This window comes from Streptococcus ferus DSM 20646, from assembly GCF_000372425.1.
Taxonomy (GTDB): domain Bacteria; phylum Bacillota; class Bacilli; order Lactobacillales; family Streptococcaceae; genus Streptococcus; species Streptococcus ferus.
This window is the reverse complement of sequence record NZ_AQVD01000005.1, coordinates 1-57671: the sequence shown is the minus strand read 5'-3', so window position 1 is coordinate 57671 and position 57671 is coordinate 1. Positions and strand designations below refer to the sequence as shown.

The window sequence follows — 57671 nt, the reverse complement described above, 5'->3', positions numbered from 1 at the left end:
TACGTTGAGCAGGAAAAGTCTGCAGATCCTAATTTGAGTCAAGAGGAAGCCGAAAAAAAAGTTCAAACCTATTCTCAGCCAGCAGGAGCCAGCGAACATCAGACAGGTCTTGCGATTGATATGAGTACCGTTGATAGCCTTAATGAGAGTGATCCTGATGTGGTCGCTAAGATTAGGGCGCTTGCCCCTAAGTATGGTTTTGTGCTTCGTTTCCCAGAAGGAAAGACCGACTCGACAGGGGTTGGATATGAGGACTGGCATTTTCGCTATGTGGGCAAAGCTTCTGCCAAGTATATGACTAAGCACAACCTCACTCTGGAAGAGTATCTGACCAAACTGAAGGAGGCTGGCTGATGCGTTCAAAACTAAAGCGAGGCTCCTTTCTTTTTCTGGTAGGTCTGGTGTCGCTTGTCATCCTACTTCCCCTGTGGACAAGCGGAGGTCTTGCCAATGCCAGACAAAGTCAGAAGGTAGCTTATAGCCAAAAGGAGTTTATTCAAACCATTGCGCCAACAGCGCAAAAACTATCGGAAACTTACGGCGTTAAAGCATCTGTTATTATCGGTCAGGCTGCTCTTGAGTCTAATTATGGCACTTCTTTACTAGGCAGCAAGTACCATAACCTTTTTAGTATCGAAGCTGATGAGGGAGAGAGCGGCATCCTTTTGCAAAATAAAGAGTTCCGTGACACCTCGTGGCAGACGGTGGAAAAGACCTATCTGGTCTATAAGTCGTGGGATGATTCGATGTACGACTACCTAGCCCGTCTGCGGCAAGGCAAGGTCGGTGGTAAAGGGCTCTATAAGGCTTTAGCGACTTCTGCAAGCTATAGGACTGCAGCCAAGACACTGCAGGCTGGCGGGCTGAGCAGTGATCCGGAGTATGCCAATGAACTCATTGCTGTGATTGACGGCAATAGTTTAACTGATTATGATAAATAAAAGCATCCTGAAAAGGGTGTTTTTCATTTTTCCGTGACATCTGTCATTGAAAAAAGTGACATTTGCAAGCTGGTTAAAGGATAAGAATATGGTATACTAACTCCGGAAAAGAAAACGCTTACAAATATGTTTTTTGTAACGGTTTAATCAATTTTATCATTTAAAGGAGGGGGACATATGAACAGTGAGCAGAGCCTCTGAGGCTTCCTGTGAAACAGCCGTTACTGATGCTATATCAAAAATCAAGGAGAAAAAGATGATAAGTGATAATGAGAAAAGTTGCTCAGGTTGGTTTATGCGAAAAAAAGGTAAACATTGGCTTTTTGGCTGTACCCTGTTAGTGGCTGTCGTGACAGTTGCTCTGGCCAGGCCAGCTGCTGCCGATGATGTGGCACAAAACAATGGGCAGCCTTCTGTGACAGAAACAGTCACAGAAACGGCCTATACAGAAGGTCAAACGGCTGTGGTTACAGAAGACGCAGCTGGTCTTGAGACAGAAACAGCCGTTGCTGACTTATCTGTTTCAGAGGCAGAAAATGGCCAAATCGGCCAAGTCGAGGAGTCAGCGCCTGCTGTATCTGAAAATCGTTTAGAAGAAACACCGACTGCCGAAACGAAATCGGATGATGTACCGACAGTTGCTGCGGTTACGCAAGAGGTTAGGGAATCCGACAATGAAATCCAGACAGAAACAGCTCCGACAGCGGTCTCTTCAGAGGTTCAAACGGAAGCTAACGCTTTTGCAACTAATTTAAAAGAGATTTCGTCAAATGATAGTGGCATTTGGCAGATTAGAGAAGATGGGCTGTACAGTAATCACTTAAATAAAGGCGACAGTTTCCTTTATTCGCAGACGAACGGCAATAATTTTGTCTATGCCACCGATGTCACCTTCCTTCAACAAACAGGAGCGGCAGCTCTCGTTTTTCGTAGCAATAATGACCCTAATGCTAAAAGCAGTTATGCGGTCAACTTTGATGCTGGCAGCAAGAAAGCTAAACTCTGGCGTTGGGATGCTAATCAAGATATACAGTTGATTGATGAGAAAGATGTTCAGGCAAGAGCGGATAACACCTATCACCTGAAAGTGGTCGCTATTGATTCTTGGATTTCCTATTATATTAACGAGACCTTAATAGCGAGTACTGGTGACTATACCATGCAGCGTCAGGATAAGGGGCAGGATACCGTTATTTCTGACGGTTATTTTGGTCTCTTGAACTGGAATGGGGAAATGGTCTTCCAAAACACCTATTTCTCAGCTCTTGATGATAGGACAGCGCCTCTGATTGATCATATTCAGGTCATTTCTGATAAGGGAACAGTTGAAAAACAGGGGCAGTTCTTTGCTTTAGAGCCGACCCATATTCAGTATGTCAGCAATGAAGCGGAGACTATTGATTTGGCGGTTAGCGCTCGCAACCCAGAAGCGACGATTGTGGTTGAAGACAGTTCCGGGCAGGTCTATGATAATCTGTCACAAATTCCTCTTAAAGTTGGCAGTAATTACTTGACGGTGAAAAGCAGTATTAAGGATAGCTTTGGCCGAGATGTAACATTGACCTACCGCCTCAATGTCCATCGCCGCCAAGCGGCTCAGGTTTATTATAATGAACTCTATCGCGGCCAGTATCATTACTCAGTGAAGGATGGCTGGGCCAATGACCCTAACGGACTTGTTTATTACAATGGAACCTATCATCTTTTCTATCAGTTTTATGATGACATTAAATGGGGGCCAATGCACTGGGCCCACGCAACTAGCAAGGATTTGATCAGCTGGCAGGAAGAGCCGATAGCTTTTTATCCAGATGCCAACGGGACAATGTTCTCGGGCTGTATCGTTGCAGATACTACAAATAGCTCTGGCCTTTTTAAAACAGATCAAGGGGGGCTGGTGGCTGTTATCACTGCAAATGGTAATGGTCAGCGGATGAAGATTGCCTATAGTGAGGATGAAGGGAAAACCTGGCAAAAATCGGACCGTATTGCTGCGGATTGGTCGGATGATCCACTCCAGTCCCCGGATTTTAGGGATCCAAAAGTTTTTCGCTGGGAAGACAAGTGGTTTATGGTTGTTGCTGGCGGTCCTTTACGGATTTACTCATCCGATAATTTGCTGGACTGGACTTGTGAATCAACCTATGCCGATTTACACACAGAATGTCCGGACCTTTACCCTTTGCAGGCACAGGATGGCAGTTTAAAGTGGGTGCTTTCTCGTGGCGGGCGTTATTATAAAATTGGAGACTTCAAACAAGTGGAAGGCAAGTGGACCTTTGTAGCTGATTCAGATTATGAGCATCAGGATCGGATTATGAATTTTGGCAAAGATTCCTATGCCGCTATGACCTACTATGTTCAAGATTTTGGAAGTAAAGCAAATCCTACCTTGCCGGATGTGGTTGCCCTTAATTGGATGAATACCTGGGATGATTATTGTAACTTGGTGGCCGAAACGGTAGGTCAAAGCTTTAACGGAACCTTTAACCTTAATCTGAAACTGGGCTTAATCCTGCAGAATGGTCACTACCTCTTGACCCAATCACCTATTGAGGCCTATAAGATGCTGAGGGACACCGAAAATGTCATCAGCTATCAAGATGTGGAACTAGACGCCGATAATGATCTTTTGAAAGACTTTGAAGGAGAGACTTATGAGATTGTAGCTAGATTCAGGCCTGATGCTGATACGACTAAAGTAGGCTTTAACCTTCGTGTCGGTGAGGGTCAGGTCACTCAGCTTGTTTATGATGTGGCGCGTGAAACCTTGTCGCTTGATCGCAGCCAGTCTGGTACGATTTTAAGTCAAAAATTCGCTCAGATAGATAGCCAGCATGTCACCAGAAATGTGGACGGCAGTATTGATTTGCATCTCTACGTTGACCGTGCCAGTATCGAGGTCTTTGCCAAAGGGGATACGGTAGCGGGAGCGAATCAGATCTTCCCATCTCCGCAAAGTTTGGGTCTGAGTGTTTTAGTAGAAGGTGGAAAAACGAAGGCGGATATCAGCGTTTATCGCTTGAAGTCCATTTGGAAAGACAAGCTGACGGTAACCTCTCCGCTTGCTATTCTGCCAGCTTCACCAACGGATAATCATCTTTATGTTGGTGATAAGGTTGACTTAAAAGCTTACATCATGCCAGCGGAGCTTAGCCAGGCGCTTGATTGGGAAGTTGAAGAGGGAGACCTCGTTTCTGCTGTTCAAAAGGATAATACCTTGCAAATTACAGCCCTCAAAAAAGGCAGTTTGACCGTCACAGCCCGCTCAAAAGAAAATCCTGATCTAAGTCAAACCTTTAACATCACTATTTTAGAGAATAACTTTAAAACAAATCTTAAGGATCTTAAAGCTCTGGCAGGAAACTGGTATATTGATGGGGAGACACTGTATGTCTCTAACCGAAGTGCTAACGATTATTATATGTCCACCAGTCAGCTTGCCTGGGCAGACTATGAATTGGATGTGGATTTGAAATATCAAACTGGCCTTGTCAATATTTTCTTTGCTTCCCAAAATCCTGACCCTGCTCATGCCTATGCTATTCAGTTTGGGGATAGTGATAGGATACGACTTTATCGTTTCTTTGGTGATACGATTGCGGAAGGCAAGATGGATAAACCGATAAATGATAATCAATTCCATCACATCAAACTGGTCAAGACTCAAACCGGCCTGACTGTTTTGGTGGACGGCGTGGCTTATCTGTCTCATACGTTTGCTCAGGTCGATGATTACTATAACGCTCCTTATGTCGGCCTAGGTCTCTGGGACGGGGCTCTGGAGGTTCAGAATTTCTTTGTGACCCCATTGAATGTTGCTCCGGAAGAGCCAGACGTTATAACGGAGCCCAAAGAACTGAGGGATCCTGAAACTGGAGTTAGCGTTACGCTTCAAGCAGGGGAGCTGGCTTCGATTGAGGGGATTAAAGTGAGTCATATGGAGACGGCAGATAAATTAACACCTAGTGTGCTGTCGTCAAGCGATTATGATTTATTTGATATTGTTCTGGTTGATAAAGATGGTCTTCCTGTCCAAATCAGACAGCAGGCCAAGGTCTATATGCCGATTGATGTAGGGAAGCAGGTAGCTAAGGTTGTTTACTTGCCGAATTCAGATCAGGAAGAACTCCTTGCGTTTGAAATGCTTCATTTGACAGAAGAAGGGGAGTCAAAGGCTTATGTTGTTTTTGATGCACAGCATTTTAGTCAATATGCCTTAGTCTATGAAGAGAGTACTTCTGCTAGTGAGGGAATCAGAGTAGGGGCCGGAGAAGGGGTGGCTGATGGTGTAAATCAGATTAACCAAAGGTCTAAAGAACAGACTTTCCATAATCAAAGCGAATCATTGCTGTTGGAGCAGCCTTACCAGAAGGTGCCGCTCTCTGAAAAATCAGAGCTGCAAAGAACAGAAGCATCATCGGCTAAGATTTTGCCCGATACTGGAGACAAGGAGGGATGGCTATTTTCAATAGGTTGGCTGTCAGTGCTTGGAAGTGTTGTTATGGGAGTAGCACTTCGCTTTAAAAATGATCGAGATTGATAGCTTTGTCCGTTTTAAAACTCTAGACGATAGCATCTAGGGTTTTATTTTTCAATCCTAAGTGACATGATAAGGAGAGGTGAGAATGCTGAAAAGGAAGTTAGGTTATTTATTGATCTGTCTTCTGGCTTGTGTTACTCTTTCAAATGTGGATGCAGGAACAAATGACAGTCAGGAATACAATCAGACCAATCATTACAATACGCCCAAGGGATTTATGAATGATATTCAGACTATTTTCAAAGGAAATGATGGTTATTATCATCTTTACTATCTCTTAAACAGTAATTATAAATCAGAAAATGATGGCACAGAATGGTACCATGTTCGGACGAAAGACTGGGATCATTTTGAAAATCTAGGAGTCGCTATTCCCAAATTTGTCAATGGATGGTCAGCTGTTGCTTCAGGTTCTATTTATCCAAATAGTAACGGTTTTTTTAAGGATCTACCAACAACTGCTATTCTGGCTTATTTTACGAGTTATACAGAAAGTGGTCAGCATCAGTACGTCGCTTATTCTTTGGATGATGGTAGAAGCTACCATCCTTATAATAATGGTCAGCCGGTTATGCGTTCTTCCTCCAAGGAGCAGAATGCTAGAGATCCTTATATTTGCTACAATGATAGCAACAAAAAGTTAATGATGTATCTGGCTGAAGGAGATAAAATCGGAACCTATGCCAGTTCGGATGGAAAAAATTGGGAGTACCAAGGTGCAACTATCCTTAATCAAGGCAGTTTGGGCGGCAAAGATTTAGGATTGGTGGAATGTCCGAATCTAAAGACGTTTTACGATAGTAGTTCTGGCGTTACGAAACATGTCCTCTTTTTTGGAGCCAATGGCTATCGTTATGGGTCGACAACAGGGACCTACTATATGGTTGGTCAGTTAGACAGACAAGGGAATTTTGTTGCAGAGCAGCAGCCAGAGCGTTTAGACCAAGGTTCTGATTATTATGGTGCCAATTTTTATCAGGAGAGTGGTTCTGCAGTGATAAGTCTTGCTTGGATGGGGAATTGGGATTATTTGCAAGGACAGATTCTGGATGATCAAGGAGAAGAATCCAAACACATAGGCTCTGTCAGTTCGGCTAGAGAGCTTAAACTTGTGAGGCGTGATAATAAGTATATTCTAGAATCGTTTCTTAAAAATACGAACCGAAAGACAAATAGCGTCAGTTATCAAAGCAATTCTGAAACAGCTCCTTTATCCGCCGATGGCTACCATAGAAACCTCCTTACGGTTTCAAGGTGGCATTCTCAGGAAATATCGTTAAACTTTCAGGGGAATTCTGCAGCGCTAACAGGCCATATTCGAATAATCATTAATCAGGCAGATAGTCAGGTGCTTTTTGATTACAATGCTGATAATGGTTACTATGAAGTCAAACGAACCAGCAGTAAAATAATTGGAGATAAACAGGCAAATTACGAACGTTCTTACATTATCCAAAGCGGTTGGAGTCAGCAAAAAGAATGCCACTTTTACTTAGTAGCTGACAAAACGAGTCTAGAATTTGCTCTGCCAAACGGTCAAATTTACTCAATGCTTAAGCTATCCACGGATGATAAGATGACGCTTATTGTTGAGACCAGCGGCAGCAATACACTTTCAGCCAGCCTCTCTAATTTTGAACCTTAGAGTTAGATGTATGGCAGTTTGAGTAACTTTACTGCTTGCCCTTCTAGGTCTTAAGACCGATTTTTAGCACTCTTTTCAAAAGAGTGCTAATTTTTTGTGTTTTTGACTTGACTTTACTGATGAATGGCGTATAATGGAATCATAACGTTAGCAGTCGAGGTAAAAGAGTGCTAAGTCTTTTGAAGATTGGAGGTGGCTTGCGTGATTACACAGCGTCAGAAAGATATCCTTGATTTGATTGTTGATGTTTTTACAAAGACGCACGAACCGGTAGGCTCAAAAGCTCTTCAAGAGTCTATCGCCTCCAGCAGCGCCACCATTCGGAACGATATGGCAGCTCTGGAAAAGTTGGGGCTGCTTGAAAAAGCCCATACTTCAAGCGGTAGGCTGCCTAGTCAAAAGGGCTTTCGCTACTTCGTTGAGCACTCGCTTAATTTTGACAGTCTGGAAGAAAGAGATGTCTATCAAGTGGTTAAAGCCTTTGATTTTGAAGTTTTCCGCCTAGATGACCTTTTACAGAAAGCCAGCGAGCTCCTCTCAGACTTAACGGGCTATACAGCCCTCATTCTGGACGTTGAACCCAGACGCCAGCGGCTGACCGCTTTTGATATTGTCAAGCTGAGCAGTCATGATGCCTTAGCGGTACTGACCATGGATGAAGCTAGTCCGATCAGTGTTCAGTTTGCTATTCCTAAAAACTTTCTCCATAGTGATTTGGAGATGATTGTCAAAATTGTCAGAGAGCGTTTCCTGAATCAGTCGGTTCTGGACATACACTATCGTTTGCGGACAGAGATTCCTCAGATTATCCAGAAGTATTTCCCGATAACGGACAATGTGGTGGATTTGTTTGAGCATATCTTTGACCAGATTTTCAAGGAAAAGGTCTTCTTAGCAGGAAAAGTCAAAACCCTTGATTTTGCCAGTCTAGAAACCTATCAGTTCCTAGATGACCCGCAGACCATTGCCTTAGACATTCGCCAAAGTTTAGCTGATGACGAGATGAACAAGGTTCAGGTTGCGGACAGTCAGGAAAAATCCTTGGCCAATCTAAGCCTCATTAGCCAAAAATTCCTAATCCCCTATCGAGGCTTTGGTATTTTAACGGTTATTGGGCCTGTGGAGATGGATTATCGACGGGCAGTTAGCCTGATTACGGTTGTCAGCAAAGTTCTTGCCCTGAAGCTGGGTGATTTCTACCGTTATCTGAATAGCAATCACTACGAAGTAAACTAATTCTAAAGGAGAAAGAAGTGTCTGAAACAAAAGATAAAAAAGACAAATTGGATGAGGAAATCCAAAAAGAAGCTCAGGAAAGCCTTGAAGAAACCGTTCAAGAACTTGAACAGGAAGAGGCAAAAGCTGAAAAATCTGAGCTGGATTTAGCCAATGAAAAGGCAGAAGAATTTGAAAACAAGTATCTTCGTGCCCATGCGGAAATGCAGAATATCCAGCGCCGTGCCAATGAAGAACGCCAGAGTCTTCAGCGCTACCGGTCACAGGACTTAGCAAAAGCTATTTTGCCGAGTCTGGACAATCTTGAGCGGGCTCTCCAAGTTGAAGGTCTGACAGATGATGTCAAAAAAGGGATTGAAATGGTTCAGGAAAGTCTTGTCCAGGCCTTGAAAGACGAAGGTGTGGAAGAGGTTGCCACAGAAAGTTTTGACCCAAATCTTCACATGGCAGTCCAGACGGTCTCGGCTGATGATGATCATCCAGCAGATACGATTGCACAGGTCCTCCAAAAGGGCTACAAGCTGCACGAACGTTTGCTGAGACCAGCAATGGTGGTGGTCTACAACTAACATCAGCAAAACTACCCTGCTATTTTCAAAAAAGCATGACCGAAATGTCAGTAAACTAGGCATAAAATGAAAGTAAATTAAAAAGAGGTATTAATAATGAGCAAAATTATCGGTATTGACTTAGGGACAACAAACTCAGCAGTCGCAGTTCTTGAAGGAACTGAAAGCAAAATCATCGCAAACCCAGAAGGGAACCGCACAACGCCATCTGTTGTGTCTTTCAAAAATGGTGAAATCATTGTTGGTGATGCGGCAAAACGTCAAGCAGTGACCAACCCAGAAACCATTCTTTCAATCAAATCGAAAATGGGAACTTCTGAAAAAGTTTCCGCCAACGGCAAAGAATACACGCCGCAAGAAATCTCAGCTATGATTCTGCAATACCTGAAAGGTTACGCAGAAGATTACCTAGGTGAAAAAGTTGAAAAAGCGGTTATTACGGTTCCGGCTTACTTCAACGATGCGCAACGTCAAGCAACAAAAGACGCTGGTAAAATCGCTGGTTTGGAAGTCGAACGTATCGTCAACGAACCAACTGCAGCTGCTCTTGCTTATGGTTTGGACAAGACAGATAAAGATGAAAAAATCTTGGTATTTGACCTTGGTGGTGGTACCTTTGACGTCTCTATTTTGGAACTTGGTGACGGTGTCTTTGATGTATTGGCAACAGCTGGTGATAACAAGCTGGGCGGAGATGACTTTGACCAAAAAATCATTGATTTCTTGGTAGATGAGTTCAAGAAAGAAAACGGTATTGACTTGTCCGCTGACAAGATGGCACTTCAACGCTTGAAAGATGCGGCTGAAAAGGCTAAAAAAGACCTTTCAGGTGTCACTTCAACTCAAATCAGCCTGCCATTCATTACCGCTGGAGATGCAGGACCGCTTCATTTGGAAGTGACTCTTTCACGTGCGAAATTTGATGATTTGACCCGTGACCTGGTAGAACGTACAAAAACTCCTGTACGCCAAGCCCTCTCTGATGCGGGTCTCAGCCTGTCAGAGATTGACGAAGTGATTTTGGTTGGTGGTTCAACTCGTATTCCAGCCGTTGTAGAAGCTGTTAAGGCTGAAACTGGCAAAGAGCCAAACAAATCCGTTAACCCTGACGAAGTGGTTGCCATGGGTGCAGCAATCCAAGGTGGTGTTATCACTGGTGATGTCAAAGATGTTGTCCTTCTTGATGTCACACCATTGTCATTGGGTATTGAAACCATGGGTGGTGTCTTCACAAAACTGATCGACCGTAACACCACTATCCCAACTTCTAAGTCACAAGTCTTCTCAACTGCGGCGGACAACCAGCCAGCTGTTGACATCCACGTGCTCCAAGGTGAGCGTCCAATGGCAGCGGACAATAAGACTCTTGGTCGCTTCCAATTGACAGACATTCCTGCAGCACCTCGTGGTATTCCACAAATCGAAGTTACTTTCGATATCGACAAGAACGGTATTGTTTCTGTAAAAGCCAAGGATTTGGGTACACAAAAAGAACAGCATATTGTGATTAAATCTAACGATGGCCTTTCCGAAGAAGAAATTGACCGCATGATGAAAGATGCTGAAGCAAACGCAGAAGCTGATGCGAAACGCAAAGAAGAAGTTGACCTTAAAAATGAAGTTGACCAAGCCATCTTTGCGACTGAAAAAACCATTAAGGAAACAGAAGGCCAAGGCTTTGATACAGAACGTGATGCTGCGCAGGCAGCCCTTGATGACTTGAAAAAAGCACAAGAAGCTGGCGATCTGGATGACATGAAAGCTAAGTTGGAAGCCTTGAACGAAAAAGCACAAGCTTTAGCTGTGAAACTCTATGAACAAGCTGCAGCTGCTCAGCAGGCTCAAGCCGGTGCTGAAGGCGAAAGCCAAGGCAACCCAAGTGGCGATGACGATGTAGTGGATGGCGAATTCACTGAAAAATAAGATGTGAGAGCGTTAAAAGAACGTCAGAAAAATAGGAACTTGACGTTGGATGCTTGCATTCAAGGAAAGTTATCTTTTTTCCGAAGTTCTTAGCTCGCACTCAGTTTTCGTCTTACCGAGCCCAGAAATTCGAAAGCTAGGAAGGTTCGGGAATTGTTTTAGCCTACGAGTTGGAAATGGGAAATGAGCCGTTAGCCCAGTGGGCAATTTTGTCCCGATCTTGAAAGCGGCCATAGCTCGAATTCGATTCAGAAATTTATTGTTAGTAAATCAAGATTTCAATCACAGAGGTTGCAAACCAGCCTCTGTTTTTGGGTAAATACCTTTGTAACTTTTACAGAAAGGAACGTGTTCGTCACTGAACACGGGCTGTTTTCACAATTTCGTCTATTATTTAACGAAAGGAATTGAACCCGCCCTAAAAGCTGTGTGAAAAAGATAAATCGCCTAGAAAATCAGGATTTTCTGCCGATTTCCTATTTTCACTTTGCTTTTCACGGGCTTGGTATCTTATATGAACAATACAGAATATTACGATCGTTTGGGAGTGTCTAAAGATGCTTCTCAAGACGATATTAAAAAAGCCTATCGGAAGATGTCTAAAAAATATCATCCGGACATTAACAAAGAAGCCGGTGCTGAGGAGAAATACAAGGCTATTCAGGAGGCTTATGAGACCTTAGGTGATGAGCAAAAACGTGCAGCCTATGACCAGTACGGCCCAGCCGGTGCTTCAGGAGGTTTTAATGGCGGTGGAGGCTTCTCCGGCTTTGATGGCGGTGGCTTCGGCGGTTTTGAAGATATTTTTTCTAGTTTCTTTGGGGGCGGTGCTTCTCGCAATCCTAACGCTCCGCGTCAAGGGGATGACCTTCAATATCGGGTCAATTTAAAATTTGAAGAGGCTATTTTTGGGGCTGAAAAAGAAGTCCGTTATAACCGCGAAGCAACTTGTCATACCTGTGACGGCTCAGGGGCTAAACCAGGGACAAGTCCCGTCACCTGCAGCAAGTGTCATGGCTCCGGTGTGATCAATGTAGATACCCAAACACCACTTGGAATGATGCGTCGTCAAGTGACCTGTGATGTGTGTCATGGCAGCGGTCAAGAAATCAAAGAACCTTGTCAAACATGTCATGGCAGTGGCCATGAAAAGCAAAGTCACAAGGTATCTGTCAAGATTCCTGCCGGTGTTGAAACCGGTCAGCAAATCCGTTTGGCAGGACAAGGAGAGGCGGGCTTTAATGGCGGTCCTTATGGAGATCTTTTTGTTATTATCAATGTGCTCAAGAGTGATCAGTTTGAACGCGATGGTTCAACCATCTACTATGATCTGAACATCAACTTTGTTCAGGCGGCCCTGGGAGATACCGTGGAAGTGCCGACGGTTCACGGAGCAGTTGAAATGGCAATTCCGGCGGGCACACAAACAGGGAAAACCTTCCGCCTAAAAGGCAAAGGCGCACCTCGTCTGCGTGGCAATGGTCAGGGCGATCAGCATGTGACGGTCAATGTTGTGACGCCGACCAAATTAAATGATGCACAGAAGGATGCCTTGAAAGCCTTTGCTCAAGCCAGCGGTATGGATCCGGTACATCCTAAGAAAAAAGGTTTCTTTGATAAGATGAAGGATGCTTTTGAAGAAATATAATCAAGAACCAGCCTGAGCTGGTTCTTTTCGTTTTTAAGTCAAGACATGCTATACTAAAACTATCATTTAAACGGGAGGCAATGATGCAAACACTAATTCCACATCTTTGGTACGACAAAGAAGCCCTTGAAGCGGCTCGTTTTTACACATCTGTATTTCCTGAGAGTCAGCTTGACTGGACTTACCACTTAAGTGATACGCCTTCGGGAGATGCCCAGTTAGTGCAGTTTCGCTTGGTCAATATGACATTGGCAGCTATTAGTGCAGGTCCATACTTTCACTTGAATGAAAGTATGTCTCTTATGGTTCAAGTCTCTAAAAAAGAGGAAGTTGACCGCCTTTACCAGAGCTTATCTCAGAATGGGAAAGTGTTCATGCCCTTAGGAGAATATCCTTTTAATGCCTACTACGTTTGGTTTGAAGATCAATATGGCCTCTCATGGCAACTGCTTTACAATTCTGAGCAGACGGTCTCCCACCATCTGGAAATCTGTTTGTTGTTCTCAAAGGATCAGGTGGGTTCAGCGGAAGATTTTCTCCAAAAATATGTCAGTCTTCTGCCAGGGGCTGAACTTGGCCAGCGATCTTACTATGCTCAAGGAGAAGCAAGTCTTCCTCAGGCAAAACTCAATTACGGGGAGTTAGTCTTGCCAAATCAAAAACTCATTGTAATGGACCATGGTTACGGTGGGGAGAATGGCTTTAATGAGGCCTTTTCTCTGATGATTTATGTGAACAGCCCAGAAGAGATGGCTGCTTACTATGACGCTTTCTCCAGCGTTAAAGAGGCAGAGCAGTGTGGCTGGGTGAAGGATGAATTTGACATTTCTTGGCAAATTGTTCCACAAAAACTGATGGAAGCCTATGGAAATCCCGCGCAAGCAGATCGGTTAAAGGCTGTAAATGCGGCTATTCTTGAAATGAAGCGGTTGGATTACCAAAGAATTGTAGACCTTTTGTAAGGGGATAGATGTAGCTTCATCTGTCCCCGGACAGTTACTCCTAGAGAGGCTTGTTAGCCGACAGTTGGCATGCTATAATAACTATCATGACGAGATATAAGGCCATTATTGCTTATGATGGAACCGCTTTTTCAGGCTTTCAAAGACAGCCTCACAAAAGGACGGTTCAAGAAGAAATTGAGACAACCTTGCTAAGGCTGAATAGCGGTCAGCCTGTCCTGATTCAGGGAGCTGGGCGTACGGATGCAGGAGTTCATGCTTATGGGCAAGTGATTCATTTTGACCTGCCCCAGCTTCGCGATACGGAGAAACTGCGCTTTGGTCTTGACACGCAGACACCAGAAGATATTGCTGTGGTATCTGTGGAGCACGTTAGTGATGATTTTCATGCACGTTATCAAAAACATCGTAAAACATATGAATTTCTTGTTGATGTTGGCAGACCTAAAAATCCTTTGATGCGGCATTACGCCACGTCTTTTCCCTATTTGCTGGACATAGAAGCGATGCAGCAGGCAATAGCCTATTTGGTAGGAACTCACGATTTTACAGGCTTTACGGCGGCAGGAAGCAGCGTGGATAATAAAGTGAGGACCATTACAAGGGCCACCCTAGAATGGAGTTCTTATCCCAATACACTGCTCTTTACCTTTTCAGGCAATGGTTTTCTCTATAAGCAGGTACGCAATATGGTGGGAACGCTCCTGAAAATTGGTAATGGACGAATGCCGGTTGCGCAGATTCCCCTAATTTTAACCTCAAAAGATCGTCAGCTTGCCGGTCCGACCGCGGCCCCTAATGGCCTCTACTTAAAGGAAATTATCTATGAAGACTGATTATATTCTGGCGATTTCAGGAAGTGACATTCTAAGTGGCGGCGGTATGCAGGCTGACTTGGCGACCTTTAACCGGCATCAACTTTTTGGTTTTGTTGCCTTGACCAGCATTGCGACTGTGACGGATGATGGATTTGAAGTCAATGACCTGGAGCGCCCCTTGTTTCAGAGTCAGCTGCAAAGCCTTAAGGAAATTCCTTTTGCGGCAATCAAAATTGGTCTCCTTCCGAACCCAGATCTTGCAGAGGTCAGTTTAGCTTTCATCAAAAACTATCAGGATATCCCGATTGTGTTAGATCCCGTGCTTATCTTCAAGGAAAATCAGGATGGGACGATAGGGGAGATGGCTGAGACCTTGCTTTCTTTTTTGCCCTATGTCAGTCTCATCACCCCTAATCTGCGTGAGGCGGAGATTTTGAGCGGGGAGACTATCACTAATCTGAAGGATATGAGGCGAGCGGCTGAACGTTTACATCGTTTAGGAGCGGACAAGCTGGTGATAAAAGGAGGTGCTCGGCTGGATAAGCATCAGGCCATTGACCTCTTTTATGATGGCAGCGAAGCGGTTTATCTTAAAAAATCTCTGCTTCATCGAAATAACAATGGGGCAGGCTGTACTTTTGCAGCCAGTATTGCCAGCGCTATGGCTAAAGGGCAAACGGCCTTAGAGGCGGTTAAGGCCGCTAAGATTGACGTTTACCGAGCTATTCATAACTCAAATCAATACGGAGTAAAACAAAATGACCACTAGTGATAAGCAGCGGCAGACCAGACGTCTGACTCTTCTGGCTCTTTTAACAGCAATCAGTGTCCTTTTGGGACGCTTTATCATGATTCCAACACCGACCGGCTTTTTAACGCTCTTAGATGCAGGTGTTTATTTCACTGCCTTTTATTTGGGTTCTAAAGAAGCAGCCCTCGTCGGAGGTTTATCAGGCTTTCTCATTGATCTTCTTGCGGGCTATCCCAATTGGATGGTAATTAGTCTTTTGGCTCATGGAACTCAGGGTTATTTGGCTGGTTGGTCGGGTAAAAAGCGGTTCATTGGGCTGGTTTTGGCGACATTGGCTATGGTTGGGGTCTACTTTATAGCTTCTGTGTATATGTATGGCCTAGGTGCCTCTTTGGCAGGTATCTGGGGAAATCTTCTGCAAAATGTTTTGGGAATGCTGGTTGGCTATCTCTTGAGTCGAGCCTTTAACAGGTAAGGTAAGGCTGTTTTAGAAATGAGGTGATTGCGGGATGGATTTGGAAACATTATCTCACGAAACACGTACTGTTGTTGCTGACATTATTGAGCGCAGTGCCATTCAAAAAGGACAGGTGTTTGTCCTTGGCTTATCTTCCAGTGAAGTCGCTGGAGGCGTGATTGGGCAAAATTCCAATCGGGAAGTGGGCCGAGTCATTGTCAAGACAATGTTGGACTTGCTTAATGAGAAGGGAATTTATCTGGCTGTTCAAGGCTGCGAACACCTTAATCGGGCCCTGGTCATTGAACGAGAAGCGGCTGAGCAAAAGCATTTGGAACTAGTCAATGTTTTGCCCAGTCTTCACGCAGGCGGCAGCGGCCAGTTGGCAGCATTTGATTTTATGAAAGATCCTGTTGAAGTTGAAGAGGTTGTAGGTCATGCAGGTATTGATATCGGAGATACTTCAATTGGGATGCACATCAAGAAAGTTCAGGTTCCTCTGAAACCCATTCAAAAGGAACTTGGCGGTGCTCATTTGACGGCTCTTGCCAGCCGGCCAAAGCTCATTGGCGGCTCGCGCGCCCGCTATACCGCAGACCCCATTCGCAAATATTAAAAGGTGTGAGAGTGTCCTCTCACACCTTATTTGGTGTTGGCATGATGGTAGCAGTCGGCAACGGAATCTGATTTTCTCGCAGGGCCTCTTGATAGAGGCGGTAGAAAGTATAGTAAATCTGACTTTGCTTGCCGTTTTGCACAAAGATGTCGACTCGGAAAATAAATTGCCCGCTGGGAGATGTCCTTGCCCCCCAGATGGTGGGAACACCAACAATCTCAGGGTAGTCACTGACATATTTTTCGTTGACCTCCCTAATGATCTCTGTCAGCATATCCAAGTTGGTATCGGCATAAATGGGAATATCAATCTGGGCCCGCATATCTCCGCGCGAGAGATTGCTGACAATGGTGATGTTGCGGTTGGGGATAAAATGGAGGGTTCCGTCAAAATCGCGAATTTGGGTGGTCCTGATACCCACGCTGGAAACGGTACCTGCGATAGAGCCTGTTGTCGCATTGAGACGTACAGAATCCCCAACGTCGAATTGACGTTCAAATAAGATAAAGAAACCATTGACCAGATCTGACAGAAAGCCTTGGGCACCAAGACCGATGGCTACTCCAGCGATACCAGCCCCGGCCAGGAGGCTGGAAACCGGCAGACCAAGAATAGCCAATAGCCAATAAGCTAATAAAAAATAAAGGCTATAGTCCATGATATTATGGGACAGCTTAATGAGCGTTTTCTGCCGGCCTTGGTTATACTTGGTTAGGGAAAAGGACTTGGCAACAGTGCGATCAAAAATGAAGCCCGCAATTCGTTTAAAAATGACAAAAAAGATGAGGAGCAGGATGATGGAAACCGTCTTTTCTAAAACGGTCAGCATGATCTGATCCAAGTTTAGTTTGTTGAGATAGGTGGTTACAATAGTCATGCTAATAGTTTATCAAAAAAAGCGTAAATGCAAAATCAAAAGCTGAAATTGCTGCTGACAGTCCCTGTTTTACCAAAGGGACACGCAGGAAAGATGCCTTAAAATTTGCTGAATAAATAGATGGAAAAAACTTTTAAATTACCGCTAAATATGATAAACTGAATAATGCAAATAAATTTTAAGGAGAAATGACTTCATGTCTACATCATTTGAAAACACATCAGCTAATCGTGGTGTGATTAGCTTCACGATTAGTCAAGATAAGATTAAGCCAGCTCTTGATCAGGCATTCAACAAAATTAAGAAAGACTTAAATGTACCAGGATTTCGTAAAGGTCATATGCCTCGCGCTGTCTTTAACCAAAAGTTTGGTGAGGAAGCACTCTATGAGGATGCTTTGAACGCTATCTTGCCTGCTGCTTATGAAGAAGCTGTTAAAGAGTTGGAACTTGATGTTGTTGCTCAGCCAAAAGTTGATGTGAAATCAATGGAAAAAGGTCAAGAATGGGAAATCACAGCAGAAGTGGTGACCAAACCTGAAGTTAAATTGGGTGATTATAAAGACCTTTCTGTATCTGTTGAGACAAGCAAGGATGTTAGCGACGATGAAGTCAATGACAAAATTGAGCGCGAGCGTAACAACTTAGCTGAGTTAGTTCTCAAAGAAGACGCTGCTGAAGCCGGTGATACGGTTGTGATTGACTTTGTTGGGTCTGTTGACGGTGTTGAATTTGACGGCGGTAAGGGCGATAATTTCTCACTTGAACTTGGTTCAGGTCAGTTCATTCCAGGCTTTGAAGATCAGCTGATTGGTAAAAAAGCGGGAGAAGAAGTCACCGTCGAAGTTACCTTCCCAGAAAACTATCAGGCAGAAGAATTAGCTGGCAAGGATGCTAAGTTTGCTACAACCATTCATGAAGTTAAAGCGAAAGAAGTGCCAGAATTGGACGATGAATTGGCCAAAGATATCGATGATGAAGTGGGCACTTTAGACGAGTTGAAGGCTAAATATCGCAAAGAGTTGGAATCTGCAAAAGCAGTTGCCTATGATGAGGCTGTTGAAGCTGCAGCGATTGATTTGGCTGTTGCCAATGCTGAAATTGTTGAATTGCCAGAAGAAATGATTCACGATGAAGTTCATCGTGCCATGCAAGAATTTATGGGCAATATGCAGCGTCAAGGGATTTCTCCAGAAATGTACTTCCAGTTGACAGGAACATCTGAAGAAGATCTGCATAAGCAGTATGAAGCGGATGCTGACAAGCGTGTCAAAACAAACCTTGTCATCGAAGCGATTGCTAAAGCAGAAGGTTTCGAAGCTTCTGCGGAAGAAATCGAAAAAGAAATCACAGACCTTGCTGCAGAATATAACATGGAAGTTGAACAGGTTCGCAACCTTCTGTCCGAAGAGATGTTAAAACATGATATTGCTATGAAGAAAGCAGTTGCTGCCATCACAGATTCTGTTAAAGTTGACTAATAAACTGATTATTCTTATCCCACTATTTGGGATAAGAATTTTTTGACCATTCGGGGCTGTCCTGATAAAAAGACTTTGACGAAAACTTATTTTTAGCGTAGAATAGTAGGGAAAGACAAAAAAGGAGAACCGCCTTGGAATTAGAAGTATTTGCTGGACAAGACAAAAGCGAACTTTCAATGATTGAAGTTGCGCGTGCTATTTTGGAGGCACGCGGCCGTGATAAAGATATGTACTTTAGCGACCTTGTTAATGAAATCCAAAACTACCTGGAGAAATCAGACTCAGATATCCGTGAATCGCTTCCCTTCTTTTATTCTGATTTAAATACAGACGGCAGCTTTATCCCACTGGGAGATAATAAATGGGGGCTGCGCTCATGGTACGCCATTGATGAAATTGACGAAGAAATCTTAACCCTAGAAGATGAGGAAGACGGAGCACCAAAACGCAAGCGTAAACGTGTGAATGCTTTTATGGATGGGGATGAAGACGCTATTGATTATAGCGATGATGATCCTGAAGATGAAGGTTTCGAGCCTGAAGCTGATGACGTTGAGTATGATGAGGAAAATCCAGATGATGAAAAATCAGAGGTGGAATCCTATGACTCAGAGATCAATGAGATTATTCCGGATGAGGATTTGGATGAAAACGTTGATTTAGACGAAGATGATGACGAGGATGAGGATGACTATTCCGAGGACGAAGAAGTCTAGTTAGTCATTGACAAAGACAGCCTCTTAGTTTATACTATTTATCGGGCACCTCTTTTGAGGTCGGATAAAGCTCCCTCTTGAGGGGGCATTTTTTATTTTTCCTCTTGATAAATATTCTTTAAAGGAGCAGTTAATGACAAAGTATATCTTCGTTACCGGCGGTGTGGTCTCTTCTATTGGTAAGGGAATTGTGGCAGCCAGTCTTGGCCGTTTGCTGAAAAACCGTGGTCTTAAGGTAACTATCCAAAAATTTGACCCTTACATCAATATTGATCCAGGAACGATGAGTCCTTACCAACACGGTGAGGTTTATGTGACCGATGATGGTGCGGAAACGGATCTTGATCTTGGTCATTATGAGCGCTTTATCGATATTAACCTCAATAAGTACTCTAATGTAACAACCGGCAAAATTTACAGCGAGGTGCTTCGTAAAGAGCGTAAAGGAGAATACTTAGGAGCGACTGTTCAGGTTATTCCGCATATTACGGATGCGCTGAAAGAAAAAATCAAGCGCGCTGCCTCAACAACGGACTCTGATGTAATCATTACTGAAGTTGGCGGAACGGTTGGTGACATTGAAAGTCTGCCTTTCCTTGAGGCCCTTCGTCAAATGAAGGCAGATGTTGGATCAGACAATGTCATGTATATCCACACCACCCTGCTGCCTTATCTGAAAGCGGCAGGTGAAATGAAAACCAAGCCGACCCAGCATTCGGTCAAGGAACTGCGCGGCCTGGGGATTCAGCCCAATATGCTGGTTATCCGTACGGAAGAGCCAGTCAGCCAAGGTATTAAGAACAAGCTTGCCCAATTCTGCGATGTTGCACCTGAGGCTGTGATTGAATCCATGGACGTTGATCACCTCTATCAGATTCCGCTCAATCTTCAAGCGCAAAATATGGATCAGATTGTTTGTGATCACCTAAAACTGGATGTGCCACAGGCCGACATGACAGAGTGGACAGCTATGGTTGATAAGGTGATGAACCTTAAAAAGACCACCAAGATTGCTCTGGTCGGCAAATATGTTGAATTGCCGGATGCCTATCTTTCTGTTGTGGAAGCCCTTAAGCATTCGGGGTATGTGAATGATACGGCTATTGATCTCAACTGGGTGAATGCCAACGATGTCACTCAGGAAAATGCAGCTGAGCTTCTGGGAGATGCTGATGGTATTATTGTCCCAGGCGGATTTGGGCACCGAGGAACGGAAGGTAAAATTGAGGCCATCCGCTATGCACGTGAAAATGACGTGCCAATGCTGGGGATTTGTCTGGGAATGCAGCTGACCTGTGTCGAGTATGCTCGCCATGTCCTCAATCTTGAAGGAGCCAACTCAGCCGAGCTTGCTCCGGATACCAAATATCCAATCATTGACATTATGCGTGATCAGATTGATATTGAAGATATGGGGGGAACCTTACGTTTAGGGCTTTACCCATGTAAGCTGAAAGTGGGCAGTAAAGCAGCTGCGGCTTACAATCATCAAGAGGTTGTCCAACGTCGCCACCGCCATCGTTATGAATTTAACAATGCCTTCCGTCAGCAGTTTGAAGAGGCAGGATTTGTCTTCTCAGGCGTATCTCCGGATAATCGTCTGGTCGAAGTGGTTGAGCTGACAGACAAAAAATTCTTTGTTGCAGCCCAATACCACCCAGAACTCCAATCACGCCCCAATAGACCTGAAGAACTCTACACAGCTTTCATCACTGCTGCCGTTGAGAATCAAAAATAAAAGAAACCCCTCTTGCCATGCAAGAAGGGGTTTTTGACTGTTAAATCAGAGAAGCAAAAATTCCGGCAACCAAAAAACAGATCCACTTATAACTTTCGTTGATAAGAATCAGATTGATTGGTCTTCGTTCGAAGAGATAGTTTTTAAGGGCTGATAAAACGGACAGCAGTCCGATTATAGCCGCACTACTGATGGGGTTGATGGTGAGTGCATTGAGGAAGACTATCGTCAGACAGGCGGTGACGATTTCGATAAGGGCTGTTGCGAGCATTTCTTTTTGGCCGTTTCCGGCTGCTTCGATTTGGCTAGGTGACAGACCGACAGCCTTTAGCCAAGCTTGTCTGAAGATAAGTCCATACCAAAGACCTCCGATAATAAAGGACACAATACCGGCTAAGACGGCAAATAAAATAGTCATGATTTCTCCTTGTGTATGATATATGAAATGATTAGCAAAAGTCAGCTTAACATAGTTACCTAATGCTGTCAAAAGAATTGTCTGGCGTATTAAAGAAAAGAAGCAGGGAAGCTTTAATAAAAAGTAAAAAATGACTTGACACCTTCGTGATGACTTGGTATAATATTTTCTGTTGTAGCGGAAATGGCGGAATTGGCAGACGCGCAGGACTAAGGATCCTGTGACCGCTTTAGGTCGTGGGGGTTCAAGTCCCCCTTTCCGCAAATGAGCTGGCTGAGGCCAGCTTTTTTATTTTCAGGAATATGTGAAACTCTTATCAAGTTTTTCAGAATAGAACTAGCAATTTCACACCAAAAATGATAAAATGAAAGGGTAATGGGGAAAACCCAAAAAATAATTAGGAGGCCTATTAAAAATGGGAATCGTTTCAGCAGAAAAATTTGTCCAAGCAGCGCGTGACAATGGTTATGCCGTTGGTGGATTTAACACAAACAACCTTGAATGGACTCAGGCAATCCTGCGTGCCGCAGAAGCTAAAAAAGCACCAGTTCTTATTCAGACATCAATGGGTGCGGCAAAATACATGGGTGGTTACAAACTTTGTAAACAGCTCATTGAAACACTTGTTGAAGCTATGGGAATTACTGTGCCTGTTGCTATTCACCTTGACCACGGTCACTATGAAGATGCCCTCGAGTGTATCGAAGTTGGCTACACTTCAATCATGTTTGATGGTTCACACCTTCCAGTAGAAGAAAACATTGCGAAAGCTAAGGAAGTTGTTGAAAAAGCCCATGCCAAAGGCATTTCAGTTGAGGCTGAAGTTGGTACTATCGGTGGTGAAGAAGACGGTATCGTCGGTAAAGGTGAATTGGCACCAATCGAAGATGCTAAAGCTATGGTTGCTACTGGGATTGACTTCCTGGCGGCAGGTATCGGTAACATTCACGGTCCTTACCCAGCAAACTGGGAAGGTCTTGACCTTGACCACTTGAAGAAATTGACAGAAGCTGTACCAGGATTCCCAATCGTATTGCACGGTGGTTCAGGGATTCCGGACGATCAAATCAAAGAAGCTATCCGTCTCGGTGTTGCCAAAGTTAACGTTAATACAGAGTGTCAAATTGCTTTTGCAAATGCAACACGTCAGTTTGTACGTGACTACGATGCCAATGAAGCAGACTACGATGCTAAGAAACTCTTTGATCCACGTAAATTCTTGAAACCAGGTTTCGATGCGATTACAGTAGCAGTTGAAGAACGTATTGACGTTTTTGGTTCAGAAGGAAAAGCATAATTTTTGCTGAAACACATCATAAGGATTTATCCATAAGGATAGGTCCTTTTGCTTATTGTTGTTATCAAATCCCGCAATTTGTGCTATAATAAGGGCAGTTGATAGACTTGAAAGGAAATAATGATGACCGATAAAACAACGCTTAAAAACTTAAGACATCGCAGCTCCGTCTATGACTCTATGGTGAAATCGCCCAACCGCGCCATGCTTCGGGCGACGGGAATGGATGATACGAGCTTTGAGCAGCCGATTGTTGGGGTCATCTCAACTTGGGCTGAAAATACGCCTTGTAATATGCACTTGCATGACCTCGGTAAAATCGCTAAACAAGGAGTCAAAGACTCAGGAGCTTGGCCTGTCCAGTTTGGCACTATTACGGTTGCTGATGGTATTGCCATGGGAACTCAAGGAATGCGTTTTTCTCTGACCTCCCGTGATATCATTGCGGACTCTATTGAAGCGGCCATGGGTGGGCATAATGTAGACGCCTTTGTGGCCATTGGCGGTTGTGATAAGAACATGCCAGGCTCCATGATTGCGATTGCCAATATGGATATTCCTGCTATCTTTGCTTATGGTGGTACCATAGCACCCGGCCATCTTAATGGCAAAGATATTGATTTAGTCTCTGTGTTTGAAGGGGTGGGGCACTGGAATCATGGAGATATGACTGCAGACGAGGTCAAGGAATTAGAATGTAACGCCTGTCCTGGCCCAGGCGGTTGCGGCGGGATGTATACTGCCAATACCATGGCGACAGCTATTGAAGTGATGGGGATGAGTCTTCCTGGGTCTTCTTCTCACCCTGCAGAATCAGCAGATAAAAAGGCTGACATTGAAGCAGCTGGCCGTGCCGTTGTGAAAATGTTGGAATTAGGCATTAAACCATCTGATATTTTGACACGTGAAGCCTTTGAGGATGCTATTACAGTGACCATGGCATTGGGTGGGTCAACCAACTCAACCCTCCACCTCTTGGCGATTGCTCATGCTGCCAATGTTGAGCTGACCCTTGATGATTTCAATGAGATACAGGCCAAGGTACCACATTTGGCTGATTTGAAGCCTTCTGGACAGTATGTTTTCCAAGACCTTTATAATGTCGGAGGAGTTCCGGCGGTGATGAGGTATCTCTTGGCTAATGGTTTCCTGCATGGTGACCGAATGACTTGTACCGGTAAGACTGTTGCCGAAAATTTGGCTGACTTTGCAGACTTAACACCAGGACAAAAAGTAATCCTGCCTCTGGAAAATCCTAAACGTGAGGATGGTCCTCTGATTATCCTTCACGGGAACTTAGCTCCCGATGGCGCAGTTGCTAAGGTTTCCGGTGTTAAAGTTCGGCGTCACGTTGGACCAGCCAAGGTTTTTGACTCTGAGGAAGAGGCTATTGAGGCTGTCTTAAATGATGATGTTGTTGACGGAGATGTGGTTGTGGTACGTTTTGTTGGCCCTAAAGGTGGTCCGGGAATGCCTGAAATGCTGTCGCTTTCTTCTATTATCGTTGGTAAGGGTCAAGGGGAGTCGGTTGCCCTCTTAACAGATGGCCGTTTTTCAGGTGGAACATACGGGCTTGTTGTTGGCCATATTGCACCAGAAGCACAGGACGGCGGTCCTATAGCTTACCTGCGTAATGGGGATATGGTTACCATTGATCAAGATACCAAAGAGCTGAGCTTTGCCATTACAGAAGCGGAATTGGCCAAGCGTCAGGCTGAAACAGAATTGCCTCCGCTTTACGCACGAGGTGTGCTAGGGAAGTATGCCCACACGGTTTCATCAGCGTCTAAGGGTGCGGTGACAGACTTTTGGAAACCTGAAGAAACAGGCAAGAAATAAGAAAAACTTCTAGGAATTCCTAGAAGTTTTTTAGTTAGGATTGATACCAAGAAAAATACGTCCATAACGGCTGAGACGTGTTGGGTTCCAAACCGGTTCCCAGACGACCTTGACCTCAACCTCTTTAATGCCTTCAATTGTCTTCAGCTGTTCGATAATTTGCGGCGGAATCGTATCTGAGCAGTCACAGTGAGTTTCGGTAAAGGTGATGACCACTTGACATAGACCATGATCGTCAATACTGATTTCATAGATTAAGCCTAGGTTATAAATATCTAATTCCAATTCTGGATCAATAACGTGTTCCAGTTTCTCAATGATTTCTTGGCTGAAATCTTGAACACGGCTGTTAATTTTAATATCTTCCCTCATTCCATTGCCCTTCTTAACAGTAATAGAGTCATTATAGCACGAATCAGAAAAACTTTTAAGTCTATTTTGCTGAAAAATGAGTTTTACTCTCAAAAGAGGCAGGCATCATTTTGGAAAATTTCAAGAAAAGACTATTGTCAAAGAGTAGTCATTTTGTTATAATTATCTGGTATGTGGTGAAAAACACCTGAATCTAAGTAGGAGGATGATGAATAAATGGCTAAAGTATGTTATTTCACAGGACGTAAGACTGTATCAGCTAACAACCGCTCACACGCGATGAATAAAACCAAACGTGTTGCAAAACCAAATCTTCAAAAAGTAACGGTTCTTATCGATGGCAAACCTAAAAAAGTTTGGGCTTCAGCTCGTGCGCTTAAGTCTGGTAAAGTAGAACGTGTCTAATCATGAAAAGCCGGAAGGCTTTTTTTGTTATCTTTTTACAAGCCTAGTATAATGTGATAAAATAAACTGATAAAAACTTTTTTGAGGTGTCTGACATGACAGTTAAAATTAATACAAAAGATGGTCAAATAGAATTATCTGACGACGTTATTGCAACAGTGGTCGGCGGTTCAGCAACGGAGATTTTTGGCGTTGTTGGCATGGCAAGTAAAAGCGCCCTTAAGGATAATTTCCAAGCTCTCCTGCGTAAAGAAAACTATTCCAAGGGAGTTGTTGTCAAATCAACAGAAGCAGGTATTTCGGTAGACGTTTATACTGTGATGAGTTATGGTGTCAAAATTAGTGAAGTATCTAAAAACATTCAGGAACGTGTCAAATTTAATCTCGAAAATCAGTTAGGGATTACAGCTGATATGGTCAATGTTTATGTTCAGAATATCAAAGTTGTGGGAGAAGATTAGTGACTAATATTACAACAAGTTTATTCCAAGGAATGGTTCAGGCCGCTGCAACCCGTCTGAGTAAACAAGCAGAGTATGTAAACTCCTTAAATGTCTTTCCTGTTCCAGATGGGGACACAGGAACCAACATGAGTATGACGATGGAAAATGGAGCTAAGGAAGTGGCTGACAAGCCTGCTTCAACCGTTGGTCAGGTTGGTCAAATTCTCTCCAAAGGGGTCCTTATGGGGGCGCGAGGCAACTCTGGAGTCATCACTTCCCAGCTCTTTCGTGGTTTTGGACAAAGCATTAAGGATAAGGATGAATTAACCGGTAAAGATCTGGCACAGGCTTTTCAGGCTGGTGTTGAGGTAGCCTATAAGGCTGTGATGAAACCAGTTGAGGGAACGATTTTAACCGTTTCCCGCGGAGCGGCAACGGCAGCTATCAAGAAAGCAGAAGACACCGATGATGCTGTCGAGGTGATGCGAGCAGCCCTTGATGGGGCTAAGGCAGCCTTAGCTAAAACACCGGATATGCTCCCTGTCTTGAAAGAAGTGGGGGTTGTCGATTCTGGTGGCCAAGGTTTAGTTTTCATTTATGAGGGCTTCCTGTCAGCCTTGTCAGGCGATTTTATTCTTTCAGAAGATTTTGAAGCAACACCGGCAACCATGACAGAGATGATTAATGCGGAACACCATAAGGCTGTTGTCGGTCATGTAGCGACAGAAGATATTACCTTTGGTTACTGTACAGAAATCATGGTGGCTCTCAAACAAGGGCCGACCTATGTGAAAGAGTTTGATTACGAGGCCTTTCAACATTACTTGAGCGAACTGGGAGACTCTCTTTTGGTTGTGAATGATGATGAAATCGTTAAAGTTCATGTCCACACTGAAGATCCAGGTCTGGTCATACAAGAAGGGCTTAAATACGGGGCTTTAGCAAAAGTCAAAGTTGATAATATGCGTCATCAGCACGATGCTCAGGTCCAAAAGGTAGATGTAGAAGATCAGCCCAGAGAAACCAAGGAATACGGTCTGATTGCTGTCGTAGCAGGAGACGGCCTGGCTGAAATCTTCAAATCCCAAGGGGTTGATTACATTATCTCCGGTGGGCAAACGATGAACCCTTCCACAGAGGATATCGTGAAAGCTATTGAGTCGGTCAATGCTAAAAATGTGATTATCTTGCCAAATAATAAAAATATTTTCATGGCAGCCCAAAGTGCGGCAGAGGTTGTGGACCTTCCTGCGGCTGTTATTGAAACCAAGACAATTCCGCAGGGCTTGACCAGCTTGCTTGCTTTTAACGAAAATGCTTCTTTAGAAGATAACGCAGCAGCTATGTCAGACAGTCTTTCGGAAGTGGTCAGCGGCAGCATTACCAGAGCCGTGCGAGATACGACTATTGACGGTCTTGCTATTCAGGAAAATGATGTCCTGGGTATGGTGGACGGAAAGATTCTTGTTGCGAATCAAGATATGGCAACAGCCCTTCGTCAGACTTTTGAAAAAATGGTTGATGAAGACAGTGAAATTGCAACCATTTATGTTGGAGAAGAAGGCAGTCAGGCCTTAGCGGAAGAATTGGTCGACTACCTTGAGGAAAAATATGAAGATCTGGAAGTAGAAGTCCATCAAGGACAGCAGCCAGTTTATCCTTATCTGATGAGTGTCGAATAAGAAATTAGCCCAATGGTATCAAGTTCTGAACATTGGGCTTGTTTTTTTGACAAAAAGACAAAATTTTCTGAAAATTCTCTTGACTTTATTTTTAAAAGTGCTAACATTTTATGTAAGTTATTTTTAACTTGGCGGTTAATACTGACAGTTTTAGTAAGAAAAATAAGCTGGGTGAATACTTCTGTTTATACAGACTCCCCGTCGGTTTAAAGCAGGAAAATCAGTGCTTAAAAGGCTTAGCATAACTTGCATTATTTCTTAAAAATGTTATGATATTAACTAAGTGATTTGAATTGTTAGAAAATTTGAACAATAACTGTAAAGGAGGTTCCTGTGGAAAGAGTTCAATTAGAAAATCCAAAGTCAGGTTCAGAGCTCTTACTTGATACTCTGCTTGACTTAGATATTGACACCATCTTTGGTTACCCTGGGGGGGCAGTCTTGCCGCTTTATGATACAATTTATCAGTATGAGGGGATCAACCATATTTTAGCTCGCCATGAGCAAGGAGCCATCCATGAAGCTGAAGGGTATGCTAAGTCGACGGGTCAAATTGGCGTAACCTTGGTTACCAGCGGCCCCGGAGCGACGAATGCAATTACGGGGATTGCTGATGCTATGGCTGACAGCGTTCCCTTGCTTGTTATTACCGGTCAGGTGGCCAGACCAGGCATTGGTAAAGATGCCTTTCAGGAAGCCGATATTATTGGTGCCACAATGCCGATTACGAAATATAATTACCAAGTTCGAGATACAGCTGATATTCCGAGGATTGTTACGGAGGCCATTCACATTGCCACGACCGGCCGAAAAGGGCCTGTTGTGGTAGACTTACCCAAGGATGTAGCTGCCTCTGAGACGGATTTCTATTATGAGACGGCGGTTAATATTCCAAGTTATCAGCCGACGGTTAGCCCGAATGGCCTGCAGGTCAAGAAAATTTTACAATTTCTGAAGAAAGCCAAACGGCCACTCATTTTGGCTGGTGGCGGGGTCAATTATGCGGATGCTAATGAAGCCTTAAAGATCTTTGCAGAAACGTATCAGATCCCGGTTGTTTCGACCCTGTTGGGTCTGGGAGCCATCCCTGTGAATCATGACTTATCACTGGGGATGGGGGGAATGCACGGCTCTTACGCTTCTAACATGGCGTTGACAGAAGCCGACTATATCATCAATTTCGGAGCCCGTTTTGATGACCGTCTAACGGGTAATGTGAATACTTTTGCTAAGCATGCAACGGTGGCACACGTGGATATTGATCCAGCTGAGATTGGGAAGGTGGTTTCGACACAGATTCCCGTTGTTGGAGATGTTAGGAATGCCTTAGACTTGCTGAATGGTTTTGATAAAGTGGAGACGGATTTTTCAGACTGGACACAGAAGGTTTTGGCTAATAAGGCACGTGCTCCGTTTGGTTATGACAAAGATGACGAGGTCATCAAACCGCAGGAGGTCATTGAAATCATTGGCCAGCTGACCGACGGTGACGCTATTATTGTAACGGATGTCGGCCAGCACCAGATGTGGGCTGCCCAATTCTACCCATACAAACATGCCCGCCAGCTGATAACCTCCGGCGGTATGGGAACAATGGGATTTGGCATACCAGCTGCGATTGGAGCTAAAATTGCTAATCCGGACAAGGAAGTGATTTTATTTGTTGGAGACGGCGGTTTCCAAATGACCAATCAAGAATTGGCCATCCTCAATGGTTACGGTGTTCCGATCAAGGTTGTTTTGATTAACAACCACTCGCTTGGTATGGTAAGGCAGTGGCAGGAGTCCTTCTATAATGAACGCCGATCAGAGTCAACCTTTGATGATGAGCCGAACTTCCAGCTCTTAGCTAAGGCATATGGTATTGAATCTTATCTTCTGACAGATCCGAAACATCTCAAAGAAGACCTAGCAGTAATTACCAGCCAAAAACCTGTTCTTATTGAGGTTGCCATCTCAAACCGTGAACATGTCTTGCCGATGGTTCCGGCTGGAAAAAGTAATAAAGATATGTTGGGGGTGAAGTTTAATGCGTAGAATGCTGACAGCCAAACTTCAGAATTCCACAGGTGTACTTAACCGCTTTACGGGGGTGCTTTCCCGCCGTCAGGTTAATATTGAATCGATATCTGTGGGACACACGGAAGTCCCCCATATTTCCCGGATAACCATTATCATTGATGTGGAAAGTCACGATGAATTGGAGCAAATTATTAAGCAACTTAATCGCTTGATTGATGTGGTTCGTGTTCGTGATATTACAGACATTCCTCATCTGGAGCGTGAAGTTATCTTGATTAAAATTTCAGCTCCCGCTCATAAACGGGCAGAGATTCTCGCGATTATCCAGCCTTTTAGGGCCAATGTTGTCGATGTTGCTCCCAAAACCATTACGATTCAGGTGACGGGGGATGCCGATAAGATTGATGCTCTGTTACGGGTGGTCCAGCCTTATGGGATTAAAAACATCGCCCGTACAGGAGCGACTGGATTCTCAAGAGATTGATTTTCCTTTAGTAACTTTAGTAAAACTTTGCCTTTGGGCAATAAAATATATTTTTAGAAAAGAGATTATTTATTATGGCAGTAAAAATGCAATATGAAGCAGATGTAACAGTTCCAGCCCTTACCGGCAAAAAAATTGCGGTTATCGGCTATGGCTCACAAGGGCACGCTCATGCGCAAAACTTGCGTGACTCAGGTCATGATGTCATCATCGGTGTTCGCCAAGGAAAATCATTTGACAAAGCTAAAGAGGACGGTTTTGAGACTTATGAAGTAGCAGAGGCGACCAAATTGGCAGATGTCATCATGATTTTGGCACCTGATGAAATCCAAGCTGATCTTTATGCCAAAGATATTGCACCAAACTTAGAAGCGGGAAATGCTCTCGGCTTTGCCCATGGTTTTAACATTTTGTTTGAATACATTAAAGCGCCTGCTGATGTTGATGTTTTCATGTGTGCACCTAAAGGTCCAGGTCATCTGGTTCGCCGGACTTATACAGAAGGTTTTGGTGTTCCTGCACTTTATGCTGTTTATCAAGATGCGACTGGTAATGCCAAGGCGATTGCCATGGATTGGTCTAAGGGTGTTGGATCAGCGCGTGTAGGTCTTTTGGAAACAACCTTCAAGGAAGAAACAGAAGAAGATTTGTTTGGCGAGCAGGCTGTTCTCTGCGGTGGTTTAACAGCTCTTATTGAAGCTGGTTTTGAAGTGCTGACTGAAGCGGGTTATGCACCAGAATTGGCTTACTTTGAAGTGCTTCATGAAATGAAACTCATCGTTGACTTGATTTACGAGGGTGGTTTCAAGAAGATGCGTCAGTCCATTTCTAATACTGCTGAATTTGGGGATTATGTATCAGGACCACGTGTTATTACGGAACAAGTTAAGGAAAACATGAAAGCTGTTCTGGCAGATATTCAAACAGGTAAGTTTGCTCAGGAATTTGTGGACGATTATAAAGCGGGCCGTCCGCGTCTTGACGCTTACCGCAAAGAAGCGGCTGACCTTGAAATTGAAAAAGTTGGAGCAGAGCTTCGTAAGGCGATGCCGTTTGTTGGTCAAAATGATGATGACGCCTTCAAAATCTATAACTAATCAGAACAATTGGTCGTAAAGATCGATTCGAGTATCCATGAAAATGGGATGGTCTATTCCATCTCATTTTTGCTATAATAAAGGTGGAATATACCAAAGGGGATTCAAATGATTACAGCAAGAGATGTGGCCTATGCCAATAATGTCTTAAAGAAAGTCGTTGAACGAACGCCACTTGATTTTGACCGTTACCTGTCTGAAAAATATCAGGCAACGATTTATCTTAAGCGTGAAAATATGCAAAAGGTTCGCTCTTTTAAGATTCGAGGAGCTTATTATGCCATTTCTCAGTTATCAGACGAAGATAAAAAAAGGGGTGTTGTTTGTGCCAGTGCCGGAAATCATGCCCAAGGCGTTGCGTTCACCTGCCATGAGATGAAAATCCCAGCAACAATCTTCATGCCTGTCACGACGCCTCATCAAAAAATTGGTCAGGTGCAGTTTTTTGGCGGGTCTTTTGTCACCATCAAACTGGTCGGGGATACTTTTGATGCTTCGGCGCAGGCAGCTCAGGACTACACTAAGGCAGAAGGGCTGACGTTTATTGATCCTTTTGACGATGACAATGTTCAGGCGGGCCAAGGAACGGTGGCATATGAAATCTATGATCAGGCTCAGGAAAATGGGCTTAGCTTTGATAAAATTGTCGTCCCTGTTGGCGGAGGCGGGCTCATTTCAGGGGTATCTACTTACATTAAGGATGTTGCTCCTGAGATTGAAGTTGTCGGTGTTGAAGCTATGGGAGCCCGTAGCATGCGTGCCGCCTTTGATAAAGGGCATCCGATTAAACTCGAAAAAATCGATAAATTTGCTGATGGTATCGCTGTCCAAAAAGTAGGCCAGAAGACTTACGAAGTGGCCCGCAAATATGTTGATCAGCTGATTGGTGTTGATGAGGGGTTGATTTCTGAGACACTGATTGATATGTACTCTAAACAAGGCATTATTGCAGAACCTGCTGGAGCCGCTTCTATTGCGGCCTTGGAAGTCATGAAGGAGGATATTAAGGGGCAGACGATCGTCTGCATCATCTCAGGCGGCAATAACGATATTAACCGCATGCAGGAGATGGAAGAACGGGCTCTTATTTACGATGGCGTCAAACACTATTTTGTGGTTAATTTCCCGCAAAGACCAGGTGCTCTGAGAGAATTTGTTAATAATATTCTAGGACCAAATGATGATATCACACGTTTTGAATACATTAAACGGGCTAATAAGGGGACGGGGCCTGTTTTGATAGGGATCACGCTGGGAGATAAAAAAGACTACGGTCTTTTGATAGAGCGCCTATCTGCATTTGACCCCTCCTATATCAATTTGCATGGAAATGAAAGTCTTTATAACTTGCTGGTGTGATGCCGGCCTGCGGAAAAACGATTTAGAAATGGGGATTTAAAAATGTTAGGTTTGTTTATGTTTGTTTTTCTGACTGTCTTGTTGCTGTTTGTCATTCTTTTGATTGCCAGCGGCCTTTATGTTGTCCGTCAGCAGACGGTTGCTATTATTGAACGTTTCGGGAAATACCAGCTGACAGCTAGCAGCGGTATTCATCTTCGGGTACCCTTTGGCATTGATAAGATTGCGGCACGTATTCAGCTGAGGATGTTGCAAAGTGAAATTATCGTGGAAACCAAAACCAAGGACAATGTTTTTGTCACCTTAAATGTGGCGACGCAGTACCGGGTTAATGAAACTAATGTCACGGATGCCTACTATAAACTCATGAAGCCAGAAGCGCAGATTAAGTCTTATATTGAAGATGCCCTCCGCTCATCAGTGCCTAAACTGACATTGGATGAGCTGTTTGAGAAAAAAGATGAGATTGCCCTTGAAGTTCAGCATCAGGTGGCAGAAGAAATGTCTACTTACGGCTATATTATCGTCAAAACGTTGATTACTAAAGTTGAACCGGATGCAGAAGTGAAACAGTCTATGAACGAAATCAATGCCGCTCAGAGAAAGCGGGTAGCTGCTCAGGAACTGGCTAATGCGGACAAGATCAAAATTGTGACGGCGGCTGAGGCCGAGGCCGAAAAAGACCGCCTGCACGGGGTCGGAATAGCCCAGCAGCGAAAGGCTATTGTCGATGGTCTGGCAGAGTCGATCATGGAACTCAAAGGAGCAAATGTGTCGCTGACCGAGGAGCAAATCATGTCGATTCTTTTGACTAATCAGTACCTCGATTCTCTTAATACCTTTGCCCAGCACGGCAATAGTTCGGTCTTCCTGCCGGTTAGTCCAGATGGTGTCGAAGATATGCGGACACAAATTCTTTCAGCGATGAAAGCCAAATAGGAAAAATCCCAGTCCAAATAAAGACTGGGATTTTTGGGTCTTGAAAAGCTATTTCAGTGTTAACAGAGATAGGATTTGTTTCTCAATGAGGTCTAAATCTTGTGTTTGTGATTGACTGGGAATCATCAGGATAAACCGCTGGGCAAAATAAGCAAAGAGCAGGCTGGCATTGGTTCTGACAACATCAAGGGCTTTTAGCTGCGGATTGATGTGCGGATTATGCTGTTTCAGGATCTGCCAATAATCATGAAAGTCTTTTGCGATGCTCGTCTGAAGTGCTGTCAGGAGTTTCTGTCGCAAGTCCTCGCTGACAAGAGCTTCCTGAATGAGAATCTTAATCAAATCGGCGTTTTGCGCTAAAAAATGGAAACGGTCTTGAACGATAAAATGGATTGCTTCTTCCAGCTGATGATGTTTTTTTAAGCGGGGGAGGAAGTCTTTTTTTAATTCCGGAATCATTGGCTGCATAATGTCAGCCAGCAAGTCACTTTTGGTCTTGAAATATTTAAAAATAGTTGCCTGGCTAATGCCCGCTTTTTCGGCAATTTGAGCGGTAGACGTGCCATTGTAGCCTTGCTGAGAAAACAGTTCAATAGCAGCCAGCAAGGTCTTCTTTTTTCCTGGCGGCATCTGATGATGCATCAGCCAGTCCTGATAATTGTGTAAAATTGTGTTATTGTCCATAGTAACCTCGTCTTATCTCTTCTATTATACCTTGCGGTAGCGTCTCAGTCCAACGATGTTAAGGAAGGTTAAGATAATTAGGAATATAAGCAGAGCAAATAGGTCGGATTTCAAATTGAGAATGCTGGTGCCGTTCAGGATAATTTTTGATAAGGCATGCCCAGCATAATAGAGGGGCAGACCTTTGCCAAGGGATTGTACCCAGTCTGCCATAGAGTTGAGCGGAATGATGCCTGAGAAAAAGATTTGCGGCACAATGACAATCGGAATAAACTGCATCATTTGGAATTCGGACTGCGCCAAGGTGGACAACAAAAGACCAAAGGATAAAGCCACTAGGGCAAAGAGAATATTGACAATAATCAAATCCCCTAAGTTGCCTAGGACTTCCAAGTCTAAGAGCCAGATAGTGGATAAAACAATGACAGTGGTCTGGAGGGCAGCAACGAGGCTGTAAGAGAGCATATAACCAAAGACAATGTCCGAACGTTTGACAGGGGTTGCTAAGAGGCGATCCAGTGTTCCTGAGGTACGTTCTTTCAGCAGAGCCATGCCAGAAATGAGGAACACGAAGAAGAAAACAAAGAAGCCCATCAGAATGGGTGTCATTTTCGTAAAGAAAGTAGTGTTTTGGTCCCCATAATGATAGCTTTCAGAAAGACTGGGATTTCTTTCGGTCGTATCTGTCTGACTTGAGCTAGAGGAGGTGCCCTTTATAGTAGCCTGGCTGTTGGTCTGCTGTGCTTTTTTGAGGTTTTGAACTAATTCTTGGACTTGAGTCTGTCTCAGCGTGGTTTTAATGGCTTGACGTGTTAAACTGGTTTTGCTGGGGTCGGTGTTTGCATAGGTGACCGTATAATGATCCTTGTTTTGGTAAACCAATACCGCATCAACCTTTTCCTTGGTCAAAGCGTTTTGAGCTTTGGTTTCTGTTTGATAATGCTTGGTGCTGATATGCTTGATGTCCCCTAATGCCTTGGTCACGGTAGCAGAGACATTAACGGTGGCTATGTCAACACTGACATCTGTACTAGCAGAGAAAGCAGCATTCATGAGCCACATAATCAAGATAGGAGCTGCAAACAAGAGTGCCAGTGAGCGTTTATCACGCCATAATTCAATGAAAGTCCTTTTTGAAATGGCTAAAATTCGCATCATCCTTCTCCTTCTGCTTTTAAGAAAACATCTTCGATGGTATCAACCGCATAAGCTGACTTCAACTGAGCAGGACTATCAAAGGCTATCATTTTACCGTCTAATAACAAGCCAACCTTGTCTGTTAATTCAGCTTCATCCATAACGTGTGTTGTCACTAGAATACCAATCCCGTTTTGTTTAAGTTGACGCAATTCCTGCCACACTTTACGGCGCAGTGCGGGGTCAATACCAACGGTGGGCTCATCAAGGATAAGGAGTCTGGGATTTCCTAAAAGAGCGATAGCCAGAGAAAGGCGGCGTTTCATCCCCCCAGAATAGCCTGATACGGACTTGTTAAGATGCTCTGATAAATCAACGACCTGTGTAGCATGATTGATGGCTTGTGGCATTTCTTTTTTTGTCAGGCCTTTCATTTGAGCGAAGAAAACCATATTTTCCAAGCCAGAAAGTGTTTCATAAAGCGCATCAGATTGTGCCATATAGCCAATGTCTCCTAAAATATGCCGGTTGGGCATATGATGACTGAGAACGAGAGCCTCTCCCGCATCGGCTTTTTCCATGCCAAGCATGGTTTTAATCATGGTCGATTTTCCGGCACCGGATGGACCGATTAAGCCAATAATTTGGCCGGCAGACAATTCAAAATTGATATTGTTCAGAACGACTTGTTGGCCAAAATGTTTTCTAACAGCTTGCAATTCCAATAATGTTTCCATAAACGCCTCTTTCTAGAGGTGAGTTTTCGCTCACTACGCCATCATTATAGTGAGTAATCACTCACTTGTCAAGAGAAAATATTACCAGAAAAATCCCACAGAAATGATTTCTGCGGGATAAGAAAAGAGAGTCAAAGGGGATTATGGGCAAGGATGTGTTTAGGTCTCCAGCTTCGCAGAAAATACGAATAAAAGAGATTTCCAATGGTAAGACTCAGGAGGTTTAGACTGACATCGCCAAGGTCAAAAACTCCTAAATGAAACACAAACTGACAGGACTCAACCATGAGAATTCCCAAGAACCCCAGAAAGATATTTTTTCTTGATAAAGGGTAGAGAAATCCCATTGGAATGAACATGAGGAGATTCATGATTGGCACAAAGCGGCTGCCATTTTTGATGTCTTCAATAAAGGACAATGGGTTTAAAGAAAAACCTTGGGTACCGATATTTTTTAGGAAAAGGAGATAGAGGAGAGAGAAAAGATAGAAAAGATAGATAAAGTAGCAAGCTATCAAGGTCGAGCTGCGAATTTGTCTGCTGGAACAAAAGCCCAGAAAAACGTAAGTGAAATAACTGATGATTAGAGTGATAATGAGATTGAGTGATAGGGCAAAATCAGCTCCGTAACTGGAAATATAGTAGGCGTAAGAAATCAGAAAGCTGTCGTAGACCCATTTGGATAGAGAAAAGCAGAGCAGAAAAATCAGAGTTTTAAAGAGATAAGGGTATCTAGTATGGCGCATAGGCTTTCCTCCTTTATTGATGATTTGTCCAAAGTGTAGCATTGAAAACTTAAAGGAAGGTTAAGAGGACAGCATTAAAGACTGATGTCGGCGGTTTCATCAAAAGATGATTTTGGACGGTTGCTCTAAAGTCCAGGTGAGCTAATAAAAAGGCTAGACGATAATGTTCCAGCCTGTGGTATTTAGTTTAAAAAGCGCTGTAAGAAAGCCTTGGTACGTTCCTGCTGAGGGTTTTCAAAGATTTGCTCAGGCGTACCTTGTTCTGCGATGAGGCCCTGATCCATGAAAATCACACGGTCAGAGACATCACGGGCAAATTCCATTTCGTGGGTAACAATTAGCATGGTCAAGCCTGATTTGGCTAAATCTTGAATTGTTTTAAGAACTTCTCCGACCATCTCAGGATCCAACGCGGATGTTGGTTCATCAAAGAGAATGGCTTCAGGGTTGACAGATAGAGCTCTGGCGATAGCCACCCTCTGTTTTTGACCGCCGGAAAGCTGACTAGGTTTTGCTTTCCAATACTGCTCGGTCATGCCGACCCTATTAAGGTTTTCTTTGGCAATTTCTTCGGCCTCGGTATGACTGCGTTTAAGAACAGTTGTCTGAGCGACAATGGCATTCTCAAGGACATTAAGGTTATTAAAAAGGTTGAAACTTTGGAAAACCATGCCCAATTTTTCACGGTAGGCTGTCAGGTTGTAGCCTTTTTCTAAAACATTTTCGCCATGATACAGAATCTGCCCGCTTGTAGGTGTTTCGAGAAGGTTGATTGATCTCAGGAAGGTTGATTTTCCGGAACCGGAAGCACCGATAATGGAGATAACCTCACCCTTATTGACGCTGAGTGAAATGTCTTTGAGGACTTCATTTTTTCCAAAAGATTTTTTCAAGGCTTTTATTTCTAAAATGGTATCCGTCATTAGTGGCTGCCTCCTTGGCTTGTCGTGTAGTTATCCTGATCCATTTTTCGTTCAACAAAGCGCAGGATACGGGTAACTGTAAAGGTTAAAATGAAGTAGATGACCGCGATAATAAAGAAAGTTTGGAAATATTGGTAGGTCTGTGTCGCAACGGTATTTCCGGAGAAGTAAAGCTCAACAACGGAAATGACATTCAAAACAGAAGTGTCCTTGATGTTAATGACAAACTCATTGCCGGTAGCTGGCAGAATATTGCGAATGACCTGAGGAAGCACAATTTTACGCATAGTTTGGCCGTGAGTCATCCCTAAAGCTGTCGCAGCTTCAAACTGCCCCTTGTCCACAGCGAAGATACCGCCACGAACAATTTCACTCATATAAGCCCCAGTATTGATAGAGACAATGAAGATGGCCGCCAAAGTCCGGTCAAGGGATACACCAAAGGCTTGAGCGGTCCCGTAATAGATAACCATGGCCTGTACAATCATTGGTGTTCCGCGGAAGACTTCAATATAGATATTCAAGAGCCAGCCGAAAAGCTTTTGAATGAAAGCGAGGGCTTTATTACCCGCCTGAGGGGCAGTACGATAAACACCGATTAAAAGTCCGATCAGAAGTCCGGCTAGGGTACCAATGATAGAAATCAGAAGAGTCATGCCGGTTCCCCGCAGCAGAGCTTTCCAGTTGTTTTTCAGAATCGTCAAGGCCTGATCAAAGAAGCCATTTTGGCTGTCTGTATCTTCTTTGGCTTTCTGACTAGGCTGCTCCTTGATGACTTTATCCATCAGCGCAACTTGGTCTTTCAGAGGGAAGCTGGCCAAGGCCGTGTTGATTTGGCTGATGCGAGTATCGTCTTTCCGCATCCCAATAGCAATGGCAACATCGGATTCGCTGACCTCAAAACCATCTTTTAAGGAGATCATTTTGAAAGAGGAGTTAGCATCAGTTGCTGATTTGGCTTCCGGGCGCTCTGACACATAAGCATCAATGACACCGGATGAAAGGGCCTGACGCATTTGCGAAAAGTCTCCCATAGCGGTTTCTTGTTGAACCTCTGGAATTTGACTGATGAGATTGTAGAGATAAACCCCTTGCTGAGAGGTGATCTTGGCTCCGGAGAAATCGTTTAAGCTGCTAGCTTGGGCATATTTACTGTCTTTACGAACAACCAGAACAGGCTCGCTGGTGTAATAGCTATCTGAAAAAGCGATTTCTTTTTTGCGCTCTTCCGTAGGACTCATTCCGGCGATAATCATATCGATTTTGCCAGAAGTCAGAGCAGGCACCAGTCCTTCCCATTTAGTCTTGACAACCAAAGGTTTTTTTCCTAAAGCGGCAGCCATTTTTTTGGCGACCTGGACATCATAGCCGTTGGCGTATTGGTTGGTGCCTTCAATCTTGACGGCACCGTTTGATGCATCATCCTGTGTCCAGTTAAAAGGTGCATAGGCAGCTTCCATCCCAACACGAAGATAATCATCTGCTTGGGCACCGACTGCTCCTGAAAAGAGGAAACAGAAGGTGGTTAAGCAGGCTAATATTAGTTTTTTCATTAAAAACTCCTCTAAAATTTACTCAACATACATTTTACAGAAAAAAAGATGTCATTTCAATATCAATGTCTGAAAATTCCTATATTAAGCCCTTATTTATGATAAAATAAGAACAGTAATTAAAGGAGTTGTCAAATGAAGAAGGTTTTACTGTTTGTAACGGTCTTCCTTGCGTTGGTTACCAGCAAGGTCTGGGCAGATGTGGACTATAGTATTCCGCTTTATCAAGGTCAGCTGACTATTGATAGTGGCAATGAAGCTTCTTTTAAACAAATGATTATCTATGATTTTGACAGTTCTTATAATGGGCAATACGTAACGCTAGGGTCGGCAGGAAACTTTCCTAAAGGTTTCAGTATTTCAGGTCAGCCCGAGATCTCGGCCTATACAGTTGATGGCGCTGGTCATCTGCAAAGTCGATCGATTTCCAAAGAAGTTGAGAAATTATCAGATGGCTATCGCGTCAAGGTTTACAACCCTGGGAAAGAAAATGACCGTATTGCCTTAGTTGTTACTTGGCGGCTGAAAAACTTGCTGAATATCTACAGTGATATCGCGGAGCTAAACTGGGTTCCTATCAGTGACTGGGATGTGCCTCTCAATAAGGTGATCTTTGAGGTCAATTTCTCCGGTGCTTATCAGAATCGTTCAAGTCAGCTCCATGCCCATACGGGTTATTTTGGTTCGGGTGCAAAAGTCACGAAAAAAGGGAATGGCTATTCCGTTGAGGTTAACCGCTTAGGTGAGGGCAGAAAGCTAGAACTCCATGCTTATTGGGATAGAAAGCTCTTTTACGCTACTCAAAATAAGTCAGGTAAGGGCCTATCTAAGTTTTTAATGACTGAAAAGACCATCGCTGTTAAGCAGAAGCTTTATCCTTTTTTAGCAACTTACGTCGTCCCCTTGATTTCACTGGTGATTTTAGTTGTCTCGCTCTGGTGTTATTACCGTTTTAAGGCATCTTTGGGACAAAAGAAGATGCCTCGAGACATGCATCTTTTTGAGGCTCCCAGTGATTTATCCCCCTTAGTGCTGACAAAATATATTTACGATTTGGAACTGGCTGAGATTGCACCCCCTGACGTCAAAGGGAAACGGTTTGATATCAGCTTTGAAAACCTCATTCAGGCAACCCTGTTAGACTTAATTGACCAAGGCAAGCTTATTCTTTTCAAGGAGACTGGTCTATTTGATGTTCCAGATAAGACAAAACTGACCGCTTACGAAAGAGACTTTCTAGACTTGGTGTATGGTGGGCAGCCGATGGGGCTGGACAGCGCTTTTTTGGACTATCAGACAGATAAAAAAATCTTAAAAGGCAATCCTTCAGCGGTAAGACAGCGGGGCAGGAAAATATTGGCTCTCTTTGAGTCGCGGCTGGCTAAGGTTGATGCTTCGGTTGCTCAGACGATTACCGGTTTAAACTATCCTGACTTACACCGAGAGATGTTGGCAAGGGAGAAGAGATCTCTTGCCCTAGCTTTCTTATTCGCTTTTGCCAGCATAGGCGTAAGCCTCGCTCTGTTGCTCTTTTCGCTAGCAGTATTTTACCCTCTTGGAATGGGAATAAGTGTTTTCCTTATCCTTTTAGCAGGTCTGCTGCCTTTCTTTTATTACAGACGTCAGACTTATTATCAGGTCAGCCGAATTCTGACAGCAGAAGGACTCGCGACTCGCCAGGCCTGGGATGCTTTTCAAAATATGCTTCGAGACATTAAAACCTTTGAAGCCCTAGACATCGAAAGCCATCTGGTTTGGAATAGGATTCTGGTTTATGCTGCTCTTTATGGCTATGCGGACAGGGTTCAGGACTATTTGAAACTGAGACATATTACCCTTGAAAATCCAGAACTGAATACTTACATAGCACTGGGCGTTCATAACCGGCTAGCTCTTTCAAGCCATTACCTGTCCACCTATACCTCAACTGCCAACAGTGCGTCTCATTTTTCTATTTCGTCAGGAGGATCTGGCGGAGGCGGTTTCTCGGGCGGCTTCGGAGGCGGCGGAGGCGGGGCTTTCTAAGTGTGGCTTCTTGTCTGCATTTCATCTTTTATTAACGAATAAGGAGATATCATGTTACTCATTGAATTATTAAAAGCCATTATCTTCGGTATCGTAGAAGGTATCACTGAATGGCTCCCTATTTCAAGTACCGGTCATTTAATCTTGATTCAGGAATTCTTGAAATTCTCTAATCAAAATCAGGATTTCATGGATATGTTTAATGTTGTTATCCAGTTGGGGGCTATCTTAGCGGTCATGGTTATCTATTTTGACCGTCTCAATCCCTTTGAAAAGGGTAAAAGTCCTCAGCAGGTCCGCTTGACTTGGCAGTTATGGCTAAAGGTTATCATTGCCTGTCTGCCTGCTGTTATCGTTGGTCTCCCTCTAAATGATTGGTTTGAGGCCCATTTCTACAACTTTATCACGGTGGCTCTGATGCTGATTGTTTATGGTGTCGTCTTTCTTTGGATTGAAAAACGCAATCAGGAACAAGATATTCAGCCTTCGGTGACACATTTAGCTAAGATGTCCTATTTGACAGCCCTATACATTGGTCTTTTTCAGGTCCTCAGCCTGATTCCGGGAACGAGCCGTTCGGGGGCGACGATTATTGGGGGGATGCTGGTTGGTACTAGCCGTGAGGTGGCGACCGAATTTACCTTTTTCTTAGGTATTCCCGTTATGTTTGGAGCCAGCCTTTTGAAAGTGGTCAAGTTCTTCATGGGGGGCAATAGCTTTGCTTTCAGCCAGCTGACCATCCTTTTGGTTGCCATGGTGACCGCTTTTGTCGTCAGCATTTATGCCGTTCGTTTTTTAACAGATTATGTTAAAAAGCATGATTTTACCATTTTTGGGAAATATCGCATTGGCTTGGGGATTGTTCTCTTGCTCTTTGCGGGTGTTAAAGCTATTTTTGGCTAAGGACAGGGAAACCTGTCTTTTGTCTTGCGCAAAATTGAAAAACTTTCTTATTTCTTGTATAATAAAATAACTACTCGTGCGAGGTGATAAGTATGGAAATGAAACAGATTAGTGAAACCACACTGAAAATAACAATCAGCATGGATGATCTTGAAGAAAGAGGGATGGAATTGAAGGATTTCTTGATTCCTCAGGAAAAGACCGAAGAGTTTTTCTATGCTGTCATGGATGAACTGGACTTGCCAGAAAATTTTAAGGATAGCGGTATGCTGAGTTTTCGTGTCACCCCTCGCAAGGATCGGATTGACGTGTTTGTGACCAAGTCTGAAATCAGTAAGGACTTAAACTTAGAGGACTTGGCCGACATGGAAGATATTGCGCAGATGTCTCCAGAAGATTTTTTCAAAACCTTGGAGCAAAATATGAGAGATAAAGGAGATGCTGAGGCTCTAGATAGGCTGGCAGAAGCTGAGAAGGCAGAAGAAACCGCTGCAAGCTCAGAAGAAGAACCCGCGCAAGAGTTTGTCCATTTTGTTCTGGACTTTGACAGCATTGAGGATGTGGTCCGCTTTGCTCAGGCGGTCAACTTTGATGTGGAGGCTTCAGAGCTTTTCAAGGTCGGTGACAATTACTACATGACCGTGCTGCTGAATCTCATTGATAAACCGAGCTATTATCTTAATCTCATGCACGCACGAATCTTGGAATACGCTTCCCCGGGGACAAAAACAAGAGCTTATCTGCTGGAACACGGTGTTCAGCTCCTATCAGCTGATACCTTGGCGCACTTGAAAATGATAGGACAATAACCTTATGATTCCGATTACACTTGACTATGTTTTGGTTTTAATTGGAACGTTTCTGCTGTCTCTGGTCCTGACGCCTTTGGTGAGGTTTTTATCCTTTCGGATTGGAGCGGTGGATAATCCAAATGCCAGAAGAATTAACAAAGTTCCCATGCCGAGTGCAGGCGGACTGGCAATTGTGGTCTCATTTACGGTTGCAAGTCTTTTTCTCATGCCTCGAATCCTCCATACCCCTATTTGGGGACTCTCCTATTTTGACTATATTGCACCGGTTGTGCTGGGAGGATTGATTGTCTCTTTTGTCGGTCTGTTGGATGATATTTTCGAACTGTCTGCCAAAATGAAACTGATGGGAATCATTCTGGCTGCTGTCGTTATTTGGTACTTTACAGATTTTCAGTTTGACAGCTTTAAGATTCCGTTTGGCGGCCCCATGATCCATTTTAACGGCTTTGTGACCTTCTGTTTAACGATTTTATGGATTGTGGCCATTACGAATGCAGTTAATTTGATTGATGGTTTGGATGGCTTAGTTGGAGGCGTCTCTATTATCAGCCTGACCACGATGGGACTGATTTCTTATTTTTTCCTGTATGATACAGATATCTTCTTGACACTGACTATTTTTGTTCTGATTGTCTCAATTGCAGGCTTCTTTCCTTACAATTATCATCCAGCGATTATCTATCTGGGGGATACCGGAGCCTTGTTCATCGGCTTTATGATTGCCGTCTTGTCTCTGCAGGGCCTTAAAAATGCGACGGCTGTGGCCGTTGTCACTCCTATTCTCATTTTAGGTGTTCCGATTGTGGATACGACAGTAGCCATCATCCGTCGAACCCTGTCAGGGAAGAAGTTCTATGAACCGGACAATATGCACTTACATCATCGGCTTTTGGCTATGGGGTTTACCCATCGAGGTGCGGTGTTGGTTGTTTATGGTATTGCCATGTTTTTCTCTCTGGTTTCCCTGCTTTTAAATGTTTCCAGCCGAATCGGAGGCGTTTTGCTTTTGATTGGTGTTGCCTTTGCCTTGGAAATTTTTATTGAGGGCGTTGAAATTTGGGGGCCTAACCGGACGCCGCTGCTTAAACTGCTGAAATTCATTGGGAACAGCGACTACCGCCAATCGGTGGTTAATAAAGGCAGAAATCGCAGGAAATAGCAAGTTTTAAAACAGAAAAAAAGTCCTCGAGGACTTTTTTTGTTATAATGATTATTGATAATCTGAAAGGAGTGTACAATGTCTGTACTTGAAATAAAAGACCTTCATGTCTCTATTGAAGGAAAAGAAATTTTGAAAGGTGTCAACCTAACGCTGAAAACAGGAGAGATTGCTGCTATTATGGGGCCTAACGGAACAGGGAAATCGACCCTTTCAGCCGCCATTATGGGCAATCCCTTTTACGAGGTGACTCAAGGTGAAATCCTGCTGGACGGGGAAAATATCCTTGAACTTGAGGTTGATGAGCGTGCCCGCCTTGGTCTTTTTCTGGCCATGCAATACCCAAGTGAAATCCCTGGGATTACCAATGCAGAGTTCATTCGCGCAGCCATGAATGCGGGTAAAGAAGACGAGGATAAGATTTCTGTCCGTGACTTTATTACCAAATTAGACGAAAAGATGGAACTTCTCGGGATGAAAGAAGAAATGGCTGAACGTTATTTGAACGAAGGCTTTTCCGGCGGGGAGAAAAAGCGCAACGAAATCTTGCAGCTCTTGATGCTGGAGCCTAAGTTCGCTTTGCTGGATGAAATTGATTCAGGGCTTGACATTGATGCGCTCAAGGTTGTGTCAAAGGGAGTCAATGCCATGCGTGGTCAAGATTTTGGGGCTATGATTATTACCCATTATCAGCGTCTGTTGAACTACATTACGCCTGATCTGGTCCATGTGATGATGGATGGCCGTGTTGTTCTCTCTGGCGGGCCTGAGCTAGCTGCTCGCCTTGAAAAAGAAGGCTATGCCCAAATTGCAGAAGAACTTGGTCTTGAATACAAAGAAGAAGTTTAAGGTCATTGACTTCTAGACTTAAGAAAAGGAGTAATAAATGACAAGAGAAACCATCTTAAACTTTTCACAGGGAAAAGCCGAGCCAGTTTGGCTTCAGGAGCGCCGCCTGCAGGCTTTGGAACAAATAGACAAACTCCCTCTGCCTAAAATTGAGCGGGTCAAATTTCATCGCTGGAACTTGGGAGATGGCACGATTGCAGAAAGCCAAGTCTCTGCTAATGTTCCTGACTTTTCTTCGCTTTCGGCCAACCCCAAGCTCGTTCAAGTAGGAACCCAGACGATTTTAGAGAGTATGCCGGCTCATTTGGCTGAACAGGGAGTGATTTTTACCGACTTTTACAGTGCTTTAGAAGAGATTCCAGAACTGATTGAAACGTTTTTTGGCAAGGCACTTCCTTTCAATGAGGATAAATTAGCGGCTTATCATACAGCTTACTTCAATAGTGCGGCAGTCCTCTACGTTCCGGACAATGTGGAACTTGACCTGCCTGTTGAAGGCATTTTCCTTCAGGATAGCGATTCGTCTGTTCCTTTTAACAAACATATTCTGATTATTGCAGGGAAAAATAGTAAAGTCAGCTACTTGGAACGCTTCCAGTCCATTGGTCAAGGCAGAGCCAAGGCAACAGCTAATATTACGGTTGAGGTTCTGGCCCTTGAAGGAAGTCAAGTCAAATTTTCAGCTATTGACCGCCTCGGAGACAATCTGACAACCTATCTCAGCCGTCGTGGCCGCCTGTCAGCAGATGCCAGCATTGACTGGGCGCTAGGGGTCATGAACGAGGGTCATCTCGTGGCTGATTTTGATAGTGATTTAATCGGAGATGGCAGCCATGCCAATTTGAAAGTCGTCGCGGCTTCTAGTGGCCGTCAAGTTCAGGGCATTGATACACGAGTAACCAATTATGGCAAGAATTCTGTCGGTCATATCCTGCAGCATGGGGTCATTTTGGAACGTGGAACGTTAACCTTTAACGGAATCGGTCAGATTATCAAGGGAGCTAAAGGAGCAGATGCCCAGCAGGAGAGTCGGGTGCTCATGCTTTCTGACAAGGCCCGCTCAGACGCTAACCCGATTTTGCTGATTGACGAAAACGAAGTGACTGCGGGTCATGCCGCCTCTATCGGTCAGGTAGACCCAGAAGATATGTATTATCTGATGAGCCGCGGTCTGGATCAAGCAACGGCAGAGAGATTGGTTATCCGCGGCTTCCTCGGAACAGTGATTACTGAAATTCCGTTAAAGGAAGTCCGAGATGAGATGATTGCCGTTTTGGATGAAAAATTGGAAAAACGCTAATGGTAAAACTAGATGCTGAAAAACTAAAAAAAGACTTTCCTATCCTAGATCAAGTGATCAACGATGAACCTTTAGTCTATCTGGATAATGCTGCCACAACGCAAAAACCTAAGCAGGTCTTGGAGGCGCTGGCTGCCTACTATCAAACCGATAATGCTAATGTCCACCGCGGAGTTCATACTTTGGCCGAAAGGGCGACGAGAGACTACGAAGCTTCACGAGAAAAAGCAAGACGTTTTATAAACGCCAAATCGACAAAGGAAATTCTTTTTACACGGGGAACAACAACAGGTTTAAACTGGGTAGCTGCTTTTGCCAAAGAAATCTTAAAGCCGGGCGATGAAGTGCTGATTTCTGTTATGGAACATCATTCTAACCTCATCCCTTGGCAGGAAGCCTGCCGCCAGACGGGAGCTAAGCTCGTCTATGCTTATCTGAAAGACGGTCAGCTTGATTTGGATGATGTTAGGTCAAAACTATCACCTAAAACGAGATTTGTCAGTTTAGCCCATGTCTCCAATGTTCTCGGAGCTATCAATCCCGTTAAAGAGATTGCGGAATGGGCCCATGCCAAAGGTGCCTATATGGTCGTAGACGGAGCACAGTCAGCCCCTCATATGCCCATAGATGTCCAAGACTTAGACTGTGATTTCTTTACGCTGTCAGGTCACAAAATGCTTGGACCAACAGGAATTGGGCTTCTTTATGGTAAGGAAGACGTCTTGAATCAAATGACTCCTCTTGAATTTGGTGGCGAGATGATTGACTTTGTCTCAGAACAGGAAGCTAGCTGGAAGGATCTTCCGTGGAAGTTCGAAGCGGGGACACCTAATATTGCAGGGGCGATTGCTCTTGGCGCCGCCTTTGATTACCTTGATGCTCTGGGGATGGAGTCCATCCATGCCCATGAGCAGGAACTGGTTGCTTACTTACTGCCCAAGTTGCAAGACATTGAGGGGTTGACACTCTACGGACCGCTTGATCCGCATCGGCGAGCAGGCGTTCTGTCCTTCAATTTAGAAGGGCTTCACCCCCATGATGTGGCGACTGCCCTAGATTATGAGGGAGTGGCTGTGCGTGCAGGACATCACTGTGCTCAGCCCCTGCTCGGCCATCTAGGTATTTCTTCGGCTGCCAGAGCCAGTCTTTACGTCTACAATACAAAAGCTGACTGTGATAAATTAGTCGAAGCACTTTTAAAGACAAAGGAGTTCTTCAATGGCACTCTCTAAGCTAGACAGTCTTTATATGGCTGTCGTTGCAGATCATTCCAAAAATCCGCACCATCACGGTGTTTTACAAGGGGCAGACCAAGTTAGTCTGAATAATCCAACCTGTGGTGATGTCATTCATTTAAGTGTTGCTTTTGATGGAGATATCATTTCGGACATTGCTTTTGCAGGGGATGGTTGTACGATTTCAACCGCTTCGTCAAGCATGATGACTGATCTTGTCAAAGGTAAAAGCAGTAAACAGGCTCTTGAATTAGCCGATATTTTTTCCAAAATGGTTCAGGGGGAAACAGATGATCGTCAAAAAGAACTGGGAGATGCTGCTTTCCTGGCGGGTGTTTCGAAATTTCCGCAGCGTATAAAATGTTCGACCTTAGCTTGGAATGCTCTCAAAAAAGTAATTGAAAACAGAAAGGAAAACAATGGCTGAAGCAACTGAAAAAATAGAACCAAAGCCAATTGACCTTGGTGAATATAAGTTTGGCTTTCACGACGATGTTGAGCCCATTTACTCCACAGGCAAGGGCTTAAATGAAGCGGTTGTCCGTGAATTGTCGGCGGCGAAAGAAGAGCCGGAATGGATGTTGGACTTCCGTCTAAAATCATTGGAAGCCTTTAATAAAATGCCTATGCAGGACTGGGGTCCAGATTTGTCAGATATTGACTTTGATGATTTGATTTATTATCAAAAGCCTTCTGACAGGCCCGCCCGATCTTGGGATGATGTGCCTGAAAAAATCAAAGAAACCTTCGAAAGAATTGGTATTCCTGAGGCAGAACGTGCCTATTTGGCAGGAGCGTCAGCGCAATACGAATCAGAAGTGGTTTACCACAATATGAAAGATGAATTTGAAAAATTAGGGATTATCTTTACAGATACCGACTCAGCTCTAAAAGAATACCCAGACCTTTTCAAGCAATATTTTGCCAAGTTAGTTCCTCCGACAGACAATAAACTGGCGGCCCTAAATTCAGCTGTTTGGTCTGGCGGCACCTTTATCTATGTTCCTAAAGGGGTTAAGGTGGATATTCCTCTGCAGACCTATTTCCGGATTAACAATGAAAATACCGGACAGTTTGAACGCACCTTGATTATTGTTGATGAGGGAGCCAGCGTTCACTATGTAGAAGGCTGTACGGCGCCGACTTACTCGAGCAATAGTCTCCATGCGGCTATCGTGGAAATTTTTGCACTTGACGGTGCCTATATGCGTTACACGACCATTCAAAACTGGTCTGATAACGTCTATAATTTGGTGACCAAGCGAGCACGTGCTCTTAAAGATGCGACCGTTGAGTGGATCGATGGCAACTTAGGCGCTAAAACGACAATGAAGTACCCATCTGTTTACCTTGATGGTCAAGGTGCCCGCGGAACAATGCTGTCTATTGCCTTTGCTAATGAAGGGCAGCATCAGGATACAGGGGCCAAAATGATTCACAATGCGCCCCATACCTCCTCTTCGATTGTCTCAAAGTCTATCGCTAAGGGTGGTGGAAAAGTTGACTACCGAGGGCAGGTGACCTTTGCCCCTAATTCGAAAAAGTCAGTCAGTCACATCGAGTGTGATACCATCATCATGGATGACCTCTCCAGATCGGATACCATTCCCTTCAATGAGATTCATAATTCGCAAGTTGCCTTGGAGCATGAAGCAAAAGTATCTAAGATTTCCGAAGAGCAGCTGTATTATCTCATGAGCCGCGGTCTGACAGAAGCAGAAGCTACTGAAATGATTGTCATGGGATTTGTAGAACCCTTTACCAAGGAACTTCCTATGGAATATGCGGTTGAATTGAACCGTCTGATTTCCTATGAAATGGAAGGATCTGTTGGTTAAAAAGAGCCTAGGCTCTTTTTTTATTACAATTCTATAAAAATCCCTCAAATTATAGAAAACGCTTACAAAAAATGTTAAACTAAAAGTGTTAATATGGAGATGAACGAAGGAGGAAAAGGAAATGCAGAAAAAGAAATCTTTAATCTGGGGAATTTGTGCCGTCTTAGCCCTAGGGCTGGCTGTCAGTACGAGTGCCGGTAAACAGGAAAAGGTTCAGGCAGCTTCAAAACCGTCTGTTGCTAGTTTCTTGAAGAAAGTAAAAAGCGCCAATAAAAAGGTGAAAACCGTGCATTTCGAGATGGATCTGTCATTAAAAGTGAATCAGGACAGCAAGTCTCAGGATATGGAGGCTGACTTGGATTATGGGACATCTGCCTCTGATTTAAAGCGTGCCAGCGCTGTCATCGAACAGACGAAAAATGGAAGCAGGAGCTACCAAGAGTATATCCTCGCCGGCGGCCAAGGCTACCCCATCTACACAAGAACTTCTGAAGACGGTACTTGGACAAAACAAACAACCAATGGTGATTACTATGTCCAGCCAGGCTACTTCAGCTTTTTAAACATCTTATATAAAATGAAGGATGATTTGAAACTGAAAGAAACCAGCAAGACCTATACCTTGGTCTTAAAAAGTCAAAATGTCGATTTGGTTTCTTTGTTTAAAGACGAACTGAACCTCGTTTTAACTGGGGTCAGTCAGACAGATGTCGATAAAACATTCACAGTCACTTTCAATAAAAAAACACTTTATCTCTCTGCTTTCACCATGAATCTTGATTATAAAAAAGGGTCTGATGTCTTAAAAATGTCGATTGACACTTCTTATTCACAGTGGAACAAGGTGGATAGCTCTCGTTTTCTTGCACCAGATCAAACGACAACATAAAAAACTTGCCTCAGGCAAGTTTTTTATGCGACGGTATTGTTAGAATAAGAGAGCTGTCAGCAATTAGAGTTTTTCATTGACATAAATGACAAAATGATTCCACCAAACTTTAAGGAAGAAGCTCCGCTTCACTTCTTTTTTGGCTAGCAGGTTAACGCTAGGGACTTGGCCGATATAACCATCACCGACCAAATCGCTATCGTAGAAAACAGCCTTGCCGACTTTGCTTCCTTTTTTAACCGTGGCAACATAGCCCTTCTCCGAGGTTTCTATCTTAAGTTTGCCAGCTGTAGCGGCCGTCTTTTTTTCAATGACGGTCAAACTCTTCTCGGCGATGCTGGAGACTGTTTTCTCCTTGCCATCTACAATCTTAGCTGTGCTTTTGCGGTAGCTCTTGCCTTTTGCGACCAGGGTGCGCGCTTCATAGTTCTGAGAGACATAATTTAGCAGGTCATTAGTCGCCTTAAAACGCGCATTGGTATCAATGTCGGCATTATCCGCATTGAGCACAACGGTAATAATCCGCATCTTATTTTCTGTTGAAGTAGCGACAAAAGAAGCGCCAGCCAGTTCGGTGGTTCCGGTTTTGAGCCCATCAACACCGTCTCTGGCATAAGACATATTGGGCAGCATATAATTATAAGTTGTAATCGGGGTTCCAGCGAAGTCTGCCGTTGTTTGACTTGTAATTTTTAAGACGTCTGGGAAATCATTGATGAGATGGTGGGCGATAATGGCGACGCTTTTGGCGCTCATCATATTTTCATCTTCGGAACTTGTTCCGGGATAAATATTTTCCCCCAAAAGACTATTGTTAAGTCCAGAGGCGTTGACAAGCTTATAGTCCTTAATGCCCCAGGCATCGAGCTGTTTTTTCATCAAATCAACAAATTTGGGTTCAGTGCCGGCAATTTTTTCTGCTAAAGCAATGGCTGCGCTGTTGGCACTGGCAATCATGGTAGCTTCCACTAATTGTTTGACAGTATACTCTCTTGCTTCCATGGGGACATTGCTTGTTTCATAATTCGTCGTTAAACCATAAGCGTAATTTGAAATCTTAACCTTGTCATCCCACTTTAATTCTCCCGCTTGAATCTCTTTGTAAACGAGATAAACGGTCAAAATTTTGGTAATTGAGGCAATCCCGGCAGAAGTATTACTGTCTTTTTCATATAGAATCTTACCAGTTGAGTTTTCAATAGCAATCGCATGTCTGGCACTGACATCAAAATTGTCATCAGCCTTGACGGCTCCTCCAAAGAAACTAATAGTAATAAGCAATAAACAAAAAATCTTTTTCATACTGGTATTATAACATAAAAGAGAAAAATCCTGACCAGACGAAGATAGAGCTTCTTCGTGAAGAAAAAAGCCAATCTTTAAAGGAAAAAGAATCAACGGCAGCTGTGCTTGCTTTAATTATACTGAAAGAAAATTCAGACATTTTTCAGATAGAACCGCTTGCATATCATTTTAAAATAAGATAAAATATTGATTACAGAACTTTTAATCCTCAAATATTATTTTGAGAAAAGTAAGGAGAGTTTTTATGATAAAAACAAAGAAAAGTACATGGAAACGTGCTGCTCTGGGAACAGTGGCGCTCGCTTCTCTTGTGGCCCTAGCGGCCGTTGGTGACAGCAAAGCTACTGCTGCCGATTCTTCAAAGAATGCCATTAACTGGACCATTCCGACAGAGATTAATACACTGGATATTTCAAAAGTTACAGATACATATTCCTCTTTAACCATTGGAAATTCAGGGGCTAACCTGCTTCGTGTTGATAAAAACGGCGATCCAAAACCAGACCTCGCTAAAAAAGTTGAAGTATCTGAAGATGGTTTAACCTATACAGCCACTCTGCGTGATGGTCTAAAATGGTCTGACGGGAGCGACTTGACGGCCAAAGACTTTGTTTATTCATGGCAGCGACTTGTGGATCCTAAGACAGCTTCAGAGTACGCTTACTTAGCCTTAGAATCAAATGTTAAAAATGCTGCAGAAATTAATGAAGGCAAGGTAACCGATCTTAATGAACTTGGGGTCAAGGCTGATGGGAACAAGGTGATCTTCACGCTAACGGCTCCATCTCCACAAATGCTCTACTTCTTGTCGTTTGCTAACTTTATGCCGCAAAAAGAAGAGTTTGTCACTAAGGCTGGCGATAAGTACGGTACGAATGCTGATAATCAAGTTTATTCAGGTGCCTATGTTGTTACTGGCTGGAATGGAACGAACAATAAATTCACTCTGAAGAAAAATAAATACTACTGGAATGCTAAGAAGGTTAAAAACAGCGCGGTTAACGTCCAAGTTGTTAAGAAACCAGAAACTGCTGTTAATATGTACAAACGCGGTGAATTAGACAACGCAAACATTTCTAACACACCGTCTCTTTACAAAGCTAACAAGAGCAATAAAGATGTGGTAGATGTTGCTGAAGCAGTAACAGCCTACTTCCAGTATAATCAAACTGGTAAGGTGAAAGCCTTGTCTAACAAGAAAATTCGTCAAGCTTTGAACCTAGCAACTAACCGTAAAACCTTTGTCAATACCGTTGTGCCGACAGGATCACGTGCAGCAACAGGTCTGGCGCCTTATGGCTTAGGTAAGGTTGACGGAAAAGATCTTTCCAAATTGGTCGCACCAGGCTATGCCTACGATGCTAAAAAAGCGAAAAAACTCTTCAAAGAAGGTTTGGCTGAAATCGGTGAGAAGAAAATCACTCTGACCATCACTTCAGATGCTGACAGTCTGACTGCTAAGACTTCCCTTGACTACATCAAGGGTGCTTGGGAAAAAGCTCTTCCAGGCTTGACGATCGAGCAAAAATTTGTACCGTTCAAACAACGTCTGCAAGATCAAGATAATCAAAACTTTGATATCGTTCTGTCGCTTTGGGGCGGTGATTACCCAGAAGGATCAACCTTCTACGGATTGTTCAAAACAGGCTCATCTCAAAACAATGGTGGCTTCTCCAATAAAACTTATGATAAAGCTTACGAAGAAGCTATCACCACCAATGCTTTGAACCCTGAAAAAGCTGCTAAAAACTATAAGACTGCTGAAAAAGCTCTCTATGACGAAGCAAACATCAATCCGCTTTACTTCCGTAGTACAGAGTCGCTTCAAAATCCTAAGATCACAGGACTTATTCGTAACACAACAGGTTTGAATGTTGATTTCACCTACGCTTATAAAAAATAAGAACTAATAGGTTATTACTAATTACAATGGCAAGGATTGGCTTAAGCCAGTTCTTGTTTTTGTTGAAGAGGAAGCCCGTTCTTCCTCTTCAACAAAAACAAAGAAAAGGAATCATTATGCTGAAATATATTCTTAAAAGACTTGGGATTCTCCTGATTACATTATTTGCAGTCGTCACCCTAACCTTTTTCTTAATGCAGATTATGCCAGGGACTCCCTATAATAATCCTAAATTAACCCCTGAACAGGTTGCCCGACTGAATGAACAGTACGGCCTAGACAAGCCTGTCTGGCAGCAATATGTGAAATATCTGACGGATGTTTTCTCAGGAAACTTGGGAACCAGTTTCATGTATGTCAACCAATCCGTAACAACGCTGATTGTTCAGCGTCTAGGGGTATCGGCTCGGCTTGGTCTTCAAGCACTTGTTGTTGGTGTAGGGCTTGGGCTTGTTGTCGGTGCTATTTCTGCCCGTCATAAAAACGACCGAATTGATGGCTTTTTAAGTATTGTATCAACTCTGGGGATTTCAGTTCCTTCCTTTGTCGTTGCCGTTTTTATGCTAAATTGGTTTGGATATAGGACAGGTCTTCTACCGGTATCAGGATGGGGAAGTTTTTCGCAGACGATTTTACCGACCTTAGCTCTATCATTTAGCCCCTTCGCCATCACCACGCGATTCGTCCGCAGTGAGATGATAGAGGCTCTAAATTCAGATTATATCCAGTTGGCCAGAGCGAAAGGACTGACTGAGAAGCAGGTTGTCAACAGACATGCTTACCGTAATTCCATGATTCCGGTCTTAACGTTGATCGGCCCTATGACGGCTAACCTGCTGACAGGTTCAGTTTTAATTGAAACGATTTTTTCAATCCCTGGAATCGGCCAACAGTTTGTAAGTTCTATTCCTACGAAAGATTTCCCTGTTATTATGGGAACAACCATTGTTTATTCTGTCATGCTGATGGGAATGATTTTGCTAACGGATATTATTACAAGCATTGTTGACCCACGCGTTCGGTTGCAGTAAGGAGTAGAAAATGGTAGATAAAAAGAAAGCATTTGTCTTAGTCGGTGTAGGAAATACCGATGCTCAAGAAAAAATTGAAAAGCCAGCCCTCTCCTTTTTACAGGACGCTTGGCGGCGATTAAAGAAAAATAAATTAGCCCTGATCGCTTTTTGGTTTTTGGGCCTGCTGATGGCCTTTGCCTTGGTATCTAATGTGTTTGTGACACAAAAGAGTGCCAATAGCTTTGATCCTGATCAAGTCGCAACTTATGGGAATCTGCCGCCTAATAGCGGTCTAGGAATTCCAGGCTGGAATGGGATTTTCAAAATTCCTGGGGCAACAGAATCTTCGAACGTTTATAAAGATCAGTCAGTTCCTAAAGGAGAATATTTCCTTTTGGGAACCGACAGTCTAGGCCGAAGCGTGGCCAAACGTCTGATCGTTGGTATCCGAATTTCCTTGTTGATTGCAATTGCGGCCACCTGTATTGACCTCTTTATTGGAGTGACTTATGGTTTAATATCCGGCTATGTCGGCGGATGGTTGGACACACTGATGCAGCGGCTTATTGAAATTATTTCATCAATCCCAAACCTTGTTATCGTTACGATGCTAGGACTTCTTCTGGGAAATGGCCTCTTTTCAATTGTTTTGGCAATCGGCTTGACCGGATGGACCAGTATGGCAAGACAAGTGAGAAATATGACGCTTTCTTATAGAGAGCGAGAGTTTGTTTTGGCTTCTAGAACTCTAGGAGAAAAACCTTGGAAGGTTGCCTTCAAGCATATCTTGCCTAATATTTCTGGTGTTATTATCGTTCAAATTATGATGTCTATTCCATCTGCCATCATGTATGAGGCAGTGCTATCAGCGATTAACCTTGGTGTTAAGCCACCAACGGCTTCTCTAGGTTCTTTGATTGCAGATGCTCAGGAAAATCTGCAATATTACCCTTATCAAATCATCTTGCCTTCTCTTGCACTCTGCTTAATTTCTCTAGCTTTTATTTTGCTGGGTGATGGTTTACGCGATGCATTTGATCCAAAATCTAGCCAAGAATAGAAGGGAAAACAATGGATAAAGAAACGATTTTACAAATAAAAGACCTTTTTGTTGATTTCCGTACCTATGCAGGCAGGGTTAAAGCAATCAGAGATGTTTCCTTTGACCTTAAAAAGGGAGAAACGCTGGCTATTGTCGGTGAATCTGGATCAGGGAAGTCAGTAACAACGCGTACCTTGATGGGACTGTCTGCTAAAAATGCCGAAATTAAAGGGGATATTCTCTTTAAAGGAAAAAACTTAACAGAACTGAGTGAAAATGATTGGTCTAAAGTTCGCGGAAATGAGATAGCCATGATTTTTCAAGATCCGATGACCAGTCTAGATCCGACAATGAGAATTGGTCTGCAAATAGCGGAGCCCATTATGAAGCATGAAAAAGCCAGCAAAAAGGCGGCTTTGGATAGAGCTTTGGAGCTTATGAAACAGGTTGGGATTCCGAATGCTGAGGAGCATATTAATGATTATCCGCATCAGTGGTCGGGTGGGATGAGACAAAGGGCGGTTATTGCGATTGCTCTGGCTACAAATCCTGAAATCCTGATTGCAGATGAGCCGACAACAGCCCTAGATGTGACCATTCAAGCGCAGATTCTTCAGTTGATGAAAAAAATTCAAAAAACCTCTGATTCGTCAATCATCTTCATTACCCATGATTTAGGGGTTGTCGCTGGGATGGCTGATCGTGTGGCGGTTATGTACGCAGGTAAAATTATTGAATACGGGACAGTTGAAGAAATCTTCTATAATCCGCAGCATCCCTATACTTGGGGCTTGCTAAATTCAATGCCAACGACAGATACCGCTTCAGGCAGTCTCGAATCCATTCCTGGAACACCACCGGATCTGCTAAATCCTCCTAAAGGCGATGCCTTTACCCCTCGTAACCAATATGCTTTGGACATTGATTTAGAAGAAGAACCACCTTTTTTCAAGGTTTCGGATAGCCATTATGCGGCCACTTGGCTGCTCGATGATCGAGCACCTCAAGTAACTCCGCCGGACTCTATCTTAAAAAGATGGGACCGTTGGGCAACGTTGAAAGGAGGCAAACGCTAATGACTGAAAACCGTAAAAAATTAGTTGAAGTCAAAAATGTGTCCTTAGTTTTTAATAAGGGGAAATCTAATGAAGTCAAGGCAATTGATAACGTTAGTTTTGACATCTATGAAGGTGAAGTTTTTGGACTTGTAGGCGAGTCGGGGTCAGGAAAAACCACTATTGGTCGAGCTATTCTAAAACTCTACGACATCAATGACGGTGAAATTGATTTTGAGGGACAGACAGTATCCTCTCTAAAAGGTAAGGAACTGTTTGAATTTCGCAAAGATGCGCAAATGATTTTCCAAGATCCTCAGGCTAGCCTAGACGGACGTATGAAAATCAGAGACATTGTTGCAGAAGGTTTAGATGTGCATGGTTTGGCTCTTACTTCAAAAGACAGGGATGAAAAAGTTGAAGAACTATTGGAGCTGGTTGGTCTAAATAAAGACCACCTAACTCGCTATCCGCATGAATTTTCAGGCGGTCAGCGTCAGAGGATAGGAATTGCTCGCGCTCTGGCAGTTGAGCCAAAATTTATTATCGCAGACGAACCTATCTCTGCTTTAGACGTGTCTATCCAGGCACAGGTTGTTAAATTGATGCAGCAATTACAGGCTGATCAAGGCTTGACTTATTTGTTCATTGCGCATGATTTGTCAATGGTCAAATATATTTCAGACCGAATCGGTGTCATGCACTGGGGGAAACTGTTAGAAGTAGGTAGCTCAGATGATGTTTATCATCATCCAATACATCCCTACACTAAAAGCTTATTATCGGCGATTCCTGAACCTGATCCAGAAATCGAGCGTCGCCGTGTGCCTTTGGTGTATGACCCTAGTATGGAGCAGGATGGCCAAGAGAGAAGCATGCATGAGATTACGCCTGGACATTTTGTGCTGTCAACTGAAGAAGAGGCTGAAGGCTATAAAAAAGAATTATCCTAACTATAAAAATACCTTGACTAGTGCAAGGTATTTTTTTCAAAAACGCAAAAAAGTAGTTGACAAAGGTAAGAGTAGGTGCTAGAATATAATAGTTGTCTCCGTAAGGAGAAAGCCCTTTGACAACTGAACAAGACGTTAAGTGCGGGTTACGGAAGTAACCTGTCAATGAAGAAACAATAAAACGGAAGAGCTAGTGATAGCTTGAGTTTGATCAACTTTTATCAGAGAGTTTGATCCTGGCTCAGGACGAACGCTGGCGGCGTGCCTAATACATGCAAGTGGAACGCATGATGGATACCGGAGCTTGCTCCACCATTCATCATGAGTCGC

General features: G+C 43.6%; 51 protein-coding genes, 1 tRNA gene and 1 rRNA gene (1 of these 53 running past the window's edge). 43 read left to right on the top strand and 10 right to left on the bottom strand.

Annotated elements, in window-relative coordinates:
- The 13 genes from A3GY_RS0107520 to A3GY_RS0107460 form a co-directional block, all read left to right on the top strand.
- Nucleotides 1-354, top strand: partial view of a M15 family metallopeptidase gene (locus tag A3GY_RS0107520; protein WP_018030806.1) — the final stretch only. It extends 417 nt beyond the left edge of the window; the window shows 354 of its 771 coding nt (coding positions 418-771); the start codon falls outside the window, past its left edge; it ends in the stop codon at nt 352-354.
- Complete coding sequence (locus A3GY_RS0107515) at nt 354-941, top strand: glycoside hydrolase family 73 protein (RefSeq protein ID WP_018030805.1); 588 nt, start codon at nt 354-356, stop codon at nt 939-941. Before A3GY_RS0107520 ends, A3GY_RS0107515 begins: the two co-directional genes overlap by 1 nt.
- 256 nt (nt 942-1197) lie before the next feature.
- Nucleotides 1198-5484, top strand: coding sequence for a GH32 C-terminal domain-containing protein (locus tag A3GY_RS0107510; protein WP_026161981.1), 4287 nt, complete (start codon nt 1198-1200; stop codon nt 5482-5484).
- An 85-nt stretch (nt 5485-5569) separates the two neighbouring features.
- Nucleotides 5570-7129 carry a glycoside hydrolase family 32 protein gene (locus A3GY_RS0107505; RefSeq protein WP_018030803.1) on the top strand — a complete coding sequence of 520 codons (1560 nt, stop codon included), beginning with the start codon at nt 5570-5572 and terminating at the stop codon, nt 7127-7129.
- Between the two features lie 201 nt (nt 7130-7330).
- On the top strand, nt 7331-8365 hold the full coding sequence (gene hrcA, locus A3GY_RS0107500) for a heat-inducible transcriptional repressor HrcA (RefSeq protein WP_018030802.1): 1035 nt from the start codon (nt 7331-7333) through the stop codon (nt 8363-8365).
- A 17-nt stretch (nt 8366-8382) separates the two neighbouring features.
- The gene (gene grpE, locus A3GY_RS0107495; protein ID WP_018030801.1) at nt 8383-8934 is read left to right on the top strand and encodes a nucleotide exchange factor GrpE; all 552 of its coding nucleotides are present in this window, start codon (nt 8383-8385) and stop codon (nt 8932-8934) included.
- A 96-nt stretch (nt 8935-9030) separates the two neighbouring features.
- Complete coding sequence (dnaK, locus tag A3GY_RS0107490) at nt 9031-10857, top strand: molecular chaperone DnaK (protein WP_018030800.1); 1827 nt, start codon at nt 9031-9033, stop codon at nt 10855-10857.
- Between the two features lie 514 nt (nt 10858-11371).
- Complete coding sequence (gene dnaJ, locus A3GY_RS0107485) at nt 11372-12505, top strand: molecular chaperone DnaJ (protein ID WP_018030799.1); 1134 nt, start codon at nt 11372-11374, stop codon at nt 12503-12505.
- An 83-nt stretch (nt 12506-12588) separates the two neighbouring features.
- On the top strand, nt 12589-13467 hold the full coding sequence (locus tag A3GY_RS0107480) for a VOC family protein (RefSeq protein WP_018030798.1): 879 nt from the start codon (nt 12589-12591) through the stop codon (nt 13465-13467).
- Between the two features lie 86 nt (nt 13468-13553).
- A complete protein-coding gene (gene truA / locus A3GY_RS0107475; RefSeq protein ID WP_018030797.1) occupies nt 13554-14303 on the top strand; it encodes a tRNA pseudouridine(38-40) synthase TruA in 750 nt (249 codons plus the stop codon).
- Entirely contained in the window at nt 14293-15054 is a 762-nt protein-coding gene (locus A3GY_RS0107470; protein WP_018030796.1) for a bifunctional hydroxymethylpyrimidine kinase/phosphomethylpyrimidine kinase, read from the top strand. Before truA ends, A3GY_RS0107470 begins: the two co-directional genes overlap by 11 nt.
- Nucleotides 15044-15511: an ECF transporter S component gene (locus tag A3GY_RS0107465; protein WP_018030795.1), complete on the top strand. Its 468-nt coding sequence runs from the start codon at nt 15044-15046 to the stop codon at nt 15509-15511. The genes A3GY_RS0107470 and A3GY_RS0107465 overlap by 11 nt, the downstream gene beginning before the upstream one ends.
- A gap of 34 nt (nt 15512-15545) precedes the next feature.
- The gene (locus tag A3GY_RS0107460) at nt 15546-16109 is read left to right on the top strand and encodes a TIGR01440 family protein (RefSeq protein ID WP_018030794.1); all 564 of its coding nucleotides are present in this window, start codon (nt 15546-15548) and stop codon (nt 16107-16109) included.
- A 19-nt stretch (nt 16110-16128) separates the two neighbouring features.
- Here A3GY_RS0107460 and A3GY_RS0107455 read toward each other — a convergent pair whose 3' ends face one another.
- The gene (locus A3GY_RS0107455; protein WP_369966395.1) at nt 16129-16938 is read right to left on the bottom strand and encodes a mechanosensitive ion channel family protein; all 810 of its coding nucleotides are present in this window, start codon (nt 16936-16938) and stop codon (nt 16129-16131) included.
- A 244-nt stretch (nt 16939-17182) separates the two neighbouring features.
- Here A3GY_RS0107455 and tig point away from each other — a divergent pair, with 244 nt between their 5' ends.
- The 3 genes from tig (at nt 17183) to pyrG (ending at nt 20923) form a co-directional block, all read left to right on the top strand.
- Nucleotides 17183-18466: a trigger factor gene (tig, locus tag A3GY_RS0107450; protein WP_018030792.1), complete on the top strand. Its 1284-nt coding sequence runs from the start codon at nt 17183-17185 to the stop codon at nt 18464-18466.
- Nucleotides 18467-18600: 134 nt separating this feature from the next.
- The gene (rpoE, locus tag A3GY_RS0107445; protein WP_018030791.1) at nt 18601-19185 is read left to right on the top strand and encodes a DNA-directed RNA polymerase subunit delta; all 585 of its coding nucleotides are present in this window, start codon (nt 18601-18603) and stop codon (nt 19183-19185) included.
- A gap of 133 nt (nt 19186-19318) precedes the next feature.
- Entirely contained in the window at nt 19319-20923 is a 1605-nt protein-coding gene (pyrG, locus tag A3GY_RS0107440; RefSeq protein WP_018030790.1) for a CTP synthase, read from the top strand.
- Nucleotides 20924-20963: 40 nt separating this feature from the next.
- On the opposite strand, the gene A3GY_RS0107435 is transcribed toward pyrG, so the two are convergent.
- On the bottom strand, nt 20964-21341 hold the full coding sequence (locus A3GY_RS0107435; RefSeq protein WP_018030789.1) for a DUF1761 domain-containing protein: 378 nt from the start codon (nt 21339-21341) through the stop codon (nt 20964-20966).
- Nucleotides 21342-21518: 177 nt separating this feature from the next.
- Between A3GY_RS0107435 and A3GY_RS0107430 the strand changes: the two genes are divergently transcribed.
- From A3GY_RS0107430 to ilvD, 3 genes are all read left to right on the top strand, one after another.
- Nucleotides 21519-21604 (top strand) — tRNA-Leu (locus tag A3GY_RS0107430).
- Between the two features lie 152 nt (nt 21605-21756).
- Nucleotides 21757-22638 carry a class II fructose-bisphosphate aldolase gene (locus A3GY_RS0107425; protein WP_018030788.1) on the top strand — a complete coding sequence of 294 codons (882 nt, stop codon included), beginning with the start codon at nt 21757-21759 and terminating at the stop codon, nt 22636-22638.
- Nucleotides 22639-22761: 123 nt separating this feature from the next.
- Complete coding sequence (ilvD, locus tag A3GY_RS0107420) at nt 22762-24477, top strand: dihydroxy-acid dehydratase (RefSeq protein ID WP_018030787.1); 1716 nt, start codon at nt 22762-22764, stop codon at nt 24475-24477.
- Between the two features lie 30 nt (nt 24478-24507).
- On the opposite strand, the gene A3GY_RS0107415 is transcribed toward ilvD, so the two are convergent.
- The gene (locus A3GY_RS0107415; RefSeq protein ID WP_018030786.1) at nt 24508-24849 is read right to left on the bottom strand and encodes a metal-sulfur cluster assembly factor; all 342 of its coding nucleotides are present in this window, start codon (nt 24847-24849) and stop codon (nt 24508-24510) included.
- 216 nt (nt 24850-25065) lie between these two features.
- On the opposite strand from A3GY_RS0107415, the gene rpmB reads away from it, so the two are divergent.
- From rpmB to A3GY_RS0107375, 8 genes are all read left to right on the top strand, one after another.
- Nucleotides 25066-25254, top strand: a complete 189-nt coding sequence (gene rpmB, locus A3GY_RS0107410; protein WP_002263485.1) for a 50S ribosomal protein L28 — start codon at nt 25066-25068, stop codon at nt 25252-25254.
- A 95-nt stretch (nt 25255-25349) separates the two neighbouring features.
- A complete protein-coding gene (locus A3GY_RS0107405) occupies nt 25350-25715 on the top strand; it encodes an Asp23/Gls24 family envelope stress response protein (RefSeq protein ID WP_018030785.1) in 366 nt (121 codons plus the stop codon).
- Nucleotides 25715-27379, top strand: coding sequence for a DAK2 domain-containing protein (locus A3GY_RS0107400; protein ID WP_018030784.1), 1665 nt, complete (start codon nt 25715-25717; stop codon nt 27377-27379). Before A3GY_RS0107405 ends, A3GY_RS0107400 begins: the two co-directional genes overlap by 1 nt.
- Nucleotides 27380-27712: 333 nt before the next feature.
- Nucleotides 27713-29416: an acetolactate synthase large subunit gene (locus A3GY_RS0107395; RefSeq protein ID WP_018030783.1), complete on the top strand. Its 1704-nt coding sequence runs from the start codon at nt 27713-27715 to the stop codon at nt 29414-29416.
- Nucleotides 29409-29885, top strand: coding sequence for an acetolactate synthase small subunit (gene ilvN, locus A3GY_RS0107390; protein WP_018030782.1), 477 nt, complete (start codon nt 29409-29411; stop codon nt 29883-29885). Before A3GY_RS0107395 ends, ilvN begins: the two co-directional genes overlap by 8 nt.
- Before the next feature lie 74 nt (nt 29886-29959).
- Nucleotides 29960-30982: a ketol-acid reductoisomerase gene (ilvC, locus tag A3GY_RS0107385; protein WP_018030781.1), complete on the top strand. Its 1023-nt coding sequence runs from the start codon at nt 29960-29962 to the stop codon at nt 30980-30982.
- 108 nt (nt 30983-31090) lie between these two features.
- Nucleotides 31091-32341 (top strand): threonine ammonia-lyase IlvA, encoded by a 1251-nt coding sequence (gene ilvA / locus A3GY_RS0107380; RefSeq protein ID WP_018030780.1) that lies wholly within the window; start codon nt 31091-31093, stop codon nt 32339-32341.
- Nucleotides 32342-32392: 51 nt separating this feature from the next.
- On the top strand, nt 32393-33280 hold the full coding sequence (locus A3GY_RS0107375; protein ID WP_026161979.1) for an SPFH domain-containing protein: 888 nt from the start codon (nt 32393-32395) through the stop codon (nt 33278-33280).
- A gap of 48 nt (nt 33281-33328) precedes the next feature.
- Here A3GY_RS0107375 and A3GY_RS0107370 read toward each other — a convergent pair whose 3' ends face one another.
- From A3GY_RS0107370 to A3GY_RS0107345, 6 genes are all read right to left on the bottom strand, one after another.
- The gene (locus A3GY_RS0107370; protein WP_018030778.1) at nt 33329-33964 is read right to left on the bottom strand and encodes a TetR/AcrR family transcriptional regulator; all 636 of its coding nucleotides are present in this window, start codon (nt 33962-33964) and stop codon (nt 33329-33331) included.
- A gap of 24 nt (nt 33965-33988) precedes the next feature.
- On the bottom strand, nt 33989-35119 hold the full coding sequence (locus tag A3GY_RS0107365; RefSeq protein WP_018030777.1) for an ABC transporter permease: 1131 nt from the start codon (nt 35117-35119) through the stop codon (nt 33989-33991).
- On the bottom strand, nt 35119-35838 hold the full coding sequence (locus tag A3GY_RS0107360) for an ABC transporter ATP-binding protein (RefSeq protein WP_018030776.1): 720 nt from the start codon (nt 35836-35838) through the stop codon (nt 35119-35121). Before A3GY_RS0107360 ends, A3GY_RS0107365 begins: the two co-directional genes overlap by 1 nt.
- Nucleotides 35839-35969: 131 nt before the next feature.
- Nucleotides 35970-36584 (bottom strand): VanZ family protein, encoded by a 615-nt coding sequence (locus tag A3GY_RS0107355; protein WP_018030775.1) that lies wholly within the window; start codon nt 36582-36584, stop codon nt 35970-35972.
- A gap of 182 nt (nt 36585-36766) precedes the next feature.
- The gene (locus A3GY_RS0107350) at nt 36767-37507 is read right to left on the bottom strand and encodes an amino acid ABC transporter ATP-binding protein (protein WP_018030774.1); all 741 of its coding nucleotides are present in this window, start codon (nt 37505-37507) and stop codon (nt 36767-36769) included.
- Nucleotides 37507-39060, bottom strand: coding sequence for an ABC transporter substrate-binding protein/permease (locus A3GY_RS0107345; protein ID WP_018030773.1), 1554 nt, complete (start codon nt 39058-39060; stop codon nt 37507-37509). The genes A3GY_RS0107350 and A3GY_RS0107345 overlap by 1 nt, the downstream gene beginning before the upstream one ends.
- Before the next feature lie 135 nt (nt 39061-39195).
- Here A3GY_RS0107345 and A3GY_RS0107340 point away from each other — a divergent pair, with 135 nt between their 5' ends.
- The 10 genes from A3GY_RS0107340 (at nt 39196) to A3GY_RS0107295 (ending at nt 50070) form a co-directional block, all read left to right on the top strand.
- On the top strand, nt 39196-41085 hold the full coding sequence (locus tag A3GY_RS0107340) for a DUF2207 domain-containing protein (protein WP_018030772.1): 1890 nt from the start codon (nt 39196-39198) through the stop codon (nt 41083-41085).
- A gap of 51 nt (nt 41086-41136) precedes the next feature.
- A complete protein-coding gene (locus A3GY_RS0107335; RefSeq protein WP_018030771.1) occupies nt 41137-41988 on the top strand; it encodes an undecaprenyl-diphosphate phosphatase in 852 nt (283 codons plus the stop codon).
- A 92-nt stretch (nt 41989-42080) separates the two neighbouring features.
- Nucleotides 42081-42797, top strand: coding sequence for an adaptor protein MecA (mecA, locus tag A3GY_RS0107330; RefSeq protein ID WP_018030770.1), 717 nt, complete (start codon nt 42081-42083; stop codon nt 42795-42797).
- A gap of 4 nt (nt 42798-42801) precedes the next feature.
- Nucleotides 42802-43959 (top strand): glycosyltransferase family 4 protein, encoded by a 1158-nt coding sequence (locus A3GY_RS0107325; RefSeq protein WP_018030769.1) that lies wholly within the window; start codon nt 42802-42804, stop codon nt 43957-43959.
- 78 nt (nt 43960-44037) lie between these two features.
- Nucleotides 44038-44808 (top strand): Fe-S cluster assembly ATPase SufC, encoded by a 771-nt coding sequence (sufC, locus tag A3GY_RS0107320; protein ID WP_018030768.1) that lies wholly within the window; start codon nt 44038-44040, stop codon nt 44806-44808.
- Between the two features lie 37 nt (nt 44809-44845).
- A complete protein-coding gene (gene sufD / locus A3GY_RS0107315; RefSeq protein WP_018030767.1) occupies nt 44846-46108 on the top strand; it encodes a Fe-S cluster assembly protein SufD in 1263 nt (420 codons plus the stop codon).
- The gene (locus A3GY_RS0107310; protein WP_018030766.1) at nt 46108-47340 is read left to right on the top strand and encodes a cysteine desulfurase; all 1233 of its coding nucleotides are present in this window, start codon (nt 46108-46110) and stop codon (nt 47338-47340) included. Before sufD ends, A3GY_RS0107310 begins: the two co-directional genes overlap by 1 nt.
- Nucleotides 47327-47770 (top strand): Fe-S cluster assembly sulfur transfer protein SufU, encoded by a 444-nt coding sequence (gene sufU, locus A3GY_RS0107305; protein WP_018030765.1) that lies wholly within the window; start codon nt 47327-47329, stop codon nt 47768-47770. Before A3GY_RS0107310 ends, sufU begins: the two co-directional genes overlap by 14 nt.
- Nucleotides 47763-49181: a Fe-S cluster assembly protein SufB gene (sufB, locus tag A3GY_RS0107300; protein ID WP_018030764.1), complete on the top strand. Its 1419-nt coding sequence runs from the start codon at nt 47763-47765 to the stop codon at nt 49179-49181. Before sufU ends, sufB begins: the two co-directional genes overlap by 8 nt.
- Nucleotides 49182-49302: 121 nt before the next feature.
- Nucleotides 49303-50070 (top strand): DUF6612 family protein, encoded by a 768-nt coding sequence (locus A3GY_RS0107295; RefSeq protein ID WP_018030763.1) that lies wholly within the window; start codon nt 49303-49305, stop codon nt 50068-50070.
- 63 nt (nt 50071-50133) lie between these two features.
- On the opposite strand, the gene pbp3 is transcribed toward A3GY_RS0107295, so the two are convergent.
- Entirely contained in the window at nt 50134-51372 is a 1239-nt protein-coding gene (pbp3, locus tag A3GY_RS0107290; RefSeq protein ID WP_026161978.1) for a D-alanyl-D-alanine carboxypeptidase PBP3, read from the bottom strand.
- Nucleotides 51373-51619: 247 nt separating this feature from the next.
- Between pbp3 and A3GY_RS0107285 the strand changes: the two genes are divergently transcribed.
- From A3GY_RS0107285 to A3GY_RS0107260, 6 genes are all read left to right on the top strand, one after another.
- Nucleotides 51620-53278 carry a peptide ABC transporter substrate-binding protein gene (locus A3GY_RS0107285; RefSeq protein WP_018030761.1) on the top strand — a complete coding sequence of 553 codons (1659 nt, stop codon included), beginning with the start codon at nt 51620-51622 and terminating at the stop codon, nt 53276-53278.
- A gap of 116 nt (nt 53279-53394) precedes the next feature.
- Nucleotides 53395-54309, top strand: coding sequence for an ABC transporter permease (locus A3GY_RS0107280; protein WP_018030760.1), 915 nt, complete (start codon nt 53395-53397; stop codon nt 54307-54309).
- A gap of 10 nt (nt 54310-54319) precedes the next feature.
- Nucleotides 54320-55351, top strand: coding sequence for an ABC transporter permease (locus A3GY_RS0107275; protein WP_018030759.1), 1032 nt, complete (start codon nt 54320-54322; stop codon nt 55349-55351).
- An 11-nt stretch (nt 55352-55362) separates the two neighbouring features.
- Complete coding sequence (locus A3GY_RS0107270; protein WP_018030758.1) at nt 55363-56409, top strand: ABC transporter ATP-binding protein; 1047 nt, start codon at nt 55363-55365, stop codon at nt 56407-56409.
- Nucleotides 56409-57341, top strand: a complete 933-nt coding sequence (locus A3GY_RS0107265; protein ID WP_018030757.1) for an ABC transporter ATP-binding protein — start codon at nt 56409-56411, stop codon at nt 57339-57341. Before A3GY_RS0107270 ends, A3GY_RS0107265 begins: the two co-directional genes overlap by 1 nt.
- Before the next feature lie 218 nt (nt 57342-57559).
- Nucleotides 57560-57671: ribosomal RNA gene (locus tag A3GY_RS0107260) — 16S ribosomal RNA — on the top strand; the annotation flags it as partial.

Excerpts from the sequence above, each read along its gene's own strand:
- A3GY_RS0107515 (WP_018030805.1), top strand. The coding sequence starts at position 354 with ATGCGTTCAAAACTAAAGCGAGGCTCCTTTCTTTTTCTGGTAGGTCTG.
- A3GY_RS0107510 (WP_026161981.1), top strand. The coding sequence starts at position 1,198 with ATGATAAGTGATAATGAGAAAAGTTGCTCAGGTTGGTTTATGCGAAAA.
- A3GY_RS0107505 (WP_018030803.1), top strand. The coding sequence starts at position 5,570 with ATGCTGAAAAGGAAGTTAGGTTATTTATTGATCTGTCTTCTGGCTTGT.
- dnaK (WP_018030800.1), top strand. The coding sequence starts at position 9,031 with ATGAGCAAAATTATCGGTATTGACTTAGGGACAACAAACTCAGCAGTC.
- dnaJ (WP_018030799.1), top strand. The coding sequence starts at position 11,372 with ATGAACAATACAGAATATTACGATCGTTTGGGAGTGTCTAAAGATGCT.
- A3GY_RS0107480 (WP_018030798.1), top strand. The coding sequence starts at position 12,589 with ATGCAAACACTAATTCCACATCTTTGGTACGACAAAGAAGCCCTTGAA.
- truA (WP_018030797.1), top strand. The coding sequence starts at position 13,554 with ATGACGAGATATAAGGCCATTATTGCTTATGATGGAACCGCTTTTTCA.
- A3GY_RS0107470 (WP_018030796.1), top strand. The coding sequence starts at position 14,293 with ATGAAGACTGATTATATTCTGGCGATTTCAGGAAGTGACATTCTAAGT.
- A3GY_RS0107465 (WP_018030795.1), top strand. The coding sequence starts at position 15,044 with ATGACCACTAGTGATAAGCAGCGGCAGACCAGACGTCTGACTCTTCTG.
- A3GY_RS0107460 (WP_018030794.1), top strand. The coding sequence starts at position 15,546 with ATGGATTTGGAAACATTATCTCACGAAACACGTACTGTTGTTGCTGAC.
- A3GY_RS0107455 (WP_369966395.1), bottom strand. The coding sequence starts at position 16,938 with ATGCTGACCGTTTTAGAAAAGACGGTTTCCATCATCCTGCTCCTCATC.
- tig (WP_018030792.1), top strand. The coding sequence starts at position 17,183 with ATGTCTACATCATTTGAAAACACATCAGCTAATCGTGGTGTGATTAGC.
- pyrG (WP_018030790.1), top strand. The coding sequence starts at position 19,319 with ATGACAAAGTATATCTTCGTTACCGGCGGTGTGGTCTCTTCTATTGGT.
- A3GY_RS0107435 (WP_018030789.1), bottom strand. The coding sequence starts at position 21,341 with ATGACTATTTTATTTGCCGTCTTAGCCGGTATTGTGTCCTTTATTATC.
- A3GY_RS0107425 (WP_018030788.1), top strand. The coding sequence starts at position 21,757 with ATGGGAATCGTTTCAGCAGAAAAATTTGTCCAAGCAGCGCGTGACAAT.
- ilvD (WP_018030787.1), top strand. The coding sequence starts at position 22,762 with ATGACCGATAAAACAACGCTTAAAAACTTAAGACATCGCAGCTCCGTC.
- A3GY_RS0107415 (WP_018030786.1), bottom strand. The coding sequence starts at position 24,849 with ATGAGGGAAGATATTAAAATTAACAGCCGTGTTCAAGATTTCAGCCAA.
- rpmB (WP_002263485.1), top strand. The coding sequence starts at position 25,066 with ATGGCTAAAGTATGTTATTTCACAGGACGTAAGACTGTATCAGCTAAC.
- A3GY_RS0107405 (WP_018030785.1), top strand. The coding sequence starts at position 25,350 with ATGACAGTTAAAATTAATACAAAAGATGGTCAAATAGAATTATCTGAC.
- ilvN (WP_018030782.1), top strand. The coding sequence starts at position 29,409 with ATGCGTAGAATGCTGACAGCCAAACTTCAGAATTCCACAGGTGTACTT.
- ilvC (WP_018030781.1), top strand. The coding sequence starts at position 29,960 with ATGGCAGTAAAAATGCAATATGAAGCAGATGTAACAGTTCCAGCCCTT.
- ilvA (WP_018030780.1), top strand. The coding sequence starts at position 31,091 with ATGATTACAGCAAGAGATGTGGCCTATGCCAATAATGTCTTAAAGAAA.
- A3GY_RS0107370 (WP_018030778.1), bottom strand. The coding sequence starts at position 33,964 with ATGGACAATAACACAATTTTACACAATTATCAGGACTGGCTGATGCAT.
- A3GY_RS0107365 (WP_018030777.1), bottom strand. The coding sequence starts at position 35,119 with ATGCGAATTTTAGCCATTTCAAAAAGGACTTTCATTGAATTATGGCGT.
- A3GY_RS0107360 (WP_018030776.1), bottom strand. The coding sequence starts at position 35,838 with ATGGAAACATTATTGGAATTGCAAGCTGTTAGAAAACATTTTGGCCAA.
- A3GY_RS0107355 (WP_018030775.1), bottom strand. The coding sequence starts at position 36,584 with ATGCGCCATACTAGATACCCTTATCTCTTTAAAACTCTGATTTTTCTG.
- A3GY_RS0107350 (WP_018030774.1), bottom strand. The coding sequence starts at position 37,507 with ATGACGGATACCATTTTAGAAATAAAAGCCTTGAAAAAATCTTTTGGA.
- A3GY_RS0107345 (WP_018030773.1), bottom strand. The coding sequence starts at position 39,060 with ATGAAAAAACTAATATTAGCCTGCTTAACCACCTTCTGTTTCCTCTTT.
- A3GY_RS0107340 (WP_018030772.1), top strand. The coding sequence starts at position 39,196 with ATGAAGAAGGTTTTACTGTTTGTAACGGTCTTCCTTGCGTTGGTTACC.
- A3GY_RS0107335 (WP_018030771.1), top strand. The coding sequence starts at position 41,137 with ATGTTACTCATTGAATTATTAAAAGCCATTATCTTCGGTATCGTAGAA.
- mecA (WP_018030770.1), top strand. The coding sequence starts at position 42,081 with ATGGAAATGAAACAGATTAGTGAAACCACACTGAAAATAACAATCAGC.
- A3GY_RS0107325 (WP_018030769.1), top strand. The coding sequence starts at position 42,802 with ATGATTCCGATTACACTTGACTATGTTTTGGTTTTAATTGGAACGTTT.
- sufC (WP_018030768.1), top strand. The coding sequence starts at position 44,038 with ATGTCTGTACTTGAAATAAAAGACCTTCATGTCTCTATTGAAGGAAAA.
- sufD (WP_018030767.1), top strand. The coding sequence starts at position 44,846 with ATGACAAGAGAAACCATCTTAAACTTTTCACAGGGAAAAGCCGAGCCA.
- A3GY_RS0107310 (WP_018030766.1), top strand. The coding sequence starts at position 46,108 with ATGGTAAAACTAGATGCTGAAAAACTAAAAAAAGACTTTCCTATCCTA.
- sufU (WP_018030765.1), top strand. The coding sequence starts at position 47,327 with ATGGCACTCTCTAAGCTAGACAGTCTTTATATGGCTGTCGTTGCAGAT.
- sufB (WP_018030764.1), top strand. The coding sequence starts at position 47,763 with ATGGCTGAAGCAACTGAAAAAATAGAACCAAAGCCAATTGACCTTGGT.
- A3GY_RS0107295 (WP_018030763.1), top strand. The coding sequence starts at position 49,303 with ATGCAGAAAAAGAAATCTTTAATCTGGGGAATTTGTGCCGTCTTAGCC.
- pbp3 (WP_026161978.1), bottom strand. The coding sequence starts at position 51,372 with ATGAAAAAGATTTTTTGTTTATTGCTTATTACTATTAGTTTCTTTGGA.
- A3GY_RS0107285 (WP_018030761.1), top strand. The coding sequence starts at position 51,620 with ATGATAAAAACAAAGAAAAGTACATGGAAACGTGCTGCTCTGGGAACA.
- A3GY_RS0107280 (WP_018030760.1), top strand. The coding sequence starts at position 53,395 with ATGCTGAAATATATTCTTAAAAGACTTGGGATTCTCCTGATTACATTA.
- A3GY_RS0107275 (WP_018030759.1), top strand. The coding sequence starts at position 54,320 with ATGGTAGATAAAAAGAAAGCATTTGTCTTAGTCGGTGTAGGAAATACC.
- A3GY_RS0107270 (WP_018030758.1), top strand. The coding sequence starts at position 55,363 with ATGGATAAAGAAACGATTTTACAAATAAAAGACCTTTTTGTTGATTTC.
- A3GY_RS0107265 (WP_018030757.1), top strand. The coding sequence starts at position 56,409 with ATGACTGAAAACCGTAAAAAATTAGTTGAAGTCAAAAATGTGTCCTTA.